Annotated in this window: 36 protein-coding genes, 1 tRNA gene and 2 pseudogenes (1 of these 39 running past the window's edge); 22 read left to right on the top strand and 17 right to left on the bottom strand. The window is 42.3% G+C overall.

Annotation, left to right across the window (positions count from 1 at the left end; all coding sequences use genetic code 11):
* Positions 1–152: 152 nt before the first annotated feature.
* Both aroF and ACEYW6_RS20230 read left to right on the top strand, forming a co-directional pair.
* Positions 153–1253 carry a 3-deoxy-7-phosphoheptulonate synthase gene (gene aroF, locus ACEYW6_RS20235; protein ID WP_412981153.1) on the top strand — a complete coding sequence of 367 codons (1101 nt, stop codon included), beginning with the start codon at positions 153–155 and terminating at the stop codon, positions 1251–1253.
* Positions 1254–1499: 246 nt separating this feature from the next.
* Complete coding sequence (locus ACEYW6_RS20230) at positions 1500–2444, top strand: hypothetical protein (protein WP_412981151.1); 945 nt, start codon at positions 1500–1502, stop codon at positions 2442–2444.
* Positions 2445–2804: 360 nt separating this feature from the next.
* Here ACEYW6_RS20230 and ACEYW6_RS20225 read toward each other — a convergent pair whose 3' ends face one another.
* Both ACEYW6_RS20225 and ACEYW6_RS20220 read right to left on the bottom strand, forming a co-directional pair.
* Entirely contained in the window at positions 2805–3005 is a 201-nt protein-coding gene (locus tag ACEYW6_RS20225; RefSeq protein ID WP_412981150.1) for a heavy-metal-associated domain-containing protein, read from the bottom strand.
* Between the two features lie 64 nt (positions 3006–3069).
* Positions 3070–3882 carry an SDR family NAD(P)-dependent oxidoreductase gene (locus ACEYW6_RS20220; protein WP_412981149.1) on the bottom strand — a complete coding sequence of 271 codons (813 nt, stop codon included), beginning with the start codon at positions 3880–3882 and terminating at the stop codon, positions 3070–3072.
* 208 nt (positions 3883–4090) lie between these two features.
* Between ACEYW6_RS20220 and ACEYW6_RS20215 the strand changes: the two genes are divergently transcribed.
* From ACEYW6_RS20215 to ACEYW6_RS20195, 5 genes and pseudogenes are all read left to right on the top strand, one after another.
* Positions 4091–5068 carry a threo-3-hydroxy-L-aspartate ammonia-lyase gene (locus ACEYW6_RS20215; RefSeq protein ID WP_412981148.1) on the top strand — a complete coding sequence of 326 codons (978 nt, stop codon included), beginning with the start codon at positions 4091–4093 and terminating at the stop codon, positions 5066–5068.
* Positions 5069–5204: 136 nt separating this feature from the next.
* Positions 5205–5360 (top strand): annotated as a pseudogene (locus ACEYW6_RS20210) (transposase); the annotation flags it as partial.
* A 6-nt stretch (positions 5361–5366) separates the two neighbouring features.
* The gene (locus ACEYW6_RS20205) at positions 5367–6125 is read left to right on the top strand and encodes an ATP-binding cassette domain-containing protein (RefSeq protein WP_412981147.1); all 759 of its coding nucleotides are present in this window, start codon (positions 5367–5369) and stop codon (positions 6123–6125) included.
* Positions 6122–6754: an ABC transporter permease gene (locus tag ACEYW6_RS20200; protein WP_190901432.1), complete on the top strand. Its 633-nt coding sequence runs from the start codon at positions 6122–6124 to the stop codon at positions 6752–6754. The genes ACEYW6_RS20205 and ACEYW6_RS20200 overlap by 4 nt, the downstream gene beginning before the upstream one ends.
* A 7-nt stretch (positions 6755–6761) precedes the next feature.
* Positions 6762–7664, top strand: coding sequence for a glycine betaine ABC transporter substrate-binding protein (locus tag ACEYW6_RS20195; protein ID WP_412981146.1), 903 nt, complete (start codon positions 6762–6764; stop codon positions 7662–7664).
* A gap of 86 nt (positions 7665–7750) precedes the next feature.
* On the opposite strand, the gene ACEYW6_RS20190 is transcribed toward ACEYW6_RS20195, so the two are convergent.
* Positions 7751–8380 (bottom strand): Uma2 family endonuclease, encoded by a 630-nt coding sequence (locus ACEYW6_RS20190; protein WP_412981145.1) that lies wholly within the window; start codon positions 8378–8380, stop codon positions 7751–7753.
* Between the two features lie 227 nt (positions 8381–8607).
* Between ACEYW6_RS20190 and ggt the strand changes: the two genes are divergently transcribed.
* The gene (gene ggt / locus ACEYW6_RS20185; protein WP_412981144.1) at positions 8608–10419 is read left to right on the top strand and encodes a gamma-glutamyltransferase; all 1812 of its coding nucleotides are present in this window, start codon (positions 8608–8610) and stop codon (positions 10417–10419) included.
* Positions 10420–10478: 59 nt separating this feature from the next.
* Here the strand turns inward: ggt and ACEYW6_RS20180 are convergent, their stop codons facing one another.
* The gene (locus tag ACEYW6_RS20180; protein ID WP_196511131.1) at positions 10479–10742 is read right to left on the bottom strand and encodes a hypothetical protein; all 264 of its coding nucleotides are present in this window, start codon (positions 10740–10742) and stop codon (positions 10479–10481) included.
* 558 nt (positions 10743–11300) lie between these two features.
* On the bottom strand, positions 11301–11897 hold the full coding sequence (locus tag ACEYW6_RS20175; protein WP_412981143.1) for a DUF1802 family protein: 597 nt from the start codon (positions 11895–11897) through the stop codon (positions 11301–11303).
* A gap of 79 nt (positions 11898–11976) precedes the next feature.
* On the opposite strand from ACEYW6_RS20175, the pseudogene ACEYW6_RS20170 reads away from it, so the two are divergent.
* From ACEYW6_RS20170 to ACEYW6_RS20150, 5 genes and pseudogenes are all read left to right on the top strand, one after another.
* A pseudogene (locus ACEYW6_RS20170) lies at positions 11977–12934 on the top strand (aldo/keto reductase).
* 808 nt (positions 12935–13742) lie between these two features.
* A complete protein-coding gene (locus ACEYW6_RS20165; RefSeq protein ID WP_412981142.1) occupies positions 13743–16469 on the top strand; it encodes a CHAT domain-containing protein in 2727 nt (908 codons plus the stop codon).
* Positions 16470–16644: 175 nt separating this feature from the next.
* Positions 16645–17613: a DUF1822 family protein gene (locus ACEYW6_RS20160; protein ID WP_412981141.1), complete on the top strand. Its 969-nt coding sequence runs from the start codon at positions 16645–16647 to the stop codon at positions 17611–17613.
* 182 nt (positions 17614–17795) lie between these two features.
* Positions 17796–20129 (top strand): CHASE2 domain-containing protein, encoded by a 2334-nt coding sequence (locus ACEYW6_RS20155; RefSeq protein WP_412981140.1) that lies wholly within the window; start codon positions 17796–17798, stop codon positions 20127–20129.
* A gap of 82 nt (positions 20130–20211) precedes the next feature.
* Positions 20212–21015 carry a DUF928 domain-containing protein gene (locus ACEYW6_RS20150; RefSeq protein WP_412981139.1) on the top strand — a complete coding sequence of 268 codons (804 nt, stop codon included), beginning with the start codon at positions 20212–20214 and terminating at the stop codon, positions 21013–21015.
* Positions 21016–21244: 229 nt separating this feature from the next.
* Here the strand turns inward: ACEYW6_RS20150 and ACEYW6_RS20145 are convergent, their stop codons facing one another.
* Both ACEYW6_RS20145 and ACEYW6_RS20140 read right to left on the bottom strand, forming a co-directional pair.
* Positions 21245–22396 carry an AI-2E family transporter gene (locus ACEYW6_RS20145; RefSeq protein ID WP_412981138.1) on the bottom strand — a complete coding sequence of 384 codons (1152 nt, stop codon included), beginning with the start codon at positions 22394–22396 and terminating at the stop codon, positions 21245–21247.
* A 90-nt stretch (positions 22397–22486) separates the two neighbouring features.
* Positions 22487–22678, bottom strand: a complete 192-nt coding sequence (locus tag ACEYW6_RS20140) for a hypothetical protein (RefSeq protein ID WP_412981152.1) — start codon at positions 22676–22678, stop codon at positions 22487–22489.
* Positions 22679–22911: 233 nt separating this feature from the next.
* Between ACEYW6_RS20140 and ACEYW6_RS20135 the strand changes: the two genes are divergently transcribed.
* From ACEYW6_RS20135 to ACEYW6_RS20110, 6 genes are all read left to right on the top strand, one after another.
* Positions 22912–23580 (top strand): DUF1614 domain-containing protein, encoded by a 669-nt coding sequence (locus ACEYW6_RS20135; RefSeq protein WP_412981137.1) that lies wholly within the window; start codon positions 22912–22914, stop codon positions 23578–23580.
* Between the two features lie 100 nt (positions 23581–23680).
* Positions 23681–25618: an ATP-dependent zinc metalloprotease FtsH gene (ftsH, locus tag ACEYW6_RS20130; protein WP_196511944.1), complete on the top strand. Its 1938-nt coding sequence runs from the start codon at positions 23681–23683 to the stop codon at positions 25616–25618.
* Positions 25619–26101: 483 nt separating this feature from the next.
* Positions 26102–27340, top strand: coding sequence for a glycoside hydrolase family 10 protein (locus tag ACEYW6_RS20125; RefSeq protein WP_412981136.1), 1239 nt, complete (start codon positions 26102–26104; stop codon positions 27338–27340).
* The gene (locus tag ACEYW6_RS20120; protein ID WP_196511941.1) at positions 27340–27903 is read left to right on the top strand and encodes a hypothetical protein; all 564 of its coding nucleotides are present in this window, start codon (positions 27340–27342) and stop codon (positions 27901–27903) included. Before ACEYW6_RS20125 ends, ACEYW6_RS20120 begins: the two co-directional genes overlap by 1 nt.
* 558 nt (positions 27904–28461) lie before the next feature.
* Positions 28462–30711: a GAF domain-containing protein gene (locus tag ACEYW6_RS20115; protein ID WP_412981135.1), complete on the top strand. Its 2250-nt coding sequence runs from the start codon at positions 28462–28464 to the stop codon at positions 30709–30711.
* 62 nt (positions 30712–30773) lie between these two features.
* Positions 30774–30845 (top strand) — tRNA-Lys (locus ACEYW6_RS20110).
* Between the two features lie 434 nt (positions 30846–31279).
* On the opposite strand, the gene ACEYW6_RS20105 is transcribed toward ACEYW6_RS20110, so the two are convergent.
* The 4 genes from ACEYW6_RS20105 to ACEYW6_RS20090 all read right to left on the bottom strand — a co-directional run bounded on the left by ACEYW6_RS20105 (position 31280) and on the right by ACEYW6_RS20090 (position 34630).
* Positions 31280–31411 (bottom strand): hypothetical protein, encoded by a 132-nt coding sequence (locus tag ACEYW6_RS20105; RefSeq protein ID WP_412981134.1) that lies wholly within the window; start codon positions 31409–31411, stop codon positions 31280–31282.
* A gap of 25 nt (positions 31412–31436) precedes the next feature.
* Positions 31437–31985, bottom strand: coding sequence for a DOMON-like domain-containing protein (locus ACEYW6_RS20100; RefSeq protein WP_412981133.1), 549 nt, complete (start codon positions 31983–31985; stop codon positions 31437–31439).
* On the bottom strand, positions 31982–33100 hold the full coding sequence (locus tag ACEYW6_RS20095; protein ID WP_412981132.1) for a phosphotransferase enzyme family protein: 1119 nt from the start codon (positions 33098–33100) through the stop codon (positions 31982–31984). The genes ACEYW6_RS20100 and ACEYW6_RS20095 overlap by 4 nt, the downstream gene beginning before the upstream one ends.
* Before the next feature lie 219 nt (positions 33101–33319).
* Positions 33320–34630, bottom strand: a complete 1311-nt coding sequence (locus ACEYW6_RS20090; protein WP_412981131.1) for a Tudor-knot domain-containing protein — start codon at positions 34628–34630, stop codon at positions 33320–33322.
* 831 nt (positions 34631–35461) lie between these two features.
* On the opposite strand from ACEYW6_RS20090, the gene ACEYW6_RS20085 reads away from it, so the two are divergent.
* Positions 35462–40843 carry a choice-of-anchor I family protein gene (locus tag ACEYW6_RS20085; RefSeq protein ID WP_412981130.1) on the top strand — a complete coding sequence of 1794 codons (5382 nt, stop codon included), beginning with the start codon at positions 35462–35464 and terminating at the stop codon, positions 40841–40843.
* 366 nt (positions 40844–41209) lie between these two features.
* Here the strand turns inward: ACEYW6_RS20085 and ACEYW6_RS20080 are convergent, their stop codons facing one another.
* On the bottom strand, positions 41210–42649 hold the full coding sequence (locus ACEYW6_RS20080; RefSeq protein ID WP_412981129.1) for an MlaD family protein: 1440 nt from the start codon (positions 42647–42649) through the stop codon (positions 41210–41212).
* Positions 42650–42785: 136 nt separating this feature from the next.
* Positions 42786–43568, bottom strand: a complete 783-nt coding sequence (locus ACEYW6_RS20075) for an ABC transporter ATP-binding protein (RefSeq protein ID WP_190895488.1) — start codon at positions 43566–43568, stop codon at positions 42786–42788.
* A 954-nt stretch (positions 43569–44522) separates the two neighbouring features.
* On the opposite strand from ACEYW6_RS20075, the gene ACEYW6_RS20070 reads away from it, so the two are divergent.
* Positions 44523–45569: a low specificity L-threonine aldolase gene (locus tag ACEYW6_RS20070; RefSeq protein WP_190895487.1), complete on the top strand. Its 1047-nt coding sequence runs from the start codon at positions 44523–44525 to the stop codon at positions 45567–45569.
* A gap of 367 nt (positions 45570–45936) precedes the next feature.
* Here the strand turns inward: ACEYW6_RS20070 and ACEYW6_RS20065 are convergent, their stop codons facing one another.
* Positions 45937–46500, bottom strand: a complete 564-nt coding sequence (locus ACEYW6_RS20065) for an HD domain-containing protein (protein ID WP_412981128.1) — start codon at positions 46498–46500, stop codon at positions 45937–45939.
* A gap of 696 nt (positions 46501–47196) precedes the next feature.
* Here ACEYW6_RS20065 and ACEYW6_RS20060 point away from each other — a divergent pair.
* Positions 47197–47727, top strand: coding sequence for a DM13 domain-containing protein (locus tag ACEYW6_RS20060; RefSeq protein WP_412981127.1), 531 nt, complete (start codon positions 47197–47199; stop codon positions 47725–47727).
* 310 nt (positions 47728–48037) lie between these two features.
* Here the strand turns inward: ACEYW6_RS20060 and ACEYW6_RS20055 are convergent, their stop codons facing one another.
* The 3 genes from ACEYW6_RS20055 to ACEYW6_RS20045 all read right to left on the bottom strand — a co-directional run.
* The gene (locus tag ACEYW6_RS20055; RefSeq protein ID WP_412981126.1) at positions 48038–50056 is read right to left on the bottom strand and encodes an ABC transporter ATP-binding protein/permease; all 2019 of its coding nucleotides are present in this window, start codon (positions 50054–50056) and stop codon (positions 48038–48040) included.
* Between the two features lie 103 nt (positions 50057–50159).
* Positions 50160–50981: a pyrroline-5-carboxylate reductase gene (gene proC / locus ACEYW6_RS20050; RefSeq protein ID WP_412981125.1), complete on the bottom strand. Its 822-nt coding sequence runs from the start codon at positions 50979–50981 to the stop codon at positions 50160–50162.
* A gap of 39 nt (positions 50982–51020) precedes the next feature.
* Positions 51021–51298: the final stretch of a zinc-binding dehydrogenase gene (locus tag ACEYW6_RS20045; protein WP_412981124.1), read on the bottom strand. 829 nt of this gene lie beyond the right edge of the window; the window shows 278 of its 1107 coding nt (coding positions 830–1107); its start codon lies beyond the right edge, outside the window; the stop codon is at positions 51021–51023.

Raw genomic sequence — 51298 nt, 5'->3', positions numbered from 1 at the left:
TGCTAAGGAAGTTCTGCAAAGCGGTGCGGCTTGGACAAAACTTCAACAACTTGCTGAATTTTTGCGCTAATTGCCAAGGTAAGGGCACAGCAATGCTGTGCCCCTACGAACGAACTGTATTACATCCAAAAACTATACGGAAGGAAAAACAGATGATTATCATACTTAAAAGCGGTACGCCTGTTGAGGAAATTACTCGCATCAGCCAAGAAGTGAGTGAGACTTGGGGAGTCACGGTAGAAAAAAGCGTTGGCACTCATAAAGTTGTCTTAGGGCTAATTGGTGATACCACTAGCATCGATAAATTACAGGTTCAAGAGTTCAGTCCTTGGATTGAGCAAGTATTGCGGGTGCAACAACCTTTCAAGCGGGTTAGTCGAGAATTCCGACATGGAGAAGCTAGCGAGGTTGTCGTACCTACGCCCAACGGTGATGTCTATTTCGGCGAACATCATCCGATCGTAGTGGTAGCTGGGCCTTGTTCCGTTGAGAATGAAGCGATGATTGTGGAAACGGCAAAGCGGGTGAAGGCAGCAGGAGCACAGTTTCTGCGTGGTGGAGCTTACAAACCCCGCACCTCACCCTATGCCTTTCAAGGTTATGGTGAAAGCGCTTTAGATTTATTAGCAGCAGCGCGGGAAGCTACGGGTTTGGGTATTGTCACAGAACTCATGGATGCTGCCGATTTATCAGCAGTGGCGAGAACAGCTGACATAATCCAAATCGGAGCTAGGAATATGCACAACTTTTCGTTGCTGAAAAAGGTAGGCGCTCAAGATAAACCAGTGCTACTGAAGCGGGGGATGTCTGCCACAATTGACGAGTGGCTGATGGCAGCAGAATATATTTTGGCATCTGGAAACCCAAATGTGATTCTTTGTGAACGGGGAATCAGAACCTTTGATGGCAAATATGCCAGGAATACTTTAGATTTATCAGTGCTTCCGGTGTTGCGATCGCTTACCCATTTACCGATTATGATTGATCCTAGTCATGGTACAGGTAGGTCTGAATATGTTCCATCGATGGCAATGGCTGCGATCGCAGCTGGTACAGATGCCTTGATGATTGAAGTTCACCCCAATCCTGCAAAAGCTCTATCTGACGGGCCCCAATCTCTCACCCCTGATAAATTTGACCGCTTAGTTCAAGAAATGTCAATTCTCGGCAAAGTAGTCGATCGCTGGTCTACACCTGCATTTGATAGCATTAATGACAAACGCATTCTCTTTACGCCAGAACTATCAAAGTAGACAGAGTGTAATCTAAGCTGATTTTTTGTGAATGGCTAAACCCGATCAACGGATTTTTTAGACGAAAGAATCTGTTGATCGGATTTTCATAAACTACGCCGCCCTGCTGACACTGAGGGCGCGCTTTGTAATGATTTTTATTACTTAGGATGGTTTTGAGTTACATAAAGTTGTATTTAAGATTACAGGTAATGAATAACTAGATTTGTGGGGAATTAATTTTTCCCCTGCTATCAAGGAGTAATAATGGTTTTAAGTCAACATCAACGTGCTGTAGGCATATTTACTCATCGTCGAGATGCAGAACAGGCGCTACATGAGTTGAGAGATTCTGGCTTGGCGATGGAGAAAGTATCTGTAGTTGTACAGAATACAGATCGCAATCATGAGATTGCTAATGATGAAATTAAAGATCACACTAGTGATAAAGCTGACGAAGGTGCAACAGTAGGTGGGCTTTCAGGGGGCGCTGTTGGTGGGTTGACTGGTTTATTAGTAGGTCTTGGTACTTTAGCAATCCCTGGAGTTGGGCCAATAATGCTGGCTGGCGCAGCTGCAACTGCTTTGGTTACAACCCTTGTCGGTGCAAGTATTGGTGCTGCTACTGGGACTTTTGCTGGTGCATTAGTTGGTTGGGGAATATCGGAAGAGCAAGCTAAAGCATATAACGAGCGAGTAGAACATGGACACTATTTTATAATTGTGGATTGTACATCTTTTGAAATTGCTAAAGTAGAAGCAATTCTCCAGCGTTGGGGTATTGAAGAATTTGGCATTTATGAGCCTATAAGTAGTGAGCAATTATCTACAAATTCTGCTACTATCATTCCCAATAAAAGTGGAATTTTGAGTAAGTATGCTGTTAATTGTTTCGATAGCATAGATAATACTAGAGCCGCAATTAACGATATGTATGTCGCAGGCTTTTCAGCAAATCAGATGTCTTTAATTTGCAAAGACCTTTCTCAATTGATTGGGTTAACTGGTATTAATTTAAGTGAGCGTTTTGACGCTATGAGGCTAGGAATAGCAGATGATTGGGCACGTTTTTACAACGAGCAAATTGCTCAAGGCAATTACATACTTATCGTTAGTGGCACAGACAAAGAGCTTGAATCGGCTAGCTTGATTTTGGGCAATTATGGAGTTCAGGAATGTCAAATCTATGACCCCATGTTAATCCGTTCTTGAAAACTAGTACCGGAAATTTTAACAATTTTTTCAGAACAAACAAATATACAGCAATACTTTCAAAATCCTCTGATCTTTAGCTGTATCTGTTGCAGCTTATAAGTTAAGTCGAAAACCAAGTATTTCAAGTATGTCGGAAGAGAAAAATACTCTTTATTATAATATTCCGCCCGGAAACCGGGCGAATATAGCGGTTCCCACTCAGATGCGGTACAACATTATATCGCTAGGTGTAGGGGCACGGCACTGCCGTGCCCCTACGAGTGTAATTCACGTAAACGAGAACCGCTATATGTAACAAAGCAATTGAACCGACTAAATTACTTCATCTAAATATCCTCAGAAATTTAGATGAAGTAATTAATAGCCTTCTATCGTATAACCAGCAGATTGAACTATCTGTTTAATCGACTCTTCAGAAGCCGCCGCTTCTACAGTTACAGTTTTAGTATCAACGTTAACATCTACTTTTGCATCAGATTCCATAGTCTGAATAGATTTAGTTATTTTCTTGGCGCATTCATCACCTTTAATATTCGGCACTTTCAATTTAATTGCCATTACTTATTTATTGTATGAGAAAAGTAACTCAGGCGATTTAGTTGAAAAAGGATAAAATATCGGACTACCTATTTTTTTTAAGTTCGTGCATACTTCTCACAACCTTTGTTACTAAATTTCTGGGTGTAAATCTGACGCTTTCAGTCAATATTTTATTTCTCATTCCAGGAACAACAACAGTTTTGTTTTTCATTAAACCCCGATAACCAATCTTAGCAACGGTTGCCGTATCCATCATTCTGTTAACGCTAGCAATCTTTGAATCTTCCATTGCAGCAGTTTGTTGAAATTCTGATGCTGTTGGCCCCGGACAAAGAACAGTCACGCTGACACCTGTACCCTCTAATTCATTAGCGATCGCTTCTGAAAATGATAAGACATAAGCTTTAGTAGCAAAATAAACTGCCATTAGAGGCCCTGGTTGAAAAGCTGCTGCTGAGGCCACATTTAAGATTTTTCCATAGTCTTGCTCGACCATATCCTTGAGAAATAACTTTGTTAAATGAGTTAGGCTGACCATATTTACCTGGAGCATTTGCAGTTCAATGCTAAGGTCTGTTTCGCTAAATGCTCCATAAGTACCAAAGCCAGCATTGTTAACCAGCACATCAATCTTGATGGATTCTTGCTGGAGTTCGGTAAAAATTTCTTCTGGCGATGTTGGGATAGATAAATCCTTAGTAAGAATTTTCACAAAAATGCCAAACTTTTGCGGGAATTCATCTATAATTTCAGTAAGTTTTTCTTCATTCTTATCCACTAATACCAGATTATAACTATGACGAGCAAAAATCTGGGTTAATTGATAGCCTATCCCACTAGCTGCTCCTGTAATTAGAGCAGTCTTTTTTTGCCGACTTTCAGATGTTTTACTCATGCTAGAAAAATGGCGAATGTGAGTTAATTAATTTAAGTTTTATAAATTTAGCTACAGCACTATATAATGTTTGCTGTAGCTATTTTTATGCGGGTAATAAATGATGCTAACCACCTGAAATGAGTATGCTCCAATCCAGGATATTAGATGCAAATATAAAAATCTGTATCTATATAAACAAGAGCAAGAATATTTAATATTGTCATCAATGCCACAGCATAATTCCGTTAATATAACTGATGTACAAGCAGCACAAGAGCGAATTTCGGGAATTGCCCATCGCACCCCTGTGCTAACTTCTAGAATCATTAACGATCGCACCAATAGCCAAGTATTTTTTAAGTGCGAAAACTTTCAACGCACGGGGGCATTTAAATTTAGAGGTGCGTACAATGCCTTAGCCCAACTATCGTTAGCACAAAAACAAACAGGCGTTATCACCTATTCATCGGGAAATCATGCCCAAGCGATCGCTTTAGCTGGAAAATTACTAAATATTCCCACCACTATTGTCATGCCTGATGATGCACCCGTTGTCAAACAAACTGCTACTCGTGGCTATGGTGCAGAGATAATTTTATACAATCGCCAAGAAACAAACCGAGAAGAATTAGCTCAAGATTTAGCAGATAATCGTTCTCTCACTCTAATTCCCCCTTACGATCATCCCCATGTAGTCGCAGGACAAGGGACAACTGCTTTAGAACTGATTCAAGAAGTTGGTGAATTAGACTTATTATTAGTTTGTTGTGGTGGTGGTGGATTACTTTCAGGGTGTGCGATCGCAGCCAAGTCACTTTTACCCAATTGTAAAGTAATCGGCGTAGAACCAGCACTTGCCGACGATGCTACCCGCTCCTTTCACACCAAAACTCTGCAAACTGTCAAAAATCCTAATACCATCGCCGATGGTGCGCGGACTCCTAGCCTTGGTAAAATTACTTTCCCCCTAGTACTGCATTACGTAGATAATATGGTGACGGTATCGGAAGAAGCGATTCTTCGCACCATGTTTTTCTTGTGGGAACGTCTGAAAATTGTCGTTGAACCTACCGGAGTACTTGCAGCAGCAGCCTTACTAGAAGGTGTGGTGACAGCACCAGAGGCGAGAGTTGGTGTCATCATCAGCGGTGGAAATGTAGATTTGGCGCAAGTTGGTAAATTGTTTTCTGTGGGATTGGATTGAAAAAGGGTGTTAGCAATACTTGTCATATGCCCTACAGTTTGTGGTAGTTGTAATTGGAAATGGACTGGTCAAGTCGCTTCTCTACGAGACGCTGCGCGAACGCTCCAATTAAAAATGTAAAATTAAAAACTGAGTCATTCAACAGTTATGCAATGCTAAAGTAGATGTTATTTGTCGCACTGACACGGGATTTCAAGTACTACCTAAGCGCTGGATTGTTGAGCATACATTTGGATGGTGGAATCAATATCGTCGATTGAGTAAGGATTATGAACTTTTACCAGAAATGAGCGAGTCTATGCTGCAAAATAACCAAACCGCCGTCGAATTCCGCGATGTCACCTTTAGCCGCAATCATCGCCCCTTGGTGTCAAATCTCAATTTCAGCATTCGCCAAGGAGAAGCACTGGTATTACTGGGGCGCAGTGGTAGCGGCAAAACTACAACAATGAAGTTAATTAATCGCCTATTCACACCGACGCAAGGCGAAGTTTTATTTGATGGCGTTCCCACAACTGAATGGGATGAAATTAAACTGCGGCGAAAAATTGGTTACGTCATTCAAGAAATTGGTTTATTTCCTCATTTTACAGTTGAACGTAATGTGGGCTTAGTCCCGGCTTTGGAAGGTTGGCAATCTAAACAAATTAAAATGCGGGTTTATGAATTGTTGCAATTAGTAGGCTTAGAACCAGCACAATTCGCCGGGCGTTACCCGCACGAACTTTCAGGAGGACAAAGGCAAAGAATTGGTGTAGCCAGGGCTTTAGCAGCAGATCCGCCAGTGTTGTTAATGGATGAACCCTTTGGCGCACTCGATCCCATTACGCGCCTAGAACTGCAACAGGAGTTTCGGCATTTGCAGCAAGAGTTAGGCAAGACAGTTGTTTTCGTCACCCACGATATTCAAGAAGCTTTTGTATTGGCATCGAGAATTGGTTTAATGTGTGGCGGAGAATTGGTAGTATTGGGGACAAAAGATGAATTTATGCGATCGCAACATCCAGAAAGCCTAGCCTTTCTGCAATGTCTGCGTTCCCTCCAAGATACTTTATGAAAGATTTCTTCCTTGTTAAGTATGCCCCAGAAATTCTTCAGCATACTCTCGAACACCTATTTTTAGTCGGGATTGCAATTGGAATCGCCATACTTGTAGGCATTCCTTTAGGTATTTTGATTACACGCAAAACCTATCTCCGTCAGCCAATTCTTGGTATAGCAAATATTTTCCAAACTATTCCTAGTTTGGCGCTGTTTGGCTTACTCATTCCTGTGCCTATAATTGGCGGAATTGGCGCAGTACCAGCAATTGTTGCCCTGACTGTATATTCTTTGCTGCCGATAATTCGTAATACTTATACAGGTATTACTGGCGTAGATCCCGCGATTCGAGAAGCTGGGAGAGGTATGGGAATGACAGATAGACAATTATTATTACAAGTTGAGATTCCCTTGGCAATGGGAGTAATTTTGGCAGGAGTGCGAGTAGCAACAGTAATTGCCATAGGTATTGCAACTATTGCAGCAGCAATTGGTGCTGGTGGTTTGGGAGTGTTTATTTTTCGCGGGATATCAGTAGTGAACAATCAGTTAATTTTAGCTGGTGCAGTTCCGGCGGCGGCAATTGCATTATTGGCTGACTTCGCAATTGGCTGGATGGAGAATAAATTAAAAATTAAAAATTAAGCTAATAATGAAAAGATTTTTGACACTTTTCTTTTTAAGTTTTGCTGTGTTATTGCTAATTACTGGCTGCACACCAAATTTAAATAGTAGTAGCAATGAGGGTAATATTATCGTTGCTTCTAAAGATTTTACTGAACAAGATATTTTAGGTGAACTTTTAGCACAGCAAATTGAAAGAACAACTAATTTAAAAGTAACTCGTCGCCCTCGTTTGGGTGGTTCTTTTGTTTGTCATAATGCTATCGTTGCTGGCAAAATTGATGCTTATATTGAATATACAGGCACAGCTTTGACTGCAATTTTAAAGCAAAAACCAGTTAATGGCTCCAAAGAAGTTTATGAAATAGTAAAACAAATATACGCCCAGCAATTCAATCTGGAAGTGATGCCAAACTTAGGTTTTGAAAACACTTTTGCGATGATTATTCGGGGTGAAGATGCCAAGCGCAACAATATTCAAACTATCTCTGAAGCTACTAAATATACACCGCAGTGGCGTGGCGGTTTCGGCTATGAATTTTTAGAACGGGAAGATGGTTTTCCAGGATTAGCTAAAACTTACGATTTACGTTTTGCTAAACCACCCCAAATTATGGACTTGGGTTTGATATATCGTGCTTTAATTCAAAAACAAGTAGATATGGTGGCGGGTAATTCCACTGACGGGCAGATTTCTCGCTTGGGTTTAGTTGTACTAAAGGATGACAAGCAGTATTTTCCACCTTATGAAACTGTGCCAATTGTCCGACAAGATATCTTAAAAAAATATCCCGAATTAAGAACAGCGATCGCCTCACTTGCTGGAAAGATTTCGGCAGATGAAATGCGGCAATTAAATTATTTAGTTGAGGGAGAATTACGTGAGATTAAAGATGTTGTTCGGGAGTTTCTCAAATCGAAAGAATTATAATAATTCGTAATTCGTAATTCGTAATTAAGCGTTAGTGTAATGTACAGAAAAGCTGAAATGGTGCGTTATGGAAGCCGTAACACATGCTACTGTTGACCACGTAAAAAGTTTCTTAACCACCTAATTGTCTCACTTGTAGTTTGCTCGGTTGTAATTTGGAAACATTGCTGCACAATTTCTCTGACGTTAGGAAAGTAGCTGCTTTCTGTAAGCACATAACTTTCTTCCTGCAATCTATAAATTAACAAGCGATTATTTTTTAATATCCAAACTTCTGGCACTCGATAAGGTAAGAAATCGTTAATGTCGGTGTAGCTTTTAACATCTATTTCAATTGCTAAATCTGGTGGTGGATCTGACTCCCAATCAATTCTTTTTTTGCCTACTACTGCTCTCCAATTTTCAATGTAAAAGCAATAGTCTGGTTCAATACCGCTAATCTCTGGCAAGCTCATGGTGATGGGCGTAAATGAGTCGTATCTTTGCTCTAAATGATCCAGCAAAACCTTAGCAATATCTGCCAGCAAGCTGGCATCTCTTCCATGTTCTGGTAGCGGTGCCATTAGCAAAATTTCTCCAGGTCGATATTTTATCCGAGGCGAGGAGCGATCGCCTAGTTGCTGACTCAATATTTGATAGTCTTGCCAGTTTCCCAAAAGTTTCAACACCGCGCCAGGTGGTAACTCGATTCTTTCTGGTGTAATTACGGTATCCATATTAGCTCACATTTGAGATATTGCCGTAGATGTAAAGTGGCTTGTCGCCAGACATCGCACTGTTTACATAGAGGATGGGCGATTACAGGATGCATCAATTTAATGAACCACAAAGGCTGTGAAAGCTGCGAGTAAAAAGATAATTGTAAATTATTTAGGACAACTTATGTGTATCAAATGCACACCTTAACGCTAGGCTAAGAAATATCAAACAAAATGGCATAAAAATGCTTACTGTTGCTAAATCAAAAAAGATTGCGATGCGTCCGGCGGACGTAGCGATCGCCATCTTTTCTTTCAGTTTTTTCCTTTGCACCCAAGTCGCATCAGCCGCCTTAACTTTACCCCTACGCAGCAAAAAAGGAATGGTGGTTTCGGCCCATCCCTTAGCAAGTGAAGCGGGAATTTTAATGTTACGCAAAGGTGGTAATGCAGTGGATGCAGCCGTAGCCACAACCTTTGCAATTTCCGTCGTTGAGCCTTTTTCAGCCGGAATCGGTGGCGGCGGATTTTTGCTGATGCACTCTGAGAAAACGGGGGACATGAAAGCCCTAGATTTCCGCGAACGCGCACCCCTGAAAGCCACAAGAAATATGTATCTAGACGCAGAAGGAAAGGTGCGCCCGAATGCAAGTATTAATGGTTATTTGGCAGTAGGCACACCAGGAACGGTGGCGGGACTTTATGAAGTGCATCGTCGCTATGGTAAGCTTTCTTGGCAAGAGGTAATGAAACCTGCGATCGCACTCGCTAAAGATGGCTTTATTCTGGGCGATGTATCAACTTGGCGTTCTCTGCAAACGAACCAATCGCGCAAGCAAGCAATTCTAAACAATCCAGCAGCGCGGGAAATTTTCACTCGCAATGGTGAATTTTACAAACCAGGGGAGAAGCTAGTGCAGCGTGATTTGGGACGCACTTTAACAGCAATTGCCCAAAATCCCCAAAGTTTTTACACCGGAAGTATTGCTCGTGCGATCGCTTCTGATATGGTAAAAAATGGTGGTTTAATTACTCTAGAAGACCTGAAAGCCTACAAAGCAATTTGGCGAACTCCCGTTTGTGGCAATTTTCGTAAAGCTAAAATTTGCTCAATGCCACCACCATCATCGGGAGGCATTCATCTATTGCAGATTTTAAATATTATCGGTAACACCGATTTGAAATCTTTGGGATGGCATCATCCTGACACTATACATTTAATGGTAGAAGCAATGAAGATTGCTTACGCTGATCGTTCAGAATATTTAGGCGATCCTGATTTTGTCAAAGTCCCTGTCCAAGAACTGCTCAATCCAGCTTACGCTAAAAAACGCCGTCAAGAAATAAATATGCAAATGGCTAGACCTTCGACCGAGGTCAAGCCAGTAGACAAAAAGACGTTACAACGTTTTAGTCAAGCTAATAATCAGAGTTTATCTGATCAGCCTCTGAAACTGCACGTGACTCGGCATGAATCTCCTGAAACCAGTCATCTTACTGTTGTGGATGAAGAACGCAACGCCGTAAGCCTGACTTTCACGATTAACCTCAGCTTTGGTGCTGGTGTGGTAACGCCAGGAACTGGAATTGTCCTCAACAATGAGATGGATGATTTTGCGGCTGCGCCAGGAGTGCCTAATGCCTTTGGTTTAGTTGGTAATGATGCCAACAGCATTGCGCCCCGTAAAACTCCTTTATCCAGCATGACTCCCACAATTGTTACAGAAAGCGGTCATTTCCGTATGGCAGCAGGTACGCCTGGTGGTAGCACTATCATCACCCAGGTTTTGCAAGTAATCCTGAATGTGCTGGAATACAACATGGATGTTGGTGCAGCTGTTTCTGTTCCACGCATACATCATCAATGGCTTCCAGATGAGTTGCGCGTAGAATCTTGGGGTTTGGATGCTCTGACTGTACAAGACTTACGCCGTCGGGGGCATAAAATTAAGGAAACTACTCCTTGGGGTAATGGTAATGCGATCGCTGTAACATCTGATGGAACTTTAGAAGGGGCGGCTGATCCTCGCGGTGAAGGTTCCCCCAGAGGTTTATGAAAACTACTACAGCACGGTCAAAATAACTATGCAGCTTTCCTGCCTTCTGCCTCCTTAGGCTATTGATTTTGGACTTTTGACTCTGCGTAGCTGCTGCTGCCAAACTCGTTTGCCCGTGCGCTAGGTACTAGTGTCCAGCCTGCTTTGAGAAGTTTTTGATAAGTTGCCCAACCTTTAGAACCACCTGGTATTTGATAATCTGGGACTGTGAAATGTCCAAAAGCTGTGTAGGGACGCCAAGGTTGATTGGGTTCTGTCTGCAAATACAAAATTTTTTCTCCGTCGCCACCAGACTTAGGTAACCAGCACATTTGTCGATGCATTGCAAACTCCTTTGTTTTAGCTAATAACGCATAATAGCAGACTTTTGTCAAGTCATTTATCACCCTTGTGGTGTACTTTATTGTCTAATACTTTAGACAAAGTGTAATTAAGTTTTATCCCCTTCAGGATAATTACTTAACAAGTCATAGTCTGGAGGACAGCTGCTAATAGGACACAAAGATAAACAGCTTTGCCTCACCTTGTTTATAGGGTGAGGTTTTTATAATGTTATCCGCGTTATTTGCGTTTTGGCGTAACAATAACTACTATTTTTTCTGAAGTTTACAATCAATGTATTTGTTTTTCTGGTTACATAAGCGCAGATTTAAGAAATTACTTATGAAATTCCCTTGATTAAACACTATGAGCGGTTCTCGTTTACGGGTGTACAGGCATGCCGTGCCCCTACTTGCGAATGTTGTACCCCATCTGAGTGGGAAGCGCTATATAAAATAAAAATAAAATTAACTGTACGGTAAGATGGGGCTTACTTAAGCTAAATTTAGAACCGCGACTTCTTCAAGAAGTCGCGGTTCTCTGGGCAGCAAGTTGGGTTATTAGAAGGATGGAGCGTACAACTTATCGCCAACAATCTGGCGAATTGTCTGTACTAATTGGGTGTATGCAAAGTCAGACAAAACTGGTTGTGCTCCTTGCAAGTGAATTGGTTGATCTAAATCAATCCATGACTTGCAACCGCCGTATTTAGGATAGTAGGGAATTTCTTGTTCGGGTAGTTTATATGCCCGCAAGAGGAGAATATAAAGGGGTTGGCGTGGTTTCCATTTGAGGCGATCGCTAATGAAATGCTCGTTCCAAATATGGAAGGGAAGCAAAGCGTTGACAAGAAATTCGTCACTCACTGGCAAAATATCTGTAATTTCAGCCCAACTGCCGATGCGAACTGTCTCTGGATGCCAACCTGATGTTACTGGATAAACATGATCGGCATACTCAGCTTTGAGCATGAAAGCTTGTTGATGTTCATAAGTAGGGTAAAGCAAAATTTGCTTGTGAGCAACTTGGAAATGTCCATTTCGTTCATGGATACCGCCTTTGCGGAGCAACATAATTGTTTTGCCATTTTCCAAGGCATTTACGGCGACTGCCCATTCTTTGAGAGCATGAAAAGTTGTAGTCAATTCCATCAGCATCTACTGTAACTCTGATTTAATTTCAAGCTAAGACCGATAAAGTGTGAAACTATCCAGGGAAATGAATTAGAAAGCAGTTATGGAAAAGCGATTGCTAGGTACAACTGAAGTCCAAATCACACCCATTCTGATGGGAACTTGGCAAGCTGGTAAAAGAATGTGGGTGGGAATTGAGGATGTTGACTCGATTAAAACGATCCGAGCCGCTTATGAAGCTGGTATCACCACAATTGATACTGCTGAAGTTTATGGTGAAGGACACTCTGAGCGAATTGTCGCTGAAGCTTTATCTGATGTACGCACTCGCGTGGAGTATGCCACGAAAGTTTTCGCTAACCATCTCAAGTATCAACAAGTCATTGAAGCTTGCAATCGTTCTCTAACCAACCTGAAAACTGATTACATCGACCTTTACCAAATACATTGGCCCTCCGGTGCTTTCAATAGTGAAATAGTACCTATTGAGGAAACTATGAGCGCTCTTAACTTGGCTCAAAGAGCAAGGTAAAATTCGAGCCATTGGTGTTTCCAATTTTTCCTACGCCCAGTTAGCTCAAGCAGCAAGTTATGGACGTATTGATAGTTTACAACCACCCTATTCTTTATTCTGGAGGCAGGTAGAACAAGATGCATTGCCCTATTGTATTGAAAACAATATTTCTATCCTTGCTTATTCGCCTTTAGCGCAGGGATTGTTAACAGGCAAATTTGCTCTCGGTCATAAATTTAACCCAGAAGATAACCGTGCTAAAAATAAACTGTTTCAAGGCGAAAATTTTGAACGTGCTCAACAAGCGCTACAAAAATTGCGTCCTATAGCCCTTGTTCATAATTGTACCCTTGCTCAGTTAGCTTTGGCCTGGTTAATTGCCCAACCCCAAACAAATGCAATCGCCGGGGCGCGTTATCCCGAACAAGCACGCGACAACGCATTAGCGTCCAAAATCAAGCTTTCCGCCGCCCAATTGGCAGAAATTGATGCCATTGGACGTATTGTCACCGACTATCTGGATAATAGTCCAATTATGTGGGATTGATGACAATACAGTTTGGCTAGCCATGCTGATCTCTCGAAGATCCCCTTAACTCTCTTACAAAGATGGCTGGGGATCAAACCTCTGAATATAGATTGCAAAATCTAACAAAACGTCAACTTTATTAAACTAAGGGTTGTAACTTACAAACTACGTGATAACTTAAATAGTAGGACACCAAATAAAAGAAAACCAAAGCAAAAGGGTAAATGACTGAGTGTCCCCTGTCATCAACCCAAGCAAATTCCAGCATATCAAATGTAGAAGTGGTAAAAAGCCGAGCGTATAAGGCAAAGCCAAATCCCAAAGCGGAAAAACGCAAGAATGCTGAGTTTGTTAGTTTCAAGTCCACCTTAGTTATTAACTTTCAATTATTTAGTTAGTTTAACAATTTGAAACCTGTAAACTCGATAAAACCTGGTCAACCTCGACCAGGTTTTTGGTTTTTTATGATGAATACAATTTTTCTAGGGCGGCAGAGAGTGCTGGAATTCACGTTTGAAGAGCTAGTTGTGAGACTGGTGGTCTGTCTCATTAAATTTTAGGGATAAGAGAACGAACCACATTCGCGCAGCGTCTCGTTAGAGAAGGACGCAAAGAGCGCAAAGGAAGTAAGTTGACATGTACGACCGCCGCAAGCATTCAAACCTCCTAGGTAAGTAGAGATTTAGGTAAAACCTCATCCAAGCCACGATAAATAAGATTGTAGGAGCTACGGTATCAGTAATGGATGCGAATGGTACCATTACCCTGGTAGCCTAAATACTTACAGTTAATCCTGTGGGTTCCTGGTTATCACTTACCTCTTGTCATGCTTATGGCTAAAACAACTAGGGCTTTTGGCGCAAATTCTGTAAAATTTCAAAGGCAAAAGCAGCCAAAGCGCTGTCTGAAGTCCACGCTGGCTCACTTTTTACGTTTGCCTTTGTACTTCCTGATAGCTTTGCTATGCATCCTTGGTTCACCCGTGCTGGCAAAAGTTTCTGGCTCAATTAATCCCTCATCCCAACTACCAATTAACAGTCTGACATCGCTGGCTGTGGCCGCTGACCCCGCCTCACTACTACAGCAGGGCAAACTTTTATACGATGACGGAAGCTTTGCCAAAGCGGTAGAAGTGTTACAACAGGCTGTGCAAGCGTATAAGCAACAAGGGGAGAACCTCAAACAGGCGGTTACACTGAGTAATCTTTCTTTAGCTTACCAGCAACTTGGTGCATGGAGTCAGGCACAGCAGGCAATTAAAGAAAGCTTAAATTTGCTCGAAGGACAGGATGAAAACCAAAATTTGCAAATATTTGCCCAATCACTGGATATTCAAGGCCGTCTCCAACTAACAATGGGACAGGCCGAGGCGGCTTTAGCAACTTGGCGGCAGACAGAAGAAATTTACAAGCAAGCAAATAATCAAAGCGGTGTGGTGCGATCGCTAATTAATCAAGCACAAGCATGGCGAACCCAAGGATTTTACCCTCGCGCTGTCAAAACACTCGATCAGGTAAGTCAGACATTAAAATCTCAACCAGACTCTATAGAAAAGACAGTGAGTTTGCGATCGCTTGGTGATGCCCTTTTGGTATTGGGCAATTTGGACAAGTCACAGGAAGCGCTAGAAGAAAGTCTGATAATTGCTCGAAATCTGCAATCAAGCCCTGATATTGGGGCTAGTCTGTTCAGCCTGGGGAATAATGCCCGGAAAAAGGAGGATAATCTCCGAGCGATCGCCTATTATCAACAAACAGTTGCAGCATCTCCCTCACCCCTGACAAAAGTCCAAGCGCAAATCAATCACTTGAGCCTACTTATTGAAGATAAACGATGGGCAGAGGTTCAAACTCTCTTACCATTGATTCAATCCCAACTCGACCAACTCCCTGTCAGCCGTGCAAGTATCTACGCTCAGGTTAACTTTTCTCAAAGTCTGGCAAAAGTAAAGAGTGGTATATTGCAAGCATCCAGTCAGAATTACTACTCAGGATTAAGCACCAAAGACTCAGCAGTATTACTCGCCAAGGCCATCCAGCAATCCCACGATTTAGGGGACAAACGAGCAGAAGCTTATGCTCTGAAGAGTTTAGGCGGCTTGTACGAAGAAACTGGACAGTGGTCAGAGGCGCAAGACCTGACTAGACAAGGATTAGCTTTGGCACAGAGCAGCAATGCACCAGAAATTACTTATACTTTGGAGTGGCAGTTAGGGAGATTGCTCTGGGCACAAAAAGATATTAACGGTGCGATCGCGGCATATGATGCTGCTGTGGACACTCTCCAGTCTCTCCGCAGAGATTTGGTAGTCAATAAAGATGTAATAAACCAGGATGTGCAATTTAACTTCCGGGACAGTGTAGAACCCGTCTACCGTCAGTCAGTAGAGTTACTGCTAAAATCTCAAGAAGGAAAATCATCAGATGAAAAAATATTAGAGAAAGCCCGCCAGCGGATTGAAGCACTCCAACTAGCAGAATTGGACGACTTCTTCCGGGAAGCTTGCCTGCAAGGTCAGAGAGTAGCCCTCGATCAAGTGGTAGATAAAGATAATCCCACGGCTGCGATCCTTTATCCAATTATTCTTGAAAAAGAACTCCAGGTAATTGTCAAAATTCCCAACCAACCTCTACAAAATTACAGTACCAAGATTTCCCACACAGAAGTAGAGGAACTCTTAGTAAAACTGCGAAAAAATCTTGTCAATCCCACCGCTACCAAAACCGTCCAAACCCAGGCGCAGCAAGTTTATAACTGGCTGCTCAAACCCATTGAGTCAAAATTACAAAACAGTAGGGTAGATACCCTAGTGTTCGTTCTAGATGGACAGTTACGCAATTTACCAATGGCAGCTCTCTACGATGGTAAGCAATACTTGGTAGAGAAATATGCAGTTGCCCTGAGCGTGGGTCTGCAACTCCTCGACCCGAAACCGTTAGTAAAACAGCAGCTAAGAGCGTTAACCGCAGGACTGACTCAGCCGCCGCCAGGATTTACCAAATTTGCACCACTGCTTGCCATCAAAACTGAATTCGACGGCATTACCAAAGCAGGAGTCTCGACAACTAGCCTACTAGATGGAGATTTTAAGAAAAAGAATTTAGAGGGTGAAATTAGCGCTGCTTCATTCAACATAGTGCATTTAGCAACCCACGGTCAGTTTAGTTCCCGCCTTGAAGACACTTTTATTTTGGATTTCGATGGTCAGATCAATGTTAAGGATTTTGATACTCTCTTTCGCAGTCAGGGTAAAACTATAGTAGAACTATTAGTGTTGAGTGCTTGCCAGACAGCCACAGGAGACAGCCGGGCAGCACTGGGTCTTGCAGGAGCCGCTGTACGAGCTGGGGCACGCAGTACCATAGCCTCCCTGTGGCAAATTGATGATGAATCAACTGCGATGTTTGTTAGTGCCTTCTATCAAGAACTCAAGAGTGGCAAAATCACTAAAGCCGAAGCAGTCCACCGTGCCCAGCTAAAACTCCTGAAACATCCTAACTACAAAGCACCAAGCTTTTGGTCTGCTTATGTGTTGATTGGCAACTGGTTGTAGGCGCAGGGGAGTGGGGGAGCAGGGAGCAAAGGGGAGAATATTTTTCCCTGCACCCAGCAAAAACTGCCCGAAACGCAATCCCCAAGTTTCCAATAATCATTCTCTATTTTGTGGCATAAATTTAGTGAATGCAGGCGATATGTACATAGCAGCATTGATTATTAAACATTAACTTATGAATAACTCCACCTACCAGCTTGACGATTTCGCTTTAACATTGCCGATTTCCCAATCAGCTCGCATAACTGCCCAGCAATTTGCTAACCAACAGCCAAATTCTGAAAAAGCAGAGCAAGTCCGGCTGAATACGCTGGCTGTGTGGGTGGTGAATAACTATTTAGAAATGATGGATATTCCTACAGACCTCGAAGCGAGTGACAGCTGGAATCCAATCATGCGCCTCTGTGGGGATGTAGCTGACTTAGAAGTGCCTTCAATTGGTCGTCTGGAGTGTCGCCCTGTCTATCAGCATCAGCAGATATGTTCCATTCCTCCAGAAACCTGGGAAGAACGAGTGGGTTATTTAGTAGTTCAATTTGATGAATTGCTCCAAGAAGCGAGGCTGCTTGGTTTTATCCCTAGTGTTGCAACTGAAACGCTGCCTTTAGAACAACTGCAACCATTGGAAGCGTTTATCGACCACCTAGCACAATTGCGCCAATCCCCAGTTAGTTCACTAGTGAATTTAAGTCAGTGGTTTGCTGGTATATTTGAGGCAGGTTGGCAGACTATTGAATCTTTATGGAACGTGCCGGAACTCAGACCAGCTTATGCCTTTCGCAGTATTGAGACTCTGGAAGTAAATACCCTTAACCAACCAGAATCAATTACTAAACGTGCAAAACTGATTGATTTGGGTATCCAAATTCTCAACCAACCCGTGATGTTGATTGTGGAAATCAGTCCCGAAAAGGATCAACAAACTAGTGTTCATCTCCAATTGCACGCCACTGGGAATCAAATCTACTTGCCGCCAGGAGTTCATCTCACCGTTCTAGATAGTTCGGGAGCAGTATTTCTAGACGCTCAATCTAGAAAATCAGATAACTACATTCAGTTACAGTTTCGCGGTGAACCTACAGAGCAATTTAGCGTTAGAGTAGCCTTGGATAATACCAGCATTACCGAACATTTTAGGATTTAAAGCATCTAGCTATCTTCCCCCTTTGTCGGTAATTTATTAAGTGGTAATTGGTTAATTAAAATTAAAAATTAAAAATTTAAGCCGGCTTTTGGAGATTTTTAAAAAAGTCTGTAAACGCTTGTGGAGCTTGTTATGAGACATTAGAACAGGGCATGGTTTTGCACAGGGAGAGCGCGACGGTCATGGGTAAGTTAGTGGTTCTGAAATTCGGAGAGGGTAGTTTTGAGCAGGGGTTTGCTGTTACCCTCCAAATTGGTGAAGAACACGAGCGTGCTACAACAGAAGTCACGGGAAAGTTACCTTCATTCCCCGAAATGCCGCTCTATTATAGTCATTGGCAGTCTAGTTATCGGCAGATAGGCAATCGTTATCGGCTCCATGCTGACAAAATGCAGGTGACGAATGTATCGATGATTCAAGACTGCGAAAACACTTCCCATATTTTGCGGGCACGCTTTAATACCTGGCTACGAGCCGAAGAGTTTCGCCCTTTGAGGGAAAAATGGTTAGAAAGATTGTCATCCACGGAAGAAGTGCGGGTGATTTTGCAAACAGAAAATAGCCAATTGCAGCTATTACCCTGGCATCTGTGGGATTTGTTAGAACGTTACCCCAAGGCTGAAATCGCCCTTTCTTCACCATCCTACGATCGCATTCACAAGCCACGCATTTTAAATCCATTAGTCAAGATTTTAGCAATTGTGGGCAATAGTCAAGGGATTGACACCCAGGCTGATCAAGCTTTACTGCAACAGTGTAGTAATGCAGAGGTCAGCTTTCTGGTAGAACCACAACGTAAGGAATTGACTGAGCATCTTTGGGGACAAAACTGGGATATTCTCTTCTTTGCCGGACACAGTTCCAGTAATGGAAATGGAGAAAGCGGACGAATGTACCTGAATAAAACTGATAGCCTCACCATTGGAGAATTAAAGTATGCTCTCAAGAAAGCCATTGAAAACGGCTTGCAACTAGCTATATTCAACTCCTGTGATGGATTGGGATTGGCGCGAGAACTGGCTGATTTGCAAATCCCTCAGATCATCGTCATGCGTGAACCCGTCCCAGACCAGGTTGCAAAGGAGTTCTTAAAGTATTTTCTCGAAGGCTTTGCCGGTGGCGAGTCTTTATATCAAGCAGTACGCCAAGCGCGGGAACGATTGCAAGGACTTGAGGATCGATTTCCCTGTGCAACTTGGCTACCAGTGATTTGCCAAAATCCAGCGCAGATACCACCCACTTGGGATGAATTAAGGTCTATAACAACTGAAGATATACCAAATTTAGCTTTGTCTACCAAGCGCAGATTTACAATAACTTTGTTATCAAGTTTGGCGATTACAGCCTTTGTTTGTGGGGTGAGATTGCTGGGATTGCTGGAAAGTACAGAGATTCCAGCTTATGACCAGATGATGCGATCGCGCCCTGGGGAGGGACTTGATCCCCGACTGCTGGTAATCACAATTGACGATGAAGATTTGGCAATTCAAAGAGAAAATAACGAATCCTTGATCGGAGCTTCCATTTCCGAAAAATCTCTCAACAAACTCCTGGCAAAACTGAATCAATATCAACCCCGTGCGATCGGCTTGGATATCTACCGTGATTTTAAAGCCAAACAACCAGATTTAATTACTCGTCTCCAGCAAACTCAGAACTTGGTTGGTATATGCAAGGGAAGTGATAGGACAGCAAATATCAAAGGCATTAAGCCGCCACCAGAAATCCCACCAATAAATCTCGGATTCAGTGACTTTATTCACGATCGCGATGGAGTTATCCGTCGGCATCTCCTATTCATGAACCAGGAAGCGACATCGTTGTGTCCTGCTCCCTTTGCATTCAGTCTACAATTGGCCTCGCTCTATCTGCGCCCCTCAGGAATTCAACCAAAGTTCACTTCTGAAGGAAATTTGCAGCTGGGTAAAACTATTTTTCCGAATCTGAAGTCTCGCACTGGCGGCTATCAAAATATTGATGCCAATGGCGGTCAACTCTTACTCAATTACCGTTCTCCAAAACAAATAGCCGAACAGGTGAAGCTAACCCAATTTTTATCTAGTCCGATTAACCCCAGTGCTATCAAAGACAAGATTGTTTTGATTGGTGTAGTAGCAAAGGGAGATTCTCCAGACACTTGGCCTACACCCTACGGCATTCCTTTAGATGACCAAATGCCAGGAGTGTTACTACAAGCGCATATGGTCAGCCAAATCCTCAGCGCAGTCCAGGATGGGCGACCATTAATGCGGGTTTGGTCGCTGTGGGCTGAGGTGGCCTGGATTTGGGCCTGGTCTTTGGTAGGGGGAGTCCTGGCTTGGCGAAAGCTTTCATTCCCTTGGTTGGCATTGGCAGTCAGTATTACCTTTAGTGTTCTGTATTTAGTTTGCTTTGGTCTGTTAATTTCGGATACTTGGGTGCCTTTTGTACCTTCGGCTTTGTCGTTGGTTGTCACGGTTGGCTTGATGTCAATTTATAATCCAACAACAAAAGTTCGGGTGGCAAGTGGGGAATAAGATATGGGTAAAGATTTTTTTATAAAATTTTTGGGGGAACCAGCAGATAAATATACTTTACATACATTAAAGAAGGGTTTTTATGAAATCAAATTCACAACCGATAAAACTGTTTTTAGTAGTAGCTTTTAGCTGCACAAGTTTACTAGTTAGCCTAATTCCAGTACTGGCAAAACCAACTCCTCATCGCTCTAATGCTAAAGTAATCCTTGCTCAAGCCAAAACATTTAATCAACCTTCACTTCCACCTGGCCCCCCTCCTGGAGGTCGTGTTCGTGGTGGAGCGAAGCGCGGCGAGTTGGCTGGATGTCCACCTACTGAACCTGACCTAACTGCTTTAGTGCCTTTTATTGAGGAAGCTAACTCAGTGATGCATGTCTGGGGACAAACAACGGTAGAACGCCCAAGCTGGTTTTTCTATGTGCCGTATACCAAAGATTTGCCCTATGCAGTTGAATTTGTGCTGCAAGATCAGGACTCTAACGAGATTTACCAAAAAGCGATCGCTCTACCAGATAAACCAGGAGTCATCCGCGTTTCTCTACCTAGGACTGCTCCTGCCTTGGCGTTAAACAAACAATATCACTGGTTTTTCACCATCAACTGTGACCAACAAAAAAATGCTCCTCCCACTTTCGTCGAAGGGGTAATACAAAGAGTCGAACTGAATCCAACCTTAGTCAAAGAGCTACAAACTAAAGAACTTCTAAAGCGCTCTGCTATCTATGCCCAAAATGGAATATGGTACGAAGCACTGACAATACTGGCCGAACTACGTGATAAAAATCCTAAAGATGCAGCACTGAAAGCAGAGTGGCGGAATTTGTTAGGCAGCATCCGCTTAGATGATATTGCAGCAGAACCGATTTTCTTGGAGAAACCTTAGAGATGTTTTAGTACTTTTCGTAACATCAAAGCCTCGGAAACCTAACCCCCCTAGAACACCAATTCAGTAATCCTGGAAGAATCTCTCCCCCAACCCCTCTTTGCTTGCCTAACGGCAGGCTGACGCCAACGGGGAAAGGAAGGGAAGCGCGGTTTATACAGCGGTTCCCACTTAGATGCGGTACGACATTATATCGCAAGGTGTAGGGGCACGGCATGCCGTGCCCCTACTAATCTTCTTTTTGCAAGATATCATCATCAATCCGTCGCTCTCGATTAATATCGGGACTTTCTGCTGTCCACTTATCATCTATTCCAGGAGATTCAGGAATCATCACAAACTCAGTCTCTTTTGTATGTTTATTGCCCCATTCATCCAAAACATCTTTGATTAGTACTTCTTGCAACCAAATTTTAGCGACAACAGTCAGAGGTAGCGCCAGAAATAATCCTAAAAAGCCAAAGAAAGTTACGAAAAATAGTTGGGCAATTAAGGTTACAGCTGGCAGCAACGAAACTTGCTGTGCCATCACAATTGGTGTGATGAAATTACTCTCAACCTGTTGAATAACAAAGTAGAGAATTAAGACAGCGACAACTTTCCAGGGATCATCTAACAGAGCGATCGCCATTGCTGGGATTACACTAATTGTTGGCCCTAGGTTGGGAATTAAATTCAAAAATCCTGCCAAAATTGATAAAGCCAGTGCTGCCTTTATGCCCAAAATTGATAAGCCAACCAGACTCATCAGCGCCACTACAAACATGGCAATGAAAGCGCCTGTAATCCATCCTTCCAAAGAGACTTCACATTTATCTAAAATCCCATCTACCCGCCGCCGATAAAATGAGGGGAAAAGCCGCACAAAGACTTTGCGGTAAGCCACGGGGTCGGCTAAGATCATTCCTGTTAAAACCAACACTAGCAAAATCTTGAGGACGACTTCCAAAGAGCCAGATACAAAGGCGAAAGAGTTCCCTAGTACCCGATTGACAAAGGGCTGTGCTTGTTGAATGAGGCTATTGATATCTGGGATGTAGGGAACTAACTCAGGAGGAATACGAGTTCTCAGGGCATCCAGCCAACTATTAAAGCGCCCAAACCCTTTAGGAACTTGATAGGTTAGTTCTTGAAACTGCTGTGCAAAAGGTGGCACAATTAGCCAGAAAAAACCCACGACACCTGCCAAAAATATAGCTACTGCTAGGAGGACGGCAAATCCCCGCCTCATGCCAAAGCGTTGGAAGCGTTTCGCTAGCCGATTTAAGGTGGTGGCTAAGACAACTGCGGCAAACATAAGCAAAAGCACTTCCCGAATTTGCCACAGGATATATAAAGAAAGAACTATGGCGATTAAGCCGATCCATTGACCGAGGTTCACAGGCTGACTCCCAACGGTTGGCGAGATGCAATTTTCTTGTAATTCAGCTAGGTTAGCCGATTTTAGTCACTTGTGCGTAGATGGTTTGAGTTAAGTTTGTTTCTGTGCTTGGAATCGCCACAGTAGTGCGATCGCTATAATCACAATCGGCAAAAATATTATAATCAGCGCGTTGGTTGCTGTCGCCGGAATTAATAGACTTGGCGCTACGTACTTAATCAAGACCGATAATAAAGCCGAGAGTAAAAGCAGTTTCAGAACTAATCCTAGTTGATTTTCCATAACAGTACGGTAATACACATTTTTCTGTTGGGTGTGCACGAATTTAGGCTGCACTATCTACTTTCTAGAATAGAAACTAATAGTTCATACTTTCTTGCCCACATTGTTGACTTATAACTACCACAATTCCGAGCAAGATAATCACTAGTTAAGCATTTGTTGAATTAACTAATACAGTATCTTTCGATGTGTTTTTGTGTGAGATATGACACAATCATAAATTTCCTAATCTCATGATTTACCTACCAGTTTCATTACTACTATTTCTAGTATTATTACTACTACTACCATTCATTTGGTTTGCTGTGGCAGTAGATGTAGTGGAAATCGCAGTAGCCAAGCTGGGGTTTTCTCCCAACATCGCTTTTTTATTGCTTGTGCTAGTAATTTTTACCAGCACTATCAATATACCCCTATACCGTCTAGTAACTGACGTTCAACTAGCAGGTGACTTCGCAACCCTGTGGTTAAGTGAATTTTGGGGTATTCCTTTAAGGGAAGTGCAACGCTCGACTGTGGTAGCGCTGAATGTTGGCGGTGGCTTAATTCCGGTGGTGTTGGCACTGTACCAATTTACTCAGGGAAATGCTTTAGCAATTTTGCTAGTAACTGCCATTGTTACTATCGTTAGCTATTATGCAGCGCGAGTAGTGCCAGGAATCGGTATCCAAATGAATCCTTTACTGGCTCCCCTGACGGCTGCTTTATCTGCAATGTTAATCGCCGCACCCCATGCTGCTCCTGTAGCCTTTGCTGGTGGTGTACTCGGAACCTTGATTGGTGCTGATTTGCTACATCTCAAAGATATTCAAGCCATGAGTGCAGGAGTATTCAGCATCGGCGGTGCTGGTGTCTTTGATGGCATTGCTTTGTGTGGTCTATTTGCTCTGTTATTGAGTTGAAAAAGAGTCATTGGTCATTTGCAAAAAACATCGCGCAGCCCGCCGCAGACATAATAACAGACACTGCACGAATAAAGACAAATTTGGAGGGTACATCAAAATGCCTGTTGAAACTAATAACAAAAGATCCATCAAACCGTCCAAAGTTCAGCAGTTTGGTGGGAATTTCTTAATTTTACTAACCTTGTTGTTACTACTACTGAACTTTATTGTTCCGAGTTTTTTTGTATCGCGATCGCTACAAGTTCCCTATAGCACTTTCCTGGCTCAAGTAGAAGCGGGGAAGGTAGATCGAGCGATTGTAGGTGGCGATCGCATTGAATACACGATCAAAACTCAAACTCCAGATGGTAAACCCACTGAACAAGTGTTTACCACTACACCAGTAGCCATTGATCTAGATTTGCCGAAAATTCTGCGTGAGCATGATGTCGAGTTTGCTGCACCACCACCAAACCCAAATGCCTGGATTGGCACTTTACTTAGTTGGGTTGCACCACCGTTAATTTTCTTTGGGATTTGGGGCTTGTTAATGAGTCGCCAAGGTGGCCCGGCTGCGCTAACGGTAGGTAAAAGCAAAGCCCGCATTTATTCTGAAGGTAGCACTGGTGTCAAATTTAGTGATGTGGCTGGTGTAGATGAAGCCAAGGCGGAATTAGAAGAGATTATAGATTTTCTCAAAAACGCTGGTAAATACACCATACTAGGGGCAAAGATTCCGAAAGGTGTGCTGCTGGTAGGGCCTCCGGGGACTGGTAAAACATTATTGGCAAAAGCGATCGCAGGTGAAGCTGCTGTTCCTTTCTTCAGCATTTCTGGTTCAGAATTTATCGAACTGTTTGTGGGTGTGGGTGCTGCACGAGTCCGAGACTTGTTTGAACAAGCCAAAGAACAAGCTCCCTGTATTGTCTTTATCGACGAGTTAGACGCACTAGGTAAATCTCGTGGCGGTGCTGGGCCAATTATGGGTGGTAACGATGAGCGCGAACAAACTCTCAACCAGTTACTCAGCGAGATGGATGGCTTTGATGCCAATACAGGCGTGATTATCATCGCCGCTACTAACCGTCCAGAAATTCTCGACCCGGCTTTACGCCGTCCTGGTCGATTTGACCGACAAGTTGTCGTCGATCGCCCTGATAAAATTGGTCGGGAAGCAATTCTCAAAGTCCACGCCAGAAATGTCAAATTAGCCAATGATGTCGATTTGGGCAAGATTGCTGTTAGAACTCCTGGTTTTGCTGGAGCAGATTTAGCCAACCTTGTGAATGAAGCCGCCCTATTAGCTGCACGGCGAAATAGCCAATCTGTGACAATGGCAGATTTCAACGAAGCTATTGAACGCTTGGTTGCTGGCTTAGAAAAACGCTCTCGTGTGTTGAATGACACCGAGAAGAAGACTGTCGCCTATCACGAAGTTGGTCACGCGATCATCGGTGCATTGATGCCGGGTGCTGGTAAAGTTGAAAAAATCTCTGTAGTACCTCGTGGTGTTGGTGCCTTGGGTTACACAATTCAGATGCCGGAAGAAGACCGCTTTTTGATGCTGGAAGACGAAATTCGCGGACGCATTGCTATCCTTTTGGGTGGACGTTCTGCTGAAGAAATCGTTTTTGGCAAAGTTTCTACTGGTGCTGCTGATGATATCCAAAAAGCTACTGAGTTGGCAGAAAGAGCCATTACTCTTTACGGGATGAGCGATCGACTGGGGCCAGTGGCGTTTGAGAAGAGTCAACAGCAGTTTCTTGAAGGTTACAGTAACCCGCGTCGGGCTATTAGTCCGAAAGTGGCGGAAGAAATTGACCGGGAAGTTAAGCAGACGGTGGATAATGCTCACCATATTGCCTTGACTATTCTGCAACATAACCGCGAGTTACTAGAGCAGACCGCAGAGGAACTGTTGCAACGAGAAATTCTCGAAGGTGCAGATTTGCGCGATCGCCTCACCCAAGCTCAAGTACCGGGTGAAATGGAAGAATGGTTGCGGACGGGTAAGATATCGGAAGATAAGCCGTTGCTGCAAACACTGCTGGTTTAATAATTGCAGATTGAATTGAAAAGCGATCGCTCTTGAAGTAGGCGATCGCTTTTTTACGTCAAACTCAGTCAGCCATGTATTATCGCTTTAGCGTGACGCACCATCAACAATTCAGGGTGCGTGCGATCGCTTTCCAATGAGGGGCAATACTTGTCGGGTTTTGGGGAAAAGGGGAAAGAAAAAACCTTTACCCCAAACCCAATGCCGAGTTAAAAATGCAAAACCCCAGCAGTATTGCAATGAGGGGCGTTTCTAGCCTCCGGCTGGGAACGAAAGTTTGAGGGGTGCGCTTAACGTAGTGAAACCACGCACATCATGGCCTTTTATATTTCACAGAATTAAAAATAGCGATAATTGTCCAGTAAGGTACATTGATTAATTTAAATTTTGGCATTAAAATCATCATTTCTTTACATCATCCGGAAGATTACAACTTTATTTTGTAGTTATATATATTCCGATCGCACTAGGTCACGCTTACAAATGAATCGGGTTGCTCGCCGTTGTATTTCTTACTTGCTGTGTTTGGGATTAGTAGTCGTTTTAACAGTTTTTTCACCCTCTTCACTGCCAGTTTATTCCCAAAAAACAAGACCTTTAACTACAGAAATTCGCGGCGTTTGGATCACTAATGTTGCTAGTGGTGTACTATTTGTCCCTTGGGGAATTAACCGTGCTCTAAATCAATTATCATCTCTAAACTTTAATACAATTTATCCTGTAGTTTGGAATCGAGGACATACTTTTTATAAAAGTACTGTAGCCAAAATGACTACAGGCTCAGATACTCAACCTTTGCTCAACTTTATGCATGGTGGACAGGATGTTTTAGCAAAGATAGTAACACTTGCCAAAAATAAAAATTTGAGAGTCATTCCTTGGTTTGAATACGGGTTCATGACACCGCATTATTCACAATTAGCAAGGCGCTATCCTGACTGGTTGACAATTGGGCAAGAAGGTATAAGGTCTACCCAAGATGCCCCACCAGAAGAAATTGATAATGTTTTGGTAAGTAAGCTGGCCTGGTTGAACCCCTTACATCCGCAAGTGCAAGAGTTTATCCAAGAGCTAATTTTGGAAGTAGTCAGGGATTACGATGTAGACGGTATTCAGCTTGATGACCATTTTGGGATGCCTGTACAGTTTGGCTACGATCGCTTCACTATTGAACTCTACCAGCAAGAGCATCAAGGCAAAAATCCCCCTGGTGATCCTTTTAACTCAGAATGGATGCGTTGGCGAGCAGACAAAATTACTGATTTCATGGCAGAAATCTATCAAGCGGTGAAGGCGGTTAAACCCAAAGTCAAAATATCTCTGTCTCCCAACTATCAAGCTTTTGCCTATAAATACTATTTGCAAGATTGGGAAAATTGGTTAAAAAAAGGTTTGGTTGATGAGTTAATTTTGCAGGTTTATCGAAATGACAAAAACTCTTTTATCGCTCAACTGGAACAATCATCTATAAAATTGGCTCAAAGTCTAATTCCTGTAGGTATTGGTATATCAACGGGAACGGTGCGTAATCCTGTGAAAATGGCACAAATTAGAGAACAAGTTGAGGTTGTGCGCGATCGCAATTTTGCTGGTATCTCCTTTTTCTACTGGGAAAGTCTCTGGGGTTACATCGTACCAGAATCACCCCAACAGCGACGCAGAGCTTTTTTTGATATGTTTAATGCTAAAACTGTCAGACCATTAAAAATAAAGAAAGTTTGATGCCACCCGCGTCGGAAAATACTAGATTTAACTTTACATTGCTGTGGACTTTCGCTACTTTTGGCGGTTTTTTATTGAGTTTACTCTTGATTGAAGTTGGCGAGAAACCAGATATTGGGGTAGTAGAGGCGGCTATCGGCGGATTTGCGATCGCACTTCCTCAAGGTTGTCTTCTCAAAGAACCTATATTTTGTATCAGGTGGATTTTGTCAAGTCTTTTAGGTTGGAGTATCATTACCGCTATCGGTATTGGTGCCGTGGGTTGGATTGTACCTAGCACTCAAATTCTCCCTGTGAGAATCCTGTCTGGGACGATTTATGGTGCGCTTGGCGGCTTGGGGATTGGATTAGCACAATCATTGGCAATTCCCCAGCCTATGCCGTGGCGATGGATATTTGCCTCTTCGGCAAGTTGGGCTGTTGCTGTCCCTGTGGGTTCTGCTGTGGGGATGATCTTGCGCCACCTAATGCAGTTATTCTTCGGCGAAGTTATGGGATTAGCTATTACTTGGCTGCTGGTTGGTATCCTCACAGGAATGAATGCTCACAAGTTGCGATCTTAAGCTCATCCCATCCCCTTTTAGGGATGGGATAACACGCGCATACTGATGACGGTTGACAGTCATCAGTCAACTAATGCTGCTGTGGAAAAGTTGGATAGAATTTTAGAACAATTGCTGAAGCGAAACGAATAGCAAGCAACCTGTAGACAAGCCACGCAACCATCTTGGACTGAGATGAAATTGAGCATCCTTCCGACTTTCTAATGTCTCTTCCCATTCCCCACCCTTGACAAATAAATTTATTAAAAATTGTAACTTTAATTTATGTATACTGATATTTGCACTTAGATATATGCAATAATCTTTAAAAACCGTTAAAAATCAAATTTCAGTAAGTTTGCCCTAACCTGCAAATGTATTTTCGCCTTCAAAAAGCAGGATTTGTTAAGCTGACTCCTACTTAGCTTTCCTAGATTTCTGACAAGAAGTAGAGAAAGATCCAAATTTCGATGAGCAACAGCTGACAAGACTTTGCTATAGGCGCTAAAGTGCATCTACTACAAGCATAATTCAAGAGAGCGCCTAGAAGAGTCAGTAATACCAGACAGGGACTCTCGCATGAATATAAATCCAACGGAATCAACTATAGAGTTGACAAAATTATCACCACCTCAGATTCTCTTCGGCACAGAAGTAGATGAGAAAAGTAGTATTGAGCAGTTTATACTGAACATGTACGATTCTGTGCAGGCATCAATATTTGTAGTTGATGTTCTGGAGGACGGAGATTTTCGGTATGTGGCACTTAATCCCACTCATGAGCAGTGGATAGGTATTCGCTCAGATGATCTCCGAGGGAAAAAACCAGAAGATATTCTCTCGCCAATCGATGCTGCCAAGGTGCGTCAACATTACGCTGAATGTGTGCGCTTCGGCAAAACTATTTCTTACGAACAATGTTTGCAATTCCAGGGGGTGCCGACTTGGTGGAGCACTACTCTCACCCCGCTACGGGATGCTAAGTCCCGGATTTATCGACTGATTGGTACTAGTAGCAATATCACTCCTGTGAAGCAAGCAGAACAAGCAGTTGGACTCCAGCTGGAACGGGAGCAACTGCTAGAAGCGATCGCTGGACGGATTCACCAATCTGTAGAATTTGAGACAATTCTGCATCAGACTACAATTGAACTCCGGCAGTTTTTGAATTGCGATCGCATCCTAATTTATCGCTTCGAGACTGACGGCAGTGGAGTAATCATTGCCGAATCAACTGTGACTGCGAGCGATCCCCTGTTGGGAAAAAATATTACCGATCCCTGCTTGGATGGCAAACATCCTGAACACTACGGGCGAGGTTGCATTCAAGTTATTGAGGATATTTATGCAGCTGGGTTGCATCCTTGCCATATAGATTTTCTGGCATCTTTGCAGGTGAGAGCCAATCTAGTCGTGCCGATTTTCAAAGAGCAAGATATGTGGGGGCTATTGATTGCCCAGCATTGCCACCAATCGCGTCAATGGCAGCAAACAGAAACTGACTTACTCAAACAATTGGCAACTCAAATCGGCATTGCCGCTGGACAGGCAGAACTTCGTCAGCAAATCAAGGATCTCAAAGCAAAGTTAGAGTTGCACAAACAGAAGCATAAAAATCAGTTGCAGCAGGTGCGAAACTTTGAAGCCTTGGTGCGACGCATGACAGAACAAATCCGCGACAGTCTGGATGAAAATCAGGTGTTGCAGACTCTCACCCAGGAATTAGCAGAGTTACTCAACCTTGATCGTTGCCAAATCGAACTCTATAGCACCTGCCAAACCCTGGTAACTATTACCTACGAGTACAGCATTAACTTACCCCAGTTTCAGGGATTGACTAGACAAATTGCAGACCGTCTTGAAGTTTATCAGCCGCTATTGCAAAAACAAGCTTTGCAATTTTTGGAAATTGTGCCGGGATGGCAACCAAAGTTGTTGGTTATGTCCCAGATGGCTTGTCCAATTTTTGATACTCAAGGGATTTTGGGAAATATTTGGCTGACAAGACCAACACAAGAGGCATTTGATGAATTTGAAATTGAGTTAGTACAGCAGGTTGCAAATGAATGTGCGATCGCTATTCGTCAAGCCCAGCTTTATAAACAAACCCAGGCACAGGTTAAAGAACTAGAAAAATGCGATCGCCTCAAAAACCAATTTCTTAGAAACCTGTCTCAAGAACTGCGAACACCAATAACTAGCATCAGCCTTGCAGTCCAAACCCTCGAAAGTGTCCTCACACCAGAAGAAATATTAGATATAGAAATAGTTCCACAACTCTTGCAGATTCTGCATAACGAGTGTGGGCGAGAAAGCAAGTTAATTAACGACCTACTCACACTCACATATCTAGAAGCCGAACCCGATCCCCCAACTTTGATTGCCATTGACTTACAAAGTTGGCTTAACCCGATTGTCGAGTCTTTTCGAGACCTCACCAGCTGCCAGCGACAGCAGTTAAACCTGAGTATTGATCATGCACTCCCGCTTTTAGAGACAGATATCACCGATCTGGAACGGATTATCACCGAACTACTCAACCATGTCTGCAAATATACCCCGGCAGGTGAGACCGTCACAGTTTCTGCTCACCTAACAACCGACGCAGTAGAGCTTAATATTAGTAATTCTGGACTAGAGCTTACCAGCAATGAACTGTCACGGATTTTTGAGCCTTTTTATCACCTTTCCAAGCATGATCCTTGGAAACATAGCGGCACTGGACTGGAATTGGCATTAGTGCAGAAAATGGTCAGACATTTAGGCGGCTCAATTTATGTAGCGAGTGAAGCTGGTCAAACCATTTTCACCATCAAATTTCCGCTTTAATTTGTTTTTTGGGCGCGGCACTGGCTAAATTGTCAGAAGTCTGCTATGATAGTTATTCGTGTGGGTGACTAGCTCAACGGTAGAGCAGTAGACTCTTAATCTATTGGTTGCGGGTTCAAATCCCTCGTCACCCACCTCCAGCTATCCGAATTTTGTCTCACTTTTGTCTCAGAGGATAACTTTAATTTAAGCCAAGAGACAGAATAGAAGTGGATAGTTACAAGAAGAGAGAACTATTATTTTTACTTATTAATATAATTTTTGTTTATAGGTTAGCTATGAAAGCTGTATCTAATAATTCCTAAGAACTTATTAGACAAGGGATTTGAGTTCTTTTTGCTTTGTAGATGGCTTAGTAATCGCTCTAATTGTCCGAACCCTAAACACAAACAAGTAAATTATCTGTTTTTCACGCTTCTGGTAACTAGCGTAGGTGTAGCCCGCCGCAGGCATCGCTGGTTTTTTAGATTCTAATTATGCACTTTTTGTCCTGATTATCAAAGCGTAAGTTCTAGATTTAACAGCACATTGATTAACTACAAGTGTCGGTTATCTAGACCATGCCAAACTAATCAGGATTAAAAGTCCATTCCAACTTTGCCGCCACAAGTAATGGAGTACCGTTAGGAATATATTGAAGAGCAGTACTCAAAGTAGCAAAGTAGCCCAATTTAGCAGGCTCTAAAAGTATTTGATACATCAACAGCAACTTTTAAAACATCTTCTCACAACTCAATGATAAAACTGCTTCGTAAATGAAAGTCAGCCTCCCCGCCTCGATGAGTTAATGCCCAGTAACTCATCGAGGCATTTCTGTGTTTAAGAACTGTAGTAATGGCAACTTCAATAGCTTGTTCTGCCGAGATAATTTTATCCAAATCTACATCCAAGACAAGTGCTAAACCGTCTCCTTGATTGTGAACATTAAACGGTAGCTTTTCAAAGGCTCTTTCCTCTTGCATACCTTGACGGTAGCCATCAAAGCGATAGACATTCCAGTGCCCACCTGGGGAGAGGTTGAATTCCCAATATCGTTGAGAATTTCTGATGCCAAGGAAGAACTCAAAGCAGGTATCTTTCCACAATTCATGCTTGCGTGATGGTGTATTTGATGGTGGAGTGAGCTTTGGTAACGCAATTTCTTTGATGTCACCTCCAAGCATATAGCAGATGGCAAGTTGATTAGCATTTCTAGCGATATTACCTGCAATTTTCAAATTAGGCAGAGGCTTGGTAGAAGGAAAGGGTTGCAGGGAAAATGTCTGGTTATTCATTTCATGTCTTTGATAATGTTACGAATCTGCATTTCTTGGGATTCAATACTTTCGGTAAGCTTAAACTGGACAATCGCTCTTGCCAAGTTATGTTCTGGGTGCTTAACTTTGAAGTAGATATTCCCTGCTAAATAATCAGCAAAGAATCTCAATCCTAATTCAAAAGAAATTAGACGAATTGCATCGTATATATATGCATAGTCATTCTCTGTAAGAAATGCCTTTGCCACGGAGAGATAACCTTTTAGGATTCCCTGACACAGATCAGTATCGAAATAAATACTTTCCCTATTCTCGGTTTCTTCTCCAGCTGGATTGCAACCCGATCGCAGGCAATCACCAATGTCGTAATGTACCAGACCGGGTTTAACGGTGTCCAGGTCTATGACGCTGACGGCTTGCTGGGTAACAGTGTCAAACATGACATTATTGATTTTTGGATCGCCGTGCATCAGACGCAGGGGTAGCTTACCTTCAGATTTGGCATTTTCTAGGATATATGCAAAACTTTGGCGATCGCTAACAAACTGTAAGCAATAATTGACTTCCGAAGATTGACGCACACTAGTTTTCGCCAACACTTCCTCGTAATGCTGGAGATAAAGCGGTGTAATATGGAACCCTTGAAGCGTGTCGGCGAGTTCTTCTGGTGGTAAATCGCTAATTAGATTGTGGAACATCCCCAAGGCATAACCGATTTCTGGCGCGTGTGAGCGATCGCGCATAGTATCAAAAGACTGTGAGCCTTCAATAAAGCTTATCGCTCGCCAGAAGGAGCCGTCTGCATCCCTCCAGTGGTCTTGGGCATCCTTGGTTAATAGTACGCGTGGCACTTCCCAGCGACGATTCAGAGAGATGTGCTGTAACCGTTTGCGAACATGCTCAGTGAAGGTACGCATATTCTGCATAATCAGTTGTGGCTGCCGAAATACCTGCGTATTGATGCGTTGCAGGATAAAGTGTTGTTCTTTTGAAAAATCTAGAGTCACTAAAAAGGTGTCATTGATATTACCACTTCCAAAAGCTTTAACACCTGTAACCTTCCCCACCCCAGCGAATTGATCAGCGATCGCAACCAGATTCTCTGCGCCCTGTGTATTGAATTCTTCTGTCATGTGTTTGACCTGCGCTACTCCTCACCTAAATTGCACGAAGGCAATAGGGGATATCGTAGCGCAAGTGTCAAAATAATTCGTAATTAAAAAGGGTTTGTTTCCTAATGCTACAAAAACCTCCACTGGTCGGTTTTAAAAGTACTGTATGCCAGCACAGGGCGGGACACTGAATAACCCATCAGAGATATTGCTCTCGCCGGCCCCATGCTAATTCAGGAATTAGGAAATCTCGTCGCTATCAACCCACTCATCATAGGATGAATCATAACCAATGTAGTGAACAAAGTATTGCTGATTTTGGATTTGCTCAATCGTTGCAGAATACCAAGCCTCTTGGTCATCATCCCAACATTTTACTTTTTGCCCCACTGCATATCCATTGTCATCTGTGGAGCGAAGATCGCGAGTCCGAATGTCATCTTCGCCCACCCACTCGTCATAAGATGAACCGTAACCAAGGTAATGAATAAAGAATTGATCATCTTGGATTTTCTCAATTGTTCCCTGATACCAATCTTCTTCCTCACCATCCCAGACTTCTACTGTTTTGCTGACTTCATACTGATTTTTATCTGACTTGACAGCAGAAGCTGACGAAACATCTTGAATAGGCTTTTGTTGCTCTTGTTTAATTTCCTCTTTTACTAAAGCATAGGCTTGCAAAATTAAACTGCGAACGACAGTTTGAATTCCTGTATGTTCGTAATAATTGGTAGTTTGGTCTAAGAATGCTGCGACAAAATCTAAATTATCATCAGCAATCTGAATAAAATTACCTAAATGACTAGAAATTGATTGCGGGGTTATGCCTGTTTTGGATACTAAGTTATTCATCCAACCTTGCACCGAGTTGAAACCTTGACTGATAAAACCAACTTTATCAGAGGGGTTACTACCTGGTAGAAAGTTATTGATGGCTAAGAAAACCGGATTTTGAGTTATTGCGCCAGCATCAGTGCTACTAATAACTCCCTGAATCTTGCTGAGAAAGTCGGGGCCTAAGGGCAGAATTCCGTCTATACAAACTAGAGCTATCATCCGCATTAAGGATGCATTTTGATAGTTGTTAGCAAGGGAATTAGCAAACTCTTGGGGATTCGGTTGAGGAATGCCATTTAGCTTGCAAAAGGCGATGATTTCGACGGCGATTTTTAGTACTAAGTCAATGGATTGAGTTACGTCAGCTTTGGGAGTAATGTTGCCTAAAAAAGACAGAAAGCCGATTTTCTCACTAATTTTATTCGCTAAAGCCGCCGTTGCCATAGCTGTGTCTGCCTTATCAATTGTTTGATAAAGTTTGACTGCAAACTGGTAGCCTTGTTGAGGATCTTCGTATAGGACAACAGCGCGATCGCGGATTTTCTGAATTACCTTAGCATCGGTAACTCCTGTAATGCTGCGAATATTATTCTCAAACCCCGTCAAATTGCTCCACTCACCTGGCGCTACATAATCAAGAGCATTTAAAACTTTGACAGTGATATTGTCAGTCGGTAATTCGTCAACCAACTGAATAATTGATTTATCCATCAGCCGATCCTCAAAACTCCAAATTATCCTTACAACACAGTTCAAATAAATCCACAACAACTAATGCCAGTGGCTACCCTACGGGAAGCCTTTCTCTGGTCAAGGCTGCGCGAATTACTGAACCGTATTAATAGAGTTCCCTGACCTGACCAAAAAATAACAACTGGCGATCGCTAGCCAAAAAATCATCTCTCATTAGTGTTCGGTTCAGAAATTTATCTGTCGAGTCAGGGGTGCAGGGGAGGAAAAAACGCTTATCCAAGTGGTATTGGATCACCTCTCATCTGCTGACTTTTCGAACTTGTGAGTCTAAATCTGAGCGCAACTCAGTACCAACATATTTGTTTTTTTAACCTATTGATAGCGGTTTCTTAACGTTACTGGGATAGTTTGAGGTTGCTGAATACGAATTAATACTAGTAAGGTATGTAGCTGTTTTCTGAATAGATGCCCAAGTTTTTCCTTACGGATATTGCGATCGCCCAAACTTTGAAGTAAGTTTTTGCATCCATTCTTTTGTGGCTATAGGAGGCGATCGCGCCACCAATGAGTCTAAAACACCTATTTGACTCTCAGTATCTTGAATGTGTAAATGATTTTATCTGTATGAAAACCACATTTTGATGCATTTTATTACAGCAAGTGATTATTCTTGATTACCAAATTTTCAGGTAGTTCTTCAACCATTGCTGAACCTGCGAATTTGGAAATTAAACAAGCCAAAAAGTTGATCTTAATTAAATATAAGCACTGAGTAGATTCGTATTTGAATTTACGAATTTTTGCTCTGAAAGTTTAACCCGATTCACACAATTAAACGAAGAGATTTCTATGCCCAAGATTATCATTAATGAATTTTACCGTGGTGGAAACTTGACCACAACTGACGAATTCATCGAGTTTTTGCTTGTTGAAGACTTGACTGCTACACAGCTTGAGTCTTTCTTTTTTGGAGACTCAACAGCCACCAAAGCCGCTAAATTTTCTGGTTATAAATTTACAAATGTTAGTTCCATAGCCTCCACCTTCAAGGCTGGAACTCTCATCACAGTTGGTGGAACTACAGGTATTACTCAGAACACATCCTATAACCCATTAGGTGGCGACTGGAATATAGCTCTCAACGCTGGTGGTTCCTTTCTACCTAACGCCAACAGTGGAAATAATGGAGATATTGCTGCTGATGATATTGTTTGGGTTGATACCTCAAATACTGGTGCCACTATTTCAGCAGATGGATTTGCTGTAGATATTGGGACTGCATCAGGAGCATTTACGAGTGCAGCAAATATCGATTTTGGCTCCAGTACAAATAACACAGGCTATGCATTAAACTCAAACCTTGCTGGCGCAACTACTACTACTAACTGGACAACAGGAATTGCATTTGCTTCAACCACACCTGGTCTGTCCAATGGCGGCGCTAATACGACTTATATCAATAGTTTACGTTCTACCGCACCAGCTTTGTCTCTAAGTATTACTCCTAACTCATTTGCTGAAAATGCTGGTGCAAACGCTGCTACAGCCACCGTGACCCGCTTAGACACCTCTGGATCAGATTTGGTAGTAAATTTAAGCAGTAATGATACAACTGAGGCAACAGTACCCACAACTGTCACCTTCACTGGCAATAGTCCGACTGCAACCTTTTCTATTAATGCTGAAGACGATTTAATCTTTGATGGCTCTCAGTCAGTAACGATAACTGCTTCAGCCACAGGTTTTACTGACGGTACTGTTGGCATCACGGTAACAGATAATGAAGTTGCTGCGTTTCCAATTGTCAACTTATCCCTCAGCGCTACTGCTGGCTTGGAAGCAAACACAACAGCTATCACCGTTACTGCTACTGCATCCAGTGCCGTATCTGGCAATCAGACCGTTAGCTTAGGGGTTTCGGGAACAGGTATCACCGCCGGGGATTTCTACCTGACCAATAATATCATCACCATTCCTAGTGGAGAAACCACCGGTTCTGTCACCTTTATCATTGCCGATGATGCGATGGGCTACGCCCGACCGGAGGTCATCGCAGAAGCGACAGAAACTGCAATATTGACCATTGCTACACCCTCAGCAGGCATTATTCTGGGTAGCACCACTTCGCAAAATATTACGATTACCAACAACAACTCAAGCTTTTTGCAGAAAGTTGGCGACTTCACCAGTACAAATGGTGCCGAAATATCCGCCTTTGATTCTGGAAGCGATCGCCTATTTGTTGTAGCTGGCAGCATAGTTGAAATTTATAATGTCAGCAATACAGGTGCGTTGACCTCGGCTAGTTCTTTAACAACAGGATTTACGCCCCCCGCAGGCACACAAGCTATTCCCAACAGCGTTGCGGTCAAAAATGGGATTGTTGCAGTCGCCTACGCCATTCAAAACACCACCACAAACGCCCAACAGACAGGACAGGTGAGTTTCTACAATGCCGCCAGTGGCAGCTTCTTGAACTCGGTTGCAGTGGGTGCATTACCAGATATGCTGACCTTTACGCCCGATGGCACGAAGGTATTAGTAGCAAATGAAGGAGAACCCAATAGCTACGGGCAACCCAATTCGGTAGATCCTGAAGGTTCAGTTAGCATTATTGACATTTCCGGTGGCGTGGCTAATGCAACCGTTGCCCAAGCCTCATTTACCAGCTTCAATAGTCAGATGGCCACACTCAAAGCCGCAGGCGTGCGGATTACTGGGCCCGGCTCGACGGTGGCACAAGACCTAGAACCAGAGTACATTGCTGTATCTTCAGACGGTCAAACCGCGCATATTACCCTGCAAGAAAACAATGCGATCGCTATTCTGGATATTGCCAGCGCCACCATCACCAGCATTTTGCCCCTCGGTGTAAAAAATCACAGTCTCCCAGGTAATGGATTAGATGTTAGCGATCGCGACCTAACCAACAGTACTGGTAAAATCAATATTCAGAATTGGCCAGTGTTTGGGTTATATCAACCCGATGCGATCGCTAGCTTCACCGCCAACGGACAAACCTACTACATCACCGCCAACGAAGGAGATTCCCGCGATTACACTGGTTTTAGCGAAGAAATCCGGGTTGGTGCAGCCGGATATATCTTAGACCCAACCATTTTTCCTAATGCTGCAACCCTAAAAAATAATGCCAATCTGGGACGGTTGCAACTAACCAACGCCACCGGTGATATCGATGGGGACGGAGATTTCGATCGCATCGAAGCATTTGGGGCGCGTTCCTTTTCGATTTGGGATGGAAGCGGCAATCAGATATTCGACAGTGGCGACCAATTTGAACAAATTACGGCAACCAAAGTACCAACTCTGTTTAACTCAGATGGCACAGTTGCCAGCTTTGACACCCGCAGCGATAACAAAGGGCCTGAACCTGAAGGTGTGGTGATTGGAGTTATCAACAACCGCACCTATGCTTTTATTGGTTTAGAACGCACCGGCGATGTCATCGTCTATGAGGTGACAAATCCCAACAAGCCAACCTTCGTTCAATACATCAACACCCCCGAAGATATTGCGATCGAAGGGCTAACTTTTGTCTCGGCGGCTGACAGTCCTACAGGCAAGCCTCTATTAGTCACCACGAACGAAGTCAGCAAAACGGTTGCTGTGTTTGAAGTAACCCCATCCGTTCGGATTAGTGACATTCAGGGAACAGGGCATATCTCATCCTTTAGAAATCAGACCGTCAGCAATGTAGCGGGAATTGTGACAGCTAGGGCGAGTAATGGTTTCTATTTGCAAGACCCCACCCCAGACAGCGACGAGCGCACCTCAGAAGGTATTTTTGTCTTCACTTCATCAGCCCCAAGCGTATCCGTTGGAGATTCCGTGTTGGTCAGTGGAACCGTTACGGAGTTTCGTCCGGGCGGCGATGCCAATAATTTGACTAAAACACAAATTACCACTCCCACAATTGTCACTGTTTCCAGTGGTAATGCTTTGCCCTCTGCCACAATTCTTGGCAATGGCGGCAGAACCATCCCAACGACGGTAATCGATAACGACACTACTGGTAATATCGAAACTGGCACAACCACTTTTGATCCCGTCCAGGATGGCATCGACTTCTATGAAAGCTTAGAAGGGATGGTGGTGCAGGTAAATAATTCTGTAGCAACTAGCCCGACAAATTCTTTTGGTGAAATTTGGGTGCTGGCAGATAATGGCGCGAATGCCACAGGACGCACAGCGCGTGGCGGTATTCTCGTCAGTTCCAATGATTTTAATCCAGAGCGTATCCAAATTGATGACACGCTGTTTACCTCTGGTAGATCCCCCGACGTTAACGTGGGTGCGACTCTCGGCACAATTACAGGTGTGGTCGATTATAGCTTCAACAACTACGAAGTTCTGCCCACATCGGTAACTGTTACCTCAAATTCCCTGAGTAAGGAAGTCACTAATTTAACTGCCACCACCAACCAACTCACAGTTGCTACCTTCAATGTCGAAAACCTTGACCCAGGTGATGGTGCAACCAAGTTTAACAATCTTGCCAGCCGGATTGTCAATAATCTGCAATCGCCAGATATCCTTACTATCGAGGAAATTCAGGACAATAACGGAGCGACAAATAACGGCGTAGTTGATGCTAGCACAACTTATCAAACATTAATTGAGGCGATCGCAGCTGCGGGCGGCCCCACCTATGAATACCGCCAAATTAACCCAGTCAACAATCAAGATGGCGGTGAACCTGGTGGCAATATCCGGCAGGGCTTCTTATTTAATCCCGACCGAGTTCAGTTTGTGGATACCCCTGGTGGCGGTTCCCTAACTAACACCACAGTTACCGATGTTAATGGTGTTCCCACACTTTCTGCCAGTCCTGGTCGCCTTGACCCCGCCAACTCTGCTTTTACTAGCAGTCGTAAGCCGTTAGTTGGTGAATTTACTTTCAACGGTCAAACTGTTTATGTAATTGGCAACCACTTTAATTCTAAAGGCGGTGACCAACCGCTATACGGGCCAAATCAACCACCAACCCTCACTAGCGAAACTCAGCGCCAGCAACAAGCTACGGTGGTGAAAAACTTTGTCGAGAATATTTTAGCAATCGATCCCAACGCCAATGTAGCGGTAGTGGGTGACTTGAATGACTTTGAGTTTTCCAACCCTGTCAGCATTTTAGAAAGTGCTGGGCTGACTTCCTTAATTGAAACTCTGCCGGAAAACGAGCGTTATACCTATAATTTTCAAGGCAATGCCCAGACACTTGACCATGTTTTGGTGAGTAATAACTTGCTCAACAAGCTGGATGGGTATGATGTAGTTCACATCAACTCAGAGTTTTTTGACCAGGATAGCGATCATGATCCTAGTGTGGCTCGGTTTAATCTACCTGCAAACAATGCCCCCACGGTAGTTCAACCCCTTGACGACCAAATCATCTCTACTAATCAGTCGTTTTCTTTCAATGTCAGTAACAAATTCGCTGACATCGATCAAGCTGACACCCTCAGCTACAGTGCTACGGGTTTACCCATAGGCTCTAGTATCGTTGTAAACACAGGTTTGATATCCGGTACTATTTCTCAAACCGGCATTTTTGCAGTTACAGTCACTGCATCTGATGGCAAAGGTGGCAATGTTAGCGATACCTTCGACCTGACGGTTGCTAATAACAAGGCGACATCTGGCGACGACATCATCTTTACCAGCCAACTTACTGGTTTAAACAGATACATAGTCAATGCTCTAGCTGGGAGCGATCGCGTGATCGGCAGTGATGCCAACGAGGCGATCAACGGAGGAAAAGGCAATGACTACCTCGATGGCAAGGGAAGCACCGACTTACTCCTTGGAGACGATGGCAATGACACACTTCTAGGAGGAACTGGCAGTGACATAATCTCTGGGGGCGATGGTAATGATCTCCTGATTGGTTGGGGGGGTGGCACAAACGAAATCGACCTACTCAACGGTGGTAAGGGGGCAGATATTTACGTCTTGGGTGATGCCACTTCGGTTTTTTATACCAGTTCTCAAAATCGTGACTATGCCAATATTGTCAACTTCCAAGCAGACGATAAGATTCAGATCAAGGGACTTGCTAACAATTACTCCCTAGGGTCAGCATCAGCCGTTTCTATAAATCGATCTGCTGTTGGCATCTTCACCAATAATGGTGCGGAATTGATTGCTGTTGTAGAAAACGGATTAAACCGAAATACAAATTTGGCAACAGATAGTCGTTTCGTCTTTGTTTAATACACAAAACCGTCCCTCTCGCCCGTCGGCTATGGTGTACACACAAGTCCTAAAAAAACTAGCTTGATAAGTTTTTGCTCGTTCCCAGGCTCCGACTGGGAATGCATTCATTGAGTCTCTGACTCAATATCTGACTGGAGGGAGCAGCCCCTAATCAGGCATTCCCATGAAGAGCATGGAAACGAGATAAACGAGAGAACAATGGCTGGCGATCGCTATCATGCAGGTAAAATGGCGATGCTGGATAGTAAAAGACCCGTAGTATTGCTCTAATTCCCTCCTTAAAAAAAGGAGGGTTAGGGAGGATAAAATCTTAACCCAAGCATATTCGGTCTTGTTGTGGTTAAGATTGTCAAGCTGTATTACCTATTTCTCCGTCTCCACTTGCTCCCGTTGCTTACCATATTCCCGCAGCTGCTTCAAGAGGTTTTCTTGGGATGAGCTAGAGATAGACGGACTGGGGGTTGGTTCAAGGTTGGTATCGGGAATTGCAAAATTAGTAGGTGAGGGATTAATTACGTAGACAGGTAGGGACTTGTCATTAGACATCGCCTGTTGGGTTGGTGCTGGGGTAGGAATTAGATTATTTGGTTTGTTCACAGCAGCTTTTACTGAATCTAGAGTAGTAGCAACTTGCACTTGTTGCTGCATCTGTTGTGTAGAAGATACTAAACCACTTAGACCATTCACCAATTGCCGCAAATTTTGGCGGAAAGTAGGATCACCTGTCAATTCATCCAAATCAGATGTAATTTTTTGGCTATTTTCAAACGTTACTCGTGCTGAATCTAAAGTTTGTTGCAGCAGCACCGCATTTTTTGGATCGTTTAAGGTTTTAGAAGCATCACGTAAATTAGCTGAAGCTTGCGCTGCATTTGCTGAAAGAGCTTCTAAATTGTTGAGTAATTCTCCTTGAGTGAATCGATTAACAGTTGGTGATAGGCTACTGACTGTAACACGCAGTTGGTTGCTGGTTTCGGTGATATTGTTCAAAGCACCAACCAGCGAAGAACGATTTGTTGTTAACAGATTATCTAGGTTGTTCAGCAAACGATTTGCTTGAGTTGCAGTTGCACCGAATTGATTTACAGTTTGAGTCGCGGATGCATTAAGTTGGTTTGTCGCTCGTTGCACTGAATTAGCAGTGGTTGAAAATGTATTTAGTTGTTGTTGCAAGCTTTTGGTCAAGCCTTGTAAATCCTGACTTAGCTCAGTAAAACTGGATGCTGCACCTGTGGTAGTTTCTAGAACCCTATTGACATTTCTATAAAATTTTGGGTCATTGTATACAGCAGCTAGCTCAGTTGAACTGCGAATTAGTGCATCAACACTGATGCCAACTTGACCTTTTAACCGAGAACCATTACAAACTATGAGACTAGTATCACAACTTTTATCTAGGGGTTTAGCAATCACAACCCCAGCAGGTAAGCTTGCCTTTGGTGTGATGTCGATAATACTTTCGCTAATTAATCCACTTTGATTAGCTTCCACCACTACCTGACGGGGGATAATTAGGTCAGGTTGGGCAATTTCAATCTCTACATCAATAGCATTTGGTCTTGGTCGAACCTGGGAAATAGTTCCTACCTTAACGCCTCGATAGCGAACTATTGCTCCCCTTTCCATTCCGCCAGCGTTAGCAAATTCGACAATAACTTTGTATGAACGGCCGGCAGCAGTGAATCTATTTAACCACAGAAAGAGTAATCCAAATACCCCTAATCCTAGCAGGAGTAACAACCCCACAGAGCCTTCTCTAAATGTTCGCCCAGACGCGAAGCGGCTTGTCATAAGACCTCGCATTTTTTTCCTCCACCCAATAAGTTAGCTATGAGTTGGGAGTTAGGAGTTGGGAGTTGAATTTAACTCTCGCTCCTCATTCTTAACTCCTCATTCTTAATTCCTCACTTTTAACTCCTAACTCCTAACTTCTCACTTTCTAACCGACGACTTGAATCGGCCCTTTTACACTTCCACTGATAAATTGTCTAATCAAAGGATGTTCGGTGTTGTATACTTCACTAACTGTACCTTGCCACTGCACTCTACCTTCATAGAGAAATATAAGTCTATCAGCTGTACGACGGATAGTACTGTCTTGGTGGGTAACAACGGCATAGGTACTACAAACTCCATGTAAACATTGCAAATGGCGGATTAAATCTTCGATTACCGTTGAGGCAATAGGATCAAGTCCGGCTGTTGGTTCGTCGTATAGTAGAACTTCTGGGCCTTCTGAGGGATTATCGGGATTAGACATAATCGCACGGGCAAAACTTACCCGTTTTCGCATTCCCCCGGAAAGTTCCGCTGGGTAAAGGTGGCCGATTGCTGGCAAACCTACCATCTCCAATTTTTCTTTTACCAAATCTCGAATCCGCGATCGCGGTAGCTTTGAATTTTGATAAAGTAAAAATCCCACATTCTCCTCCACCGTCAGCGAATCAAATAGCGCCGCCTGCTGAAACACCATGCCAATGCCAACCTGCTGGCCACCATCCTCAATCAAACCGTCTCGCCGTACTCCTTGCACATAAATTTCTCCCTCATCGGGAGTAAGTAACCCCGCCATTACCCGTAAAATTGTTGATTTACCAGTCCCTGATGGGCCAATAATCCCCAGTGCTTCTCCTCGGTAAATGGTCAAGTCTACATTATCTAGAACTTTATGGCTACCAAAGGACTTAGAAACACCTTTTAGTTCAATCAATGGTTCAGTCATTAGTTATTAGTCATTAGTCATTGGTGAGCCAATGCCTTGGGCGGGTTCCCCAATTTGTACCCCTACAAGGATCTTGCTACCCGCAGCATCTCTCCTTCTCCCAAAAGGAGAGGCTACCGTCAAGGGGAAAAGCAAATGGCGTTAATTAGCGACATTCGCGTAGCAGACGTAACAGAAGGAGCATCACCCGGAGAGTCATTAGTCAATAGATAATAAACAAATAACTTCTCACAACTAACAAAGGACAAATACGCCCAATAGTGATGTCATCGTTATTGTTAGGGCATTGTATAGTACATTATAAGTATATGATTAGCATCCTGATTAGCAAACTTTATTTTTTTAGCATAATTTAGCATAATTTTAATGATTATTTGCGATGTTTAACGTCCCATAATCCCCTCAACGCAAGGCTGACTAAGACACCGTAGTAATTTAACGTCTCAGTAACGCAAGACTAAGACTCTAATTTTCCGTGGACATCAGCAAAGTCATATAATAGTATAAACATACTAAGAATTACTATAACTACTCAGAGAAAAGCGACAACAACAAAAACTAACTAACAAGTTAATACAACGTATAGAATTTATATTTTATTTGTGAAAATCAAAACTTTCAGATTACCGACTTTTATATAAGTCGCCAATTTCGTTTTTCACGAATGATTAAATAGGGCTATATACATATTGAGTTTACAATCATCCAAAGTTATTGTAATTAGCAGAGTTATTAGATATAGCGATTCCCATTCAGATGCAGTACAACATTACATCACATCACGAAGTAGGGGCACGGCACTGCCGTGCCCTTACTTACGGGTGTACCTCACGTAAACGAGAACCACTATAATTTGAGAATTTAATAACATCCTCCGTCAATCTTAAAGTTGGCAAGTGCCAAAATTATTCACTAATATTGTAAAAATTACTGATAAAAATAAAAGTAGAGATTATGAGTAGCCACTTAGAGCAGTTTGCAAGTGATAATTCCTCTGGCATTTGTCCAGAAGCGCTGGAATATACGATTAGGGCAAATCAAGGTAGTGTTCCAGCCTATGGAAATGATGAATGGACTCAAAAAGCCACAGATTATTTTCGGGAACTTTTTGAAATTGATTGTGAAGTATTTTTTACCTTTAATGGTACAGCCGCAAATTCTTTATCTTTAGCTGCCCTTTGTCAGTCATATCACAGTGTCATTTGCCATGAAACATCTCATATAGAAACCGATGAATGTGGCGCACCTGAATTTGCATCTAATGGCTCTAAATTGTTACTTGCTCAAGGTAAAAATGGCAAGCTAACATCAGAGGCGATAGAGGCAATTGTGACTAAACGTACTGATATTCATTATCCAAAACCTAAAGTTATTAGTATTACACAATCAACAGAATTAGGGACTTTATATTCTATTGAAGAACTTCTCAAAATCAAAGAAGTTGCGAAAAAGTATAACTTAAAGATTCACATGGATGGTGCTCGTTTTGCAAATGCAGTTGCGGCGATGAATAAAAGCCCTGCTGAAATTACTTGGAAAACTGGAGTGGATGTGCTGTGTTTTTGTGGTACAAAGAATGGAATGGCATTAGGTGAAGCCATTCTTTTCTTCAACAAAGAGCTAGCAGAGGATTTTGATTATCGATGCAAGCAAGCAGGCCAGCTAGCTTCAAAAATGCGGTTTATCTCCGCTCCCTGGTTGGGTTTATTGGAAACTGGTGCTTGGCTAAAAAATGCCAGACATGCCAATCAATGTGCTGAATACTTGGAAAATCAACTATTGAACATAGAAGGTGTTAACTTGATGTTTCCTAGAGAAGCCAACGCCGTGTTTGTTAAATTACCTGAACAAGTCATTCATAGCTTAAAAGCAAAGAACTGGCAGTTTTATACATTTATTGGTGTGGGAGGAGTACGTTTTATGTGTTCTTGGAATACGACTCAATCAAGGATTGATGAATTGATTGATGATATTAAAAACGCAACTATTTCCAAAAATTAAACATAAAAAATCTCAAATGATGAAGTAAGCAGACCAATCCTAAAACTGCCCCAACTTATACAACTTATCTAAGAGACTGCACAAAATCAGGCTCTGTTAGACTTGGAACTATATCCAATCTCACAGCTAATAGTCATCACTTATAATGCAAGCACTTACTTGGCATGGAACTTCAATCGCACTTTTGGTTGCTGTAATATTTTATGCATAATATAGCGGTTCTCGTTTACCTGAGATACACCCGTAGGGGCACTGCCGTGCCCTTACACTTGGCGATATAATGCTGTACCGCATCTGAGTGGGAACCGCTATATAATTTTATTTCAGTGCTTAGGTTTTCAGTGTGATTTAGCTAACATAAAGCTATTTACTTGATAAACGCTTTGTAATCTTCAATTAACTTTGCCAAGCGTAAAGCAAGAAATGGACTTGCATCCTGCAAAGCTTCATAAATCTGAATACCTTCTTCTCTATATCGAACAATTTTGTCTTGAGTCCAATAATGTGGTGGTGCTTGTAGGTTACTGATTCTATCTGCTAATTTCACCATCCATATTTCTTGTGGTTGCTCTTTTATCCTTTGTAAACTATCTGCCATTTGAAGATTTTTTACTAAACTTTCATCTTTAGTCAGCGCAAGTACACCATTAGCTACTGATTCACCAAATTCGATTTTTATTTCCTCAAATGTTGTGTTAGTATCTTCTATTGTGTCATGTAAAATAGCACATTGAATAGCAAGATTTCCGTCATGTTCTGTTTCGACGCTTAGGGCTGCAATTACTTCCATGCTCACAAAACTCAAATGCATGATGTAAGGTATTTCTGAACCTGACATTTTCTGACCTTGATGTGCATGTGCTGCTTTCTTTAAGGCTTTAATGTAAGTTTCTTGTGACCAGTTGTTTGGGCTAAGTTGATATTTTTCCATTTGTCAGTTTTTTCATGAAGTGATGCAATGCTGTATGCCACAATCCTAAGTTATTTGTGAACACTAAAGATTTTTAGAGTTCTCCTGTCTTCGCTCACTGCCACTCACCAGTTCAATAGTTCAAAGAAGACAAACGTGTTATGATTTGCCGCTCCCTCTGCCGAGTTTGGTTGTGCAACAATATTTCATCATCACTGGTTTTGCTCATGGATGCCTATTGCATGGGTTATAAAAAGAATTTCAAAAATAAAATGGTAAGTTTTGAAGATTTTAAATAACAACTCCAGCTATCCGGCTAGTTTGGTAGAAAGATTTTACTCGATACATATATTTTTTGCATACAACAAAATTATTAATTTTTACTTAATTAAATGTAATTTTATATAACAGCTATAAAGTAAGTATAAGCGGTGTCATTGAGAGTAAAGTTAAATAATTTTAGAGCATTGTGGTTGCTTGACTTCAGTCTGTTTTGTTCACGATGACATAATTCTGTTTATTCCTGCTTAAGCACTTACAGGTTAAAAATTGAGATTTTGCTGAGAATTACATAATAATTTTCTCAAGAAAATCTCAGCTTTCTATATATGAATTCTTAGATATTTATAATTCTTAGACTAATTATTTAAGTAATGATTAGTTAAAGGCTAAATCTAAAAACTATATTGTTGTTCAATGCAATGAGGAATTTGAATCATGAAGCTCAAAAATTTATTCATACTAAGTTTATCTTCTATTGTCATGGTTAGCTGTGTTCCAGAAGTATCAAGTAATCAGTCTAAGGAAAGTCCTATAGCTGTGAATACATCTTTTCCTGCATCTTCAACGTCGGCGAAGCCTGTAGCCCCTTCAGCACGTTCTCAGGAGTCAATTGCTATGAAGTCAGGCACTTTTATTTCAGGAGAACATACAACTCAAGGAACAGTCAGTATTACAACCAAAGACGGTAAATCATTTCTAGAGCTTGAACAGTCGTTTAAAACGTCTGAATCAGGGCCAGATTTAGTCGTAACTTTGCATCGTTCAGATAACGTAATTGGTTCAACAAAGCCACCATCTTATCCTTTAAAAAATGGCGATTATATCATTCTTGCTCCCTTAAAAAAATATAGTGGCGCTCAAACATATTCTATTCCTAGCAACATCAATTTAGCAGATTACAAATCTGTCGCTATCTGGTGTCGCAAGTTCAATGCTACTTTTGGCGCTGCTAATTTGATTAGTTAATTTTTAACTAATCAATCAGCAGCGCAAGGCCGAATTATCGCGTCGTTATGAAGTTGAAGTTACCCCTAGTTTGCTTAAGAAGGACGATGACGGCTGTTATCCCCAACTGCGGATGTACTATTATCTAAATGTTTCTATCTCAGAAAAACTCACCCCAATTGCGTAGGCGTAGCCCGTCGTAGACATCGCACAGAAATTACTCGAGAAGATTGACTTTAAACTTGATTATGTCGGTCGATTGGGGTCGAGGGGAAACCGGGAGTGTGTTTACCAGTTTATTGCCCCTCATAATGAGCGTGATTTGAAGGCTTTATGTAATCAATACTCTTACCCATTTCAATACTTTAGGATCTTTATCATAGCGATAGGTAATGCCGTCTCTATTAGTGATAGTTTCCCCTTTGCTTGCCTTACTTCTAATAGTAGTAACGGAATAGTAGGTTAATTCGTTCATTTCTTTATGAGATAACCCTTCGACTATGCTTGTCTCTGATTGAATTAGAGATTTATCTTGAGACGAATCATCTATTTTTATTTGGGGATTTGTGGAAGGAATAGTGATAATTGCTTTTTGAGTCCGATAATCCTGAACAGTCACAAGTTGCCAACTGGAATCTTGTGAAAGTTCCAAAACCCATTGATGATAATCAAACAGGCTTTCCCGATGTCCAACACTGATAAAGGTTGTTTTCGTCTCTTGTAACTGTTGATACAACCTTCCTTCATTTTCCAAATCCAAAGCACTCGTTGCTTCGTCTAATATAGTGAAGCTAGGATGAGTAACTATTAGTCGTGCAAAAGCCAGGCGTTGTTGTTCTCCCAACGATAATATGTTCTCCCAAGGAACTTCTGTATCGAAGCCATCGACTCGACTTAGCAAGTTTTGCAGATTAACTTGTTGTAGAACCTCTTTGAGTTCTGCATCGGTCATTTGACGACTGGTATTAGGATAGAGCAATTGTTCGCGCAAAGTTCCCAAGATTATATAAGGACGTTGCGGCAAAAACAAGACTTCTTCTAAGGGAGGTCGCACCAGACGGCCAGTCCCTGCATTCCATAAACCAGCGATCGCTCGCAACAGAGAACTTTTTCCTCGACCACTGGGGCCGACAATCAATAAACCTTCTCCTGGCTGAACAGACAATGATAAGTCTTCAACGATTACCTGTTCATAATTGGGCGTTTGTAAGGTGACATTCTCAAAAGCAAGATGATTTTCTTCTAGTGTTTTAATGGTACTTACATTCTCTGGTTGTTTGGTCACTTCTTCTAACGCGCCCGAAAACTCAGCTAAACGCTCAACGTAACTCGAAAAATTTCCAGAAGTCCCAAATGCAGTTATTAGTTCTCCCAAAGCAGTAGCAAACATAAAGCTAGCTACACTAGCTTGTCCAACTTGTCCGAAATCAATTTCACCTTTGATATATAAAGGCGCAAGTATGAATAACATAAAAAGTTCGATGGCAACCTGATATGCTCTGTTAAAAATGTCTCTATTTCTCTCCCAATCAATCTTGCGTTTAATGTTGATTATCAACTTATTAAATCGACGCTCAATTATATTTAATTCTTGTTTTTCTCCCCGAAAAAAAGCTATTGATTCAGCGTGAGTGCGAACATGAGTTAGGCAGTAATTATAGTCAGCTTTAGATTCAATTTCCGCTTGATTAATACTATTTAATTCTTGATTTAAGTAGACAGCTATAAAATTACCCATAATCGTATAAATAATCAGAGCAATAGCAATCTGCTGGGAAATTGACCAGATAATTATTGCAAAAGTTATCATTTCCAGTACTTTTTCTAGGAAAGTAGCTGAAAAATAGAGGGCATTAGTGGTAATTGGTTCAATCTCTTGGGATAAACGTTGATCTGGGTTATCAATATCAGCTTGAAAATTAATTTTGTAATAAGCACGATTGCTTAAATATTTATCTAAAATTTGATTATTAAGCCATTTGTACCAATCAAGAGCAATTTGTTTTCTAACGAATTTAGAAAATCCTAATAAAAGCGTTACTAAGACAAGTCCAGCAGCATAAAAGTATATAATATTAACAAATTTAGAATAATCTTTTTCTTGAAGTATGATATCAACTATGTAGCGATTAATAAAACTATTAAAAGCAGTTACACCTACAAATGCAATGATTAGTAATATTAGGAGAATAAGCATTCCCCATGCCCGAATTACGTCTGAGAATGATCTTTGCCCTGGCTTTGTTGGATACCAGTAAGGCCCAGCGATCGCTTTGACATTCTCCCAGAATTGGGTAAAATCTGAAAAAACATTTCTTGAGGGTTGAGCTTGAACAACTTGGGTTGGCATATTTGAGAAATAAATAAAAATCTTTTATCAAACTTTAATACTTTTTAGTGCTGAAGAATTAGTAAGAAGTACCGAATGAGTAACCCCACTCAGCGCTAATTTTTCAACTGATATTACCTAATTGTTGAGTACGGCTTAAAGCAGCAAGCACTGCATTAGAGATGACAGTTCGCATACCACCTTTTTCTAACTCGTAAAGACCAGCAGCAGTGACTCCGCCAGGACTAGTTACCTTGTTTCGTAAAACTGCTGGATGTTCATCAGTCTGAAACATAAGTTCTACACTACCAGCAATCGTATGCAATGTTAATTCTTGGGCTTGTGTCCGAGTTAAACCCATCTGAACCCCAGCATCAATCATCGCTTCGATGTACAGAAATACAAATCCAGTCCCCGCGCTACTCAACGCCGTTGCCATATCAAGGTAATGTTCATTTTGAGTAGTAAATTCCTTACCTAATGCTTGTAAAATTATTTGGGTATGCGATCGCTGTATCTCTGTCACACTTGATGATGCACTCCAAACCGTAGTCCCATGCCCAACTTGTACTGCAATATTTGGCATTGTACGGACAACAGCAGGATGATTCAACCCTTCGCACAGATATGGAATACTCGCTCCACTCACAATACTAATTACTAAAGCATCGGGTGGAATTTTATCCTTCAGCATAGCCAGAACCTCTGCTAAAACCTGCGGTTTCACCGCCAATATCACAATAGACGCGCCAAGAACCGCTTCTATATTGGAGGTTGTAGTACGTACTCCATATTCCCTTTCTAAATGAAGGCATCGCGCAGAAACTGGATCGCTAACTATAATTAGATCGGCTTTTGGAACAATTTTTGTTGATAACAATCTAGTAATTATCATTTCGCCCATCGTGCCACCGCCGATAAAGGCAATTTGTAAATCTTCGAGCATATCTTCTCCCGATTATCTAAGTCATTTGATATATTGGCATCAAGATAGATTAGGTTGAATCACAGCTTTTAATACAGAGCCTTGCTCTACATCTGTCAGCGCTTGATTAATTTCTTGTAGTGTGTATGAACGACTAATTATGCTTGACCAAGCAATATTTTTACTGGAATCGCTATGACGTTTTAGTAATTCAATCATTCTGTAAAAATGGCTGAAATCAATTCCCCAAGTCCCGCGAATATCAATATGTTTTAGATTAATTTCCAGGTGGGGATTGATGAGAATCTCACCCGTATTTGTGTAATGCCCGACAATAA

The sequence above is a fragment of the Nostoc sp. UIC 10607 genome, from assembly GCF_047228265.1.
In the GTDB taxonomy this organism is placed as follows: Bacteria; Cyanobacteriota; Cyanobacteriia; order Cyanobacteriales; family Nostocaceae; genus Nostoc; species Nostoc foliaceum_A.
The sequence above is the reverse complement of the archived record's forward strand: the minus strand, read 5'-3'. Positions and strand labels throughout refer to the sequence as shown.

Coding starts and splice junctions, on each gene's coding strand:
- ACEYW6_RS20225 (WP_412981150.1), bottom strand. CDS start 3,005: ATGGCAATTAAATTGAAAGTGCCGAATATTAAAGGTGATGAATGCGCC.
- proC (WP_412981125.1), bottom strand. CDS start 50,981: ATGCTCGAAGATTTACAAATTGCCTTTATCGGCGGTGGCACGATGGGC.
- ACEYW6_RS20190 (WP_412981145.1), bottom strand. CDS start 8,380: ATGGATACCGTAATTACACCAGAAAGAATCGAGTTACCACCTGGCGCG.
- ACEYW6_RS20230 (WP_412981151.1), top strand. CDS start 1,500: ATGGTTTTAAGTCAACATCAACGTGCTGTAGGCATATTTACTCATCGT.
- ACEYW6_RS20215 (WP_412981148.1), top strand. CDS start 4,091: ATGCCACAGCATAATTCCGTTAATATAACTGATGTACAAGCAGCACAA.
- ftsH (WP_196511944.1), top strand. CDS start 23,681: ATGCCTGTTGAAACTAATAACAAAAGATCCATCAAACCGTCCAAAGTT.
- ACEYW6_RS20085 (WP_412981130.1), top strand. CDS start 35,462: ATGCCCAAGATTATCATTAATGAATTTTACCGTGGTGGAAACTTGACC.
- ggt (WP_412981144.1), top strand. CDS start 8,608: ATGCTTACTGTTGCTAAATCAAAAAAGATTGCGATGCGTCCGGCGGAC.
- ACEYW6_RS20125 (WP_412981136.1), top strand. CDS start 26,102: ATGAATCGGGTTGCTCGCCGTTGTATTTCTTACTTGCTGTGTTTGGGA.
- ACEYW6_RS20070 (WP_190895487.1), top strand. CDS start 44,523: ATGAGTAGCCACTTAGAGCAGTTTGCAAGTGATAATTCCTCTGGCATT.
- ACEYW6_RS20160 (WP_412981141.1), top strand. CDS start 16,645: ATGAATAACTCCACCTACCAGCTTGACGATTTCGCTTTAACATTGCCG.
- ACEYW6_RS20115 (WP_412981135.1), top strand. CDS start 28,462: ATGAATATAAATCCAACGGAATCAACTATAGAGTTGACAAAATTATCA.
- ACEYW6_RS20195 (WP_412981146.1), top strand. CDS start 6,762: ATGAAAAGATTTTTGACACTTTTCTTTTTAAGTTTTGCTGTGTTATTG.
- ACEYW6_RS20165 (WP_412981142.1), top strand. CDS start 13,743: ATGCTTATGGCTAAAACAACTAGGGCTTTTGGCGCAAATTCTGTAAAA.
- aroF (WP_412981153.1), top strand. CDS start 153: ATGATTATCATACTTAAAAGCGGTACGCCTGTTGAGGAAATTACTCGC.
- ACEYW6_RS20065 (WP_412981128.1), bottom strand. CDS start 46,500: ATGGAAAAATATCAACTTAGCCCAAACAACTGGTCACAAGAAACTTAC.
- ACEYW6_RS20220 (WP_412981149.1), bottom strand. CDS start 3,882: ATGAGTAAAACATCTGAAAGTCGGCAAAAAAAGACTGCTCTAATTACA.
- ACEYW6_RS20205 (WP_412981147.1), top strand. CDS start 5,367: ATGCTGCAAAATAACCAAACCGCCGTCGAATTCCGCGATGTCACCTTT.
- ACEYW6_RS20095 (WP_412981132.1), bottom strand. CDS start 33,100: ATGACAGAAGAATTCAATACACAGGGCGCAGAGAATCTGGTTGCGATC.
- ACEYW6_RS20140 (WP_412981152.1), bottom strand. CDS start 22,678: ATGGAAAATCAACTAGGATTAGTTCTGAAACTGCTTTTACTCTCGGCT.
- ACEYW6_RS20180 (WP_196511131.1), bottom strand. CDS start 10,742: ATGCATCGACAAATGTGCTGGTTACCTAAGTCTGGTGGCGACGGAGAA.
- ACEYW6_RS20150 (WP_412981139.1), top strand. CDS start 20,212: ATGAAATCAAATTCACAACCGATAAAACTGTTTTTAGTAGTAGCTTTT.
- ACEYW6_RS20105 (WP_412981134.1), bottom strand. CDS start 31,411: ATGTATCAAATACTTTTAGAGCCTGCTAAATTGGGCTACTTTGCTACT.
- ACEYW6_RS20080 (WP_412981129.1), bottom strand. CDS start 42,649: ATGCGAGGTCTTATGACAAGCCGCTTCGCGTCTGGGCGAACATTTAGA.
- ACEYW6_RS20135 (WP_412981137.1), top strand. CDS start 22,912: ATGATTTACCTACCAGTTTCATTACTACTATTTCTAGTATTATTACTA.
- ACEYW6_RS20175 (WP_412981143.1), bottom strand. CDS start 11,897: ATGCTGATGGAATTGACTACAACTTTTCATGCTCTCAAAGAATGGGCA.
- ACEYW6_RS20120 (WP_196511941.1), top strand. CDS start 27,340: ATGCCACCCGCGTCGGAAAATACTAGATTTAACTTTACATTGCTGTGG.
- ACEYW6_RS20155 (WP_412981140.1), top strand. CDS start 17,796: ATGGGTAAGTTAGTGGTTCTGAAATTCGGAGAGGGTAGTTTTGAGCAG.
- ACEYW6_RS20100 (WP_412981133.1), bottom strand. CDS start 31,985: ATGAATAACCAGACATTTTCCCTGCAACCCTTTCCTTCTACCAAGCCT.
- ACEYW6_RS20075 (WP_190895488.1), bottom strand. CDS start 43,568: ATGACTGAACCATTGATTGAACTAAAAGGTGTTTCTAAGTCCTTTGGT.
- ACEYW6_RS20055 (WP_412981126.1), bottom strand. CDS start 50,056: ATGCCAACCCAAGTTGTTCAAGCTCAACCCTCAAGAAATGTTTTTTCA.
- ACEYW6_RS20200 (WP_190901432.1), top strand. CDS start 6,122: ATGAAAGATTTCTTCCTTGTTAAGTATGCCCCAGAAATTCTTCAGCAT.
- ACEYW6_RS20060 (WP_412981127.1), top strand. CDS start 47,197: ATGAAGCTCAAAAATTTATTCATACTAAGTTTATCTTCTATTGTCATG.
- ACEYW6_RS20090 (WP_412981131.1), bottom strand. CDS start 34,630: ATGGATAAATCAATTATTCAGTTGGTTGACGAATTACCGACTGACAAT.